Source organism: Streptomyces sp. NPDC048389 (assembly GCF_040706335.1).
In the GTDB taxonomy this organism is placed as follows: domain Bacteria; phylum Actinomycetota; class Actinomycetes; order Streptomycetales; family Streptomycetaceae; genus Streptomyces.
The window spans coordinates 56,172-113,842 of the sequence record NZ_JBEZKP010000017.1 but is presented as its reverse complement, the minus strand read 5'-3'; the positions used below and the strand labels follow the sequence as shown (position 1 = coordinate 113,842).

Annotated in this window: 47 protein-coding genes and 1 pseudogene (2 of these 48 cut by a window edge); 20 read left to right on the top strand and 28 right to left on the bottom strand. The window is 71.8% G+C overall.

Features of this window, described 5'->3' with window-relative positions:
• Positions 1-157: the 3' end of a peptide deformylase gene (gene def / locus AB0903_RS15280; protein ID WP_366702835.1), read on the top strand. Its footprint begins 407 nt before the window's first position; only the last 157 of its 564 coding nucleotides appear in the window; its start codon lies off the left edge, out of view; its stop codon occupies positions 155-157.
• A gap of 101 nt (positions 158-258) precedes the next feature.
• Here def and AB0903_RS15275 read toward each other — a convergent pair whose 3' ends face one another.
• Positions 259-894 (bottom strand): TetR family transcriptional regulator, encoded by a 636-nt coding sequence (locus tag AB0903_RS15275; protein ID WP_366702834.1) that lies wholly within the window; start codon positions 892-894, stop codon positions 259-261.
• Positions 895-1,059: 165 nt separating this feature from the next.
• On the opposite strand from AB0903_RS15275, the gene AB0903_RS15270 reads away from it, so the two are divergent.
• Positions 1,060-2,289 carry an acyl-CoA dehydrogenase family protein gene (locus AB0903_RS15270; protein WP_366702832.1) on the top strand — a complete coding sequence of 410 codons (1,230 nt, stop codon included), beginning with the start codon at positions 1,060-1,062 and terminating at the stop codon, positions 2,287-2,289.
• A gap of 66 nt (positions 2,290-2,355) precedes the next feature.
• Here the strand turns inward: AB0903_RS15270 and AB0903_RS15265 are convergent, their stop codons facing one another.
• The 4 genes from AB0903_RS15265 to AB0903_RS15250 form a co-directional block, all read right to left on the bottom strand.
• Positions 2,356-2,592, bottom strand: coding sequence for a hypothetical protein (locus AB0903_RS15265; RefSeq protein ID WP_366702830.1), 237 nt, complete (start codon positions 2,590-2,592; stop codon positions 2,356-2,358).
• Between the two features lie 75 nt (positions 2,593-2,667).
• Entirely contained in the window at positions 2,668-3,153 is a 486-nt protein-coding gene (locus tag AB0903_RS15260; protein ID WP_366702828.1) for a glutathione peroxidase, read from the bottom strand.
• Between the two features lie 89 nt (positions 3,154-3,242).
• Complete coding sequence (locus tag AB0903_RS15255; RefSeq protein ID WP_366702826.1) at positions 3,243-4,109, bottom strand: acyl-CoA thioesterase II; 867 nt, start codon at positions 4,107-4,109, stop codon at positions 3,243-3,245.
• 18 nt (positions 4,110-4,127) lie between these two features.
• Positions 4,128-6,701, bottom strand: coding sequence for a DUF3516 domain-containing protein (locus AB0903_RS15250; protein WP_366702824.1), 2,574 nt, complete (start codon positions 6,699-6,701; stop codon positions 4,128-4,130).
• A 59-nt stretch (positions 6,702-6,760) separates the two neighbouring features.
• Between AB0903_RS15250 and AB0903_RS15245 the strand changes: the two genes are divergently transcribed.
• Positions 6,761-7,552, top strand: a complete 792-nt coding sequence (locus tag AB0903_RS15245) for a metal-dependent hydrolase (RefSeq protein WP_366702822.1) — start codon at positions 6,761-6,763, stop codon at positions 7,550-7,552.
• A 176-nt stretch (positions 7,553-7,728) separates the two neighbouring features.
• On the opposite strand, the gene AB0903_RS15240 is transcribed toward AB0903_RS15245, so the two are convergent.
• The 3 genes from AB0903_RS15240 to AB0903_RS15230 form a co-directional block, all read right to left on the bottom strand.
• Positions 7,729-9,510, bottom strand: coding sequence for an ABC transporter ATP-binding protein (locus AB0903_RS15240; protein WP_366702820.1), 1,782 nt, complete (start codon positions 9,508-9,510; stop codon positions 7,729-7,731).
• Positions 9,507-11,366, bottom strand: a complete 1,860-nt coding sequence (locus tag AB0903_RS15235) for an ABC transporter ATP-binding protein (protein ID WP_366702818.1) — start codon at positions 11,364-11,366, stop codon at positions 9,507-9,509. The genes AB0903_RS15240 and AB0903_RS15235 overlap by 4 nt, the downstream gene beginning before the upstream one ends.
• Positions 11,367-11,470: 104 nt before the next feature.
• Positions 11,471-11,917 carry a MarR family transcriptional regulator gene (locus tag AB0903_RS15230; protein ID WP_366702816.1) on the bottom strand — a complete coding sequence of 149 codons (447 nt, stop codon included), beginning with the start codon at positions 11,915-11,917 and terminating at the stop codon, positions 11,471-11,473.
• 91 nt (positions 11,918-12,008) lie between these two features.
• Here AB0903_RS15230 and AB0903_RS15225 point away from each other — a divergent pair, with 91 nt between their 5' ends.
• A complete protein-coding gene (locus tag AB0903_RS15225) occupies positions 12,009-13,817 on the top strand; it encodes an ABC transporter ATP-binding protein (RefSeq protein ID WP_366702814.1) in 1,809 nt (602 codons plus the stop codon).
• Here the strand turns inward: AB0903_RS15225 and AB0903_RS15220 are convergent.
• A complete protein-coding gene (locus AB0903_RS15220; RefSeq protein WP_366702812.1) occupies positions 13,766-14,845 on the bottom strand; it encodes an NAD(P)-binding domain-containing protein in 1,080 nt (359 codons plus the stop codon). The genes AB0903_RS15225 and AB0903_RS15220 overlap by 52 nt on opposite strands.
• Before the next feature lie 84 nt (positions 14,846-14,929).
• On the opposite strand from AB0903_RS15220, the gene AB0903_RS15215 reads away from it, so the two are divergent.
• The gene (locus AB0903_RS15215) at positions 14,930-15,352 is read left to right on the top strand and encodes a YjbQ family protein (protein WP_366702810.1); all 423 of its coding nucleotides are present in this window, start codon (positions 14,930-14,932) and stop codon (positions 15,350-15,352) included.
• Positions 15,353-15,466: 114 nt separating this feature from the next.
• On the opposite strand, the gene AB0903_RS15210 is transcribed toward AB0903_RS15215, so the two are convergent.
• On the bottom strand, positions 15,467-16,654 hold the full coding sequence (locus AB0903_RS15210) for a helix-turn-helix domain-containing protein (RefSeq protein WP_366702808.1): 1,188 nt from the start codon (positions 16,652-16,654) through the stop codon (positions 15,467-15,469).
• An 88-nt stretch (positions 16,655-16,742) separates the two neighbouring features.
• Complete coding sequence (locus tag AB0903_RS15205; RefSeq protein WP_366702806.1) at positions 16,743-16,925, bottom strand: hypothetical protein; 183 nt, start codon at positions 16,923-16,925, stop codon at positions 16,743-16,745.
• Positions 16,926-17,165: 240 nt separating this feature from the next.
• Between AB0903_RS15205 and AB0903_RS15200 the strand changes: the two genes are divergently transcribed.
• The 8 genes from AB0903_RS15200 to AB0903_RS15165 all read left to right on the top strand — a co-directional run bounded on the left by AB0903_RS15200 (position 17,166) and on the right by AB0903_RS15165 (position 30,794).
• On the top strand, positions 17,166-18,122 hold the full coding sequence (locus AB0903_RS15200; RefSeq protein WP_366702804.1) for a DUF3068 domain-containing protein: 957 nt from the start codon (positions 17,166-17,168) through the stop codon (positions 18,120-18,122).
• A 282-nt stretch (positions 18,123-18,404) separates the two neighbouring features.
• Complete coding sequence (locus AB0903_RS15195; RefSeq protein WP_366702802.1) at positions 18,405-19,619, top strand: glycosyltransferase family 4 protein; 1,215 nt, start codon at positions 18,405-18,407, stop codon at positions 19,617-19,619.
• Positions 19,620-19,625: 6 nt separating this feature from the next.
• Complete coding sequence (locus AB0903_RS15190; RefSeq protein WP_366702800.1) at positions 19,626-20,375, top strand: class I SAM-dependent methyltransferase; 750 nt, start codon at positions 19,626-19,628, stop codon at positions 20,373-20,375.
• A gap of 22 nt (positions 20,376-20,397) precedes the next feature.
• Positions 20,398-24,666: an alpha-(1->3)-arabinofuranosyltransferase family protein gene (locus tag AB0903_RS15185; protein WP_366702798.1), complete on the top strand. Its 4,269-nt coding sequence runs from the start codon at positions 20,398-20,400 to the stop codon at positions 24,664-24,666.
• A gap of 1,655 nt (positions 24,667-26,321) precedes the next feature.
• Positions 26,322-27,083, top strand: coding sequence for a class I SAM-dependent methyltransferase (locus tag AB0903_RS15180; protein ID WP_366702849.1), 762 nt, complete (start codon positions 26,322-26,324; stop codon positions 27,081-27,083).
• 3 nt (positions 27,084-27,086) lie between these two features.
• On the top strand, positions 27,087-27,992 hold the full coding sequence (locus tag AB0903_RS15175) for a DMT family transporter (RefSeq protein WP_366702796.1): 906 nt from the start codon (positions 27,087-27,089) through the stop codon (positions 27,990-27,992).
• The gene (locus tag AB0903_RS15170) at positions 27,989-28,210 is read left to right on the top strand and encodes a Trm112 family protein (protein WP_366702794.1); all 222 of its coding nucleotides are present in this window, start codon (positions 27,989-27,991) and stop codon (positions 28,208-28,210) included. Before AB0903_RS15175 ends, AB0903_RS15170 begins: the two co-directional genes overlap by 4 nt.
• A 421-nt stretch (positions 28,211-28,631) precedes the next feature.
• Positions 28,632-30,794 (top strand): SpoIIE family protein phosphatase, encoded by a 2,163-nt coding sequence (locus AB0903_RS15165; protein WP_366702792.1) that lies wholly within the window; start codon positions 28,632-28,634, stop codon positions 30,792-30,794.
• Between the two features lie 275 nt (positions 30,795-31,069).
• Here the strand turns inward: AB0903_RS15165 and AB0903_RS15160 are convergent, their stop codons facing one another.
• Positions 31,070-32,254, bottom strand: a complete 1,185-nt coding sequence (locus AB0903_RS15160; RefSeq protein WP_366702790.1) for a type III polyketide synthase — start codon at positions 32,252-32,254, stop codon at positions 31,070-31,072.
• Between the two features lie 927 nt (positions 32,255-33,181).
• Between AB0903_RS15160 and AB0903_RS15155 the strand changes: the two genes are divergently transcribed.
• From AB0903_RS15155 to ugpC, 4 genes are all read left to right on the top strand, one after another.
• Positions 33,182-34,510 carry an ABC transporter substrate-binding protein gene (locus AB0903_RS15155; protein WP_366702789.1) on the top strand — a complete coding sequence of 443 codons (1,329 nt, stop codon included), beginning with the start codon at positions 33,182-33,184 and terminating at the stop codon, positions 34,508-34,510.
• Between the two features lie 104 nt (positions 34,511-34,614).
• Positions 34,615-35,457, top strand: coding sequence for a sugar ABC transporter permease (locus tag AB0903_RS15150; RefSeq protein ID WP_366702847.1), 843 nt, complete (start codon positions 34,615-34,617; stop codon positions 35,455-35,457).
• The gene (locus AB0903_RS15145) at positions 35,457-36,290 is read left to right on the top strand and encodes a carbohydrate ABC transporter permease (protein ID WP_366702787.1); all 834 of its coding nucleotides are present in this window, start codon (positions 35,457-35,459) and stop codon (positions 36,288-36,290) included. The genes AB0903_RS15150 and AB0903_RS15145 overlap by 1 nt, the downstream gene beginning before the upstream one ends.
• 39 nt (positions 36,291-36,329) lie before the next feature.
• On the top strand, positions 36,330-37,523 hold the full coding sequence (ugpC, locus tag AB0903_RS15140; RefSeq protein ID WP_366702785.1) for a sn-glycerol-3-phosphate ABC transporter ATP-binding protein UgpC: 1,194 nt from the start codon (positions 36,330-36,332) through the stop codon (positions 37,521-37,523).
• A gap of 213 nt (positions 37,524-37,736) precedes the next feature.
• Here the strand turns inward: ugpC and AB0903_RS15135 are convergent, their stop codons facing one another.
• The 7 genes from AB0903_RS15135 to AB0903_RS15105 form a co-directional block, all read right to left on the bottom strand.
• Entirely contained in the window at positions 37,737-39,386 is a 1,650-nt protein-coding gene (locus AB0903_RS15135; protein WP_366702783.1) for an FAD-dependent oxidoreductase, read from the bottom strand.
• Positions 39,387-39,532: 146 nt separating this feature from the next.
• Positions 39,533-40,447 (bottom strand): diiron oxygenase, encoded by a 915-nt coding sequence (locus tag AB0903_RS15130; protein ID WP_366702781.1) that lies wholly within the window; start codon positions 40,445-40,447, stop codon positions 39,533-39,535.
• Positions 40,448-40,830: 383 nt separating this feature from the next.
• On the bottom strand, positions 40,831-42,432 hold the full coding sequence (locus tag AB0903_RS15125; RefSeq protein ID WP_366702779.1) for a polyamine aminopropyltransferase: 1,602 nt from the start codon (positions 42,430-42,432) through the stop codon (positions 40,831-40,833).
• A 7-nt stretch (positions 42,433-42,439) separates the two neighbouring features.
• The gene (locus tag AB0903_RS15120; RefSeq protein WP_366702777.1) at positions 42,440-42,877 is read right to left on the bottom strand and encodes a DUF350 domain-containing protein; all 438 of its coding nucleotides are present in this window, start codon (positions 42,875-42,877) and stop codon (positions 42,440-42,442) included.
• A gap of 57 nt (positions 42,878-42,934) precedes the next feature.
• Positions 42,935-43,336 carry a DUF4247 domain-containing protein gene (locus AB0903_RS15115; protein ID WP_366702775.1) on the bottom strand — a complete coding sequence of 134 codons (402 nt, stop codon included), beginning with the start codon at positions 43,334-43,336 and terminating at the stop codon, positions 42,935-42,937.
• Positions 43,333-43,830, bottom strand: a complete 498-nt coding sequence (locus AB0903_RS15110; protein ID WP_366702773.1) for a DUF2617 family protein — start codon at positions 43,828-43,830, stop codon at positions 43,333-43,335. The genes AB0903_RS15115 and AB0903_RS15110 overlap by 4 nt, the downstream gene beginning before the upstream one ends.
• Entirely contained in the window at positions 43,827-43,955 is a 129-nt protein-coding gene (locus tag AB0903_RS15105; RefSeq protein ID WP_366702771.1) for a hypothetical protein, read from the bottom strand. The genes AB0903_RS15110 and AB0903_RS15105 overlap by 4 nt, the downstream gene beginning before the upstream one ends.
• Positions 43,956-44,118: 163 nt before the next feature.
• On the opposite strand from AB0903_RS15105, the pseudogene AB0903_RS15100 reads away from it, so the two are divergent.
• Positions 44,119-44,375 (top strand): annotated as a pseudogene (locus AB0903_RS15100) (NAD-dependent epimerase/dehydratase family protein); the annotation flags it as partial.
• Between the two features lie 153 nt (positions 44,376-44,528).
• On the opposite strand, the gene AB0903_RS15095 reads toward AB0903_RS15100, so the two are convergent.
• The 4 genes from AB0903_RS15095 to AB0903_RS15080 all read right to left on the bottom strand — a co-directional run bounded on the left by AB0903_RS15095 (position 44,529) and on the right by AB0903_RS15080 (position 49,502).
• A complete protein-coding gene (locus AB0903_RS15095) occupies positions 44,529-45,212 on the bottom strand; it encodes an HAD family phosphatase (protein ID WP_366702769.1) in 684 nt (227 codons plus the stop codon).
• 25 nt (positions 45,213-45,237) lie between these two features.
• Complete coding sequence (locus tag AB0903_RS15090) at positions 45,238-45,720, bottom strand: Lrp/AsnC family transcriptional regulator (RefSeq protein ID WP_366702767.1); 483 nt, start codon at positions 45,718-45,720, stop codon at positions 45,238-45,240.
• A gap of 95 nt (positions 45,721-45,815) precedes the next feature.
• Positions 45,816-48,536: a SpoIIE family protein phosphatase gene (locus AB0903_RS15085; protein WP_366702765.1), complete on the bottom strand. Its 2,721-nt coding sequence runs from the start codon at positions 48,534-48,536 to the stop codon at positions 45,816-45,818.
• Between the two features lie 303 nt (positions 48,537-48,839).
• On the bottom strand, positions 48,840-49,502 hold the full coding sequence (locus AB0903_RS15080) for a dienelactone hydrolase family protein (RefSeq protein WP_366702763.1): 663 nt from the start codon (positions 49,500-49,502) through the stop codon (positions 48,840-48,842).
• A gap of 353 nt (positions 49,503-49,855) precedes the next feature.
• Between AB0903_RS15080 and AB0903_RS15075 the strand changes: the two genes are divergently transcribed.
• Both AB0903_RS15075 and AB0903_RS15070 read left to right on the top strand, forming a co-directional pair.
• Positions 49,856-51,367 carry an FUSC family protein gene (locus tag AB0903_RS15075; protein ID WP_366702761.1) on the top strand — a complete coding sequence of 504 codons (1,512 nt, stop codon included), beginning with the start codon at positions 49,856-49,858 and terminating at the stop codon, positions 51,365-51,367.
• Positions 51,368-51,464: 97 nt separating this feature from the next.
• Positions 51,465-52,532 (top strand): lactonase family protein, encoded by a 1,068-nt coding sequence (locus tag AB0903_RS15070; RefSeq protein WP_366702759.1) that lies wholly within the window; start codon positions 51,465-51,467, stop codon positions 52,530-52,532.
• 219 nt (positions 52,533-52,751) lie between these two features.
• On the opposite strand, the gene AB0903_RS15065 is transcribed toward AB0903_RS15070, so the two are convergent.
• From AB0903_RS15065 to AB0903_RS15045, 5 genes are all read right to left on the bottom strand, one after another.
• Complete coding sequence (locus AB0903_RS15065) at positions 52,752-53,672, bottom strand: hypothetical protein (RefSeq protein ID WP_366702757.1); 921 nt, start codon at positions 53,670-53,672, stop codon at positions 52,752-52,754.
• An 87-nt stretch (positions 53,673-53,759) separates the two neighbouring features.
• Positions 53,760-54,824, bottom strand: coding sequence for a BadF/BadG/BcrA/BcrD ATPase family protein (locus AB0903_RS15060; protein WP_366702755.1), 1,065 nt, complete (start codon positions 54,822-54,824; stop codon positions 53,760-53,762).
• Positions 54,821-55,498 (bottom strand): uracil-DNA glycosylase, encoded by a 678-nt coding sequence (locus AB0903_RS15055; RefSeq protein ID WP_366702753.1) that lies wholly within the window; start codon positions 55,496-55,498, stop codon positions 54,821-54,823. Before AB0903_RS15055 ends, AB0903_RS15060 begins: the two co-directional genes overlap by 4 nt.
• Positions 55,499-55,682: 184 nt before the next feature.
• Positions 55,683-56,768 (bottom strand): exo-alpha-sialidase, encoded by a 1,086-nt coding sequence (locus tag AB0903_RS15050; protein WP_366702751.1) that lies wholly within the window; start codon positions 56,766-56,768, stop codon positions 55,683-55,685.
• Between the two features lie 421 nt (positions 56,769-57,189).
• Positions 57,190-57,671, bottom strand: partial view of an FAD-dependent oxidoreductase gene (locus AB0903_RS15045; RefSeq protein ID WP_366702749.1) — the end only. The gene runs 895 nt beyond the window's last position; 482 of the gene's 1,377 nt are visible here — the last part of the coding sequence; its start codon lies beyond the right edge, outside the window; the stop codon is at positions 57,190-57,192.

Here is a 57,671-nt window from a genome sequence, read left to right as displayed (position 1 = left end):
TGCGGGCTTCTTCGCGCGGTGCCTGCAGCACGAGTGCGACCACTTGGAGGGGCTGGTCTACGCGGACCGGCTTCCCCGGTGGCGCCGGGCCCGGCTCGGCCGTGCGGTCCGGAAGGCGCCGTGGGGTACGGCGGAGCGGGTGGCGCGGCTGCTGTGAGACGGGCGGGCCCCGGCCCCGCCGGCATAGGAGGCGAGGGGTTCCGGTGGAGCCCCCGGGCCACCGGGCTGGGTGAGGGGCTGCGGGTAAGGGGGCGGGGGTCAGAAGCCCGGGCCGCCCACGCGGTCGTTGACCGCGAACAGCCGGCCGCACAGCAGATCCGTCAGCGTCTCCACCAGCTCAGCTCGCGAGCACGGGCGTTCGCCCAGCCACCAGTCGCCCGCCGCGTGCATCATGCCGACGATGCCGTGGCCCCACACCCGGGCCACGAGTTCGCCCGAGGGGCCCAGGTCGACGCGTTCGGCGATCACGTCGCCGAGTTCCTCGCCGAGGCGGCGCAGCAGCGGCGCCGAGTGGCGGCCCACGTCGAAGCCCGCCTCCGAGGAGTGGCCGTCCTCCGCCGGGTGCATCAGGAAGCGGTACACCTGCGGGCGCGCCTCGATCGCGGCGAGATAGGTGTCGAGTGTGCCGGCGACCCGCTCGCGGCGGTCCACGTCCGCGTCGACGGCTACCTGAAGGGCCCTCAGCAGCGCGTCGGTGTGACGTTTGGCCAGCGCCCGGTAGAGCCCGCTCTTGTCGCCGAAGTGCCGGTAGAGGATGGGCTTGGTGATGCCGGCCTCGGCGGCAATGGCGTTCATGGAGGCGTGGGGGCCGTCCCGGAGCACTACCCGGTCGGCGGCTTCGAGGAGTTCCCGACGCCGCTGGTCCGCCGACCGCTGCTGTTGTGTGGTCTCCATGTGCTTCTCCCCGCCCGGACGATTGCGTGACGCCTGCGCAACGTAACACCCTGCCGGTGCGCACACGTGATCGGGCCATGGCTGGTTGACAGGGGCTACCAGTCGGTAACACACTCTTGTTACCGCAGGTAACATGCACGTCATCGCCGTACCACTGGAGGGGACATGACCGAGTTCACGCTCGATCTGAACGACGACCAGAAGCAGGTCCGTGACTGGTTGAACGGATTCGCCAGGGACGTCATGCGCCCCGCCGCCGCCGAGTGGGACGAGCGTGAGGAGACCCCGTGGCCGGTCATCCAGGAAGCGGCCAAGATCGGAATCTACTCCCTCGACTTCTATGCCCAGCAGTTCTTCGACCCCACCGGCCTCGGCATCCCCATGGCGATGGAGGAGCTGTTCTGGGGTGACGCCGGCATCGCGCTGTCGATCGTCGGGACCGGCCTCGCCGCCGTCGGCGTCCTCGCCAACGGCACCGAGGAGCAGATCGGCACCTGGATCCCGCAGATGTACGGCGATGCCGACGATGTCAAGGTTGCCGCCTTCTGCTCCTCGGAGCCGGACGCCGGCTCCGACGTCGCTTCCATGCGCACCCGCGCCGTCTACGACGAGGCCAAGGACGAATGGGTCCTGAACGGCACCAAGACCTGGGCCACCAACGGCGGCATCGCCAATGTCCATGTCGTCGTCGCGGTCGTCGACCCGGAGCTGGGTTCCAAGGGCCATGCCTCGTTCATCGTCCCCCCGAACACCCCGGGCCTGTCCCAGGGGCAGAAGTTCAAGAAGCACGGCATCCGCGCCTCCCACACCGCGGAGGTCGTCCTCGAGGACGCCCGCGTCCCCGGCAGCTGCCTGCTCGGCGGAAAGGAGAAGCTGGACGAGCGCCTCGCCAGGGCCCGCGAGAAGGCCAGGGCGGGCGGCGGCGAGAGGGTGAAGAACGCCGCGATGGCCACGTTCGAGGCATCCCGCCCGGCCGTCGGCGCCATGGCCGTCGGCACCGCCCGCGCCGCGTACGAGGTCGCGCTCGACTACGCGAAGACCCGCGAGCAGTTCGGCCGCCCGATCATCGACAACCAGGGCATCGCCTTCCAGCTCGCCGACATGCGGACGCAGATCGACGCCGCACGGCTCCTGGTGTGGCGGGCCTCCTGGATGGCGACCACCGGCAAGCAGTTCACCTCCGCCGAGGGTTCCATGTCCAAGCTGTTCGCCAGCGAGACCGCCAAGAAGGTCACCGCCCAGGCCATCCAGATCCTCGGTGGCAACGGCTACACCCGCGAGTACCCGGTGGAGCGCATGCACCGCGACGCCGCCATCTACACGATCTTCGAGGGCACCAGCGAGATCCAGCGCCTGGTCATCGCCCGCACCCTGGCGGGCATGCCCATCCGCTGACCCCACCGGACCACGGCGAAGGCTCCGACCCGTCCCCGAAGCCCGGAGCCTTCGCCGTCGTCCGTCTCAGCGGCGGATCAGTTTGTCGATCAGCAAGGCCGGGAGCAGCAGGACGACGAACCCGAGCTTGAACAGCACGGGAGCCACCACCAGTCCCAGCACGATGCCGAGGACGAGGGACTCGTACGGCATCTCGTAGCCGATCAGCGGCAGCGTGCCGCCGGTGAACGCCTCGTAGGCCGACCACGCCCCGAGCAGCAGCCCGAGCAGCCCGCCTACGAGCCCCGCACCGACAGGCCACATGGCCTCGCTTCCGCGAAACCCTGTCACAACGCCCCCTCCGGAAAATGCCGTGCCGGCCATCACTCCCTGCGATGCCTAGGCAGACAGCAGCGCCTCGATCGCCGCCAGGAGCTGCGGGGACTCGGGCTCCGTGCCGGGACGGAAACGGGTCACCTCGCCCCGCGGGGAGACCAGGAACTTCTCGAAGTTCCACTGGACGTCGCCCGCTTCGCCCTCCGCGTCCGCGACCTTCGTGAGCTCCGCGTACAACGGGTGACGGGCCTCGCCGTTCACGTCGGTCTTCTCCAGCAGTGGGAAGGACACGCCGTACGTCGCCGAACAGAAGGTGGCGATCTCCTCCGCGCTGCCCGGCTCCTGCCCCCCGAACTGGTTGCAGGGCACGCCCAGCACCGTGAAGCCCCGGTCGCCGAACTCCTTCTGCAGCCGCTCCAGGCCCGCGTACTGCGGCGTCAGCCCGCACTTGGAGGCCACATTGACCACCAGGACCGTACGGTCCCGGAACTCGGCCAGCGACGTCGGATCGCCGGACAGGGTGCGCAGCGGGATGTCGTACAGGGTCATCGAAACTCCTCAGAAGGGACACGGGTCTTGTCGCGACAACAGCGCCGGGCACGGTGTCCTTCCCGTGCGGCGGACACGTCGCCGGCGCTCTACACCGGCCGGAACAGCCCTTCCTGCACCACGGACACCAGCAGCCGGCCCTCACGGTCGTAGATCCGGCCCCGGGCGAGGCCGCGGCCGCCGGTCGAGACGGGCGACTCCTGATCGTAGAGGAACCACTCGTCGGCGCGGAACGGGCGGTGGAACCACATCGCGTGGTCCAGCGACGCCATGTCGAAGCCCCGGCGGCCCCAGAGCGGCTCGACCGGGATGCGCACCGCGTCCAGCAGGGTCATGTCGCTGGCGTAGGTCAGCGCGCAGGTGTGCACCAGCGGGTCGTCGCCCAGCGGGCCCACCGCGCGCATCCACACCGCGCTGCGCGGGTCCGCGTCCTTGATCTCCTCAGCCGTCCAGCGCAGCCGGTCGACGTAACGGATGTCGAACGGCTGTCGCCGGGCCATCCGCTCCAGTGCCTCCGGCAGCGCGCCGAGGTGCTCCCGGATCTCCGCCGCCACGGTGGGCAGCGACTCGGGCGCGGGGAAGTCGAGCCGCGGCGGCAACTGGTGCTCGATGCTGCCCGGCTCCGGACGGTGGAAGGACGCCGTCAGATTGAAGATGGTGCGCCCCTCCTGCACGGCGGTGACCCGGCGGGTCGTGAACGAGCGGCCGTCCCGCACCCGCTCGACCTGATACACGATCGGCACCCCGGGGCGCCCGGGCCGCAGGAAGTACGCGTGCAGCGAATGCACCGGACGCTCGCCGTCGGTGGTCCGCCCCGCGGCGACCAGCGCCTGACCGGCCACCTGGCCGCCGAAGACGCGCTGAAGCGACTCGTTCGGGCTGAGCCCCCGGAAGATGTTGACCTCGATCTGCTCCAGGTCGAGCAGATCGACCAGACGCTCCGCCGGATTCGTCATTCTCGGGTCCTCTCGATGTCAGAGCTGGCCGACGGACGTGACCCGCACGACCGCCCGGCCCTCCTCGTCGGAGGCTGCCAGATCGACCTCCGCGCCGATACCCCAGTCATGGTCGCCGTTCGGGTCGGCAAAGGTCTGGCGAACACGCCACAGGCCGTGCGCCGGGTCCTCCTCGATGGACAGGAGCTTCGGGCCGCGGGCGTCGGGGCCGGTGCCCAGGTCGTCGTACTCGTCCCAGTACGCGTCCATCGCCTCGCCCCAGGCATCCTCGTCCCAGCCCGACTCGGCGTCCATCGCGCCCAGTTCGCCGACCTGGTCGAGAGCGGCCAGCTCCACCCGGCGGAACATCGCGTTGCGGACCAGCACCCGGAACGCGCGCGCGTTCGCCGTGACCGGCTTGACCTGGTCGGCCTTCTCCTGCGCCTCCTCCGCGGTCTCCACCTCGGGATTGGCCAGCTGCTCCCACTCGTCCAGGAGACTGGAGTCGACCTGGCGCACCATCTCGCCCAGCCAGGCGATCAGGTCCTCCAGGTCCTCCGTCTTGAGGTCGTCCGGGATGGTGTGGTCGAGCGCCTTGTACGCGCTCGCCAGATAGCGCAGCACGATCCCCTCGGTGCGGGCCAGCTCGTACCACGAGGTGAACTCCGTGAACGTCAGCGCCCGTTCGTACATGTCGCGGATCACGGACTTCGGCGAGACCGGGTGGTCACCGACCCACGGATGCGACTTCTTGTAGACGTTGTACGCGTGCCACAGCAGCTCCTCCAGCGGCTTCGGGTACGAGACGTCCTGGAGGCGCTCCATGCGCTCCTCGTACTCGACGCCGTCCGCCTTCATCCTGCCGACCTCCTCGCCGCGCGCCTTGTTCTGCATGGCGGCGAGGATCTGGCGCGGATCGTCCAGCGTCGACTCGACGACCGAGACCATGTCCAGCGCGTACGACGGGGACTCGGGGTCCAGCAGGTCGAAGGCGGCGAGGGCGAACGTCGACAGCGGCTGGTTCAGCGCGAAGTCCTGCTGGAGGTCGACCGTCAGCCGGACCGTACGGCCCTCCGCGTCGGGCTCGTCCAACTGCTCCACCACTCCGCCGCCGAGCAGCGAACGGTAGATCGCGATCGCCCGGCGGATGTGACGCAGCTGCGCCTTGCGGGGCTCGTGGTTGTCCTCGAGGAGGTGGCGCATGGCCTCGAAGGCGTTCCCCGGCCGGGCGATCACCGACAGCAGCATGATGTTCGTGACCCGGAAGCGGGAGGTCAGCGGCTCCGGCTCGGAGGCGATCAGCTTCTCGAACGTGGTGTCCGACCAGCCGACGAAGCCCTCCGGGGCCTTCTTCCTGACCACCTTGCGGCGCTTCTTCGGGTCGTCACCGGCCTTGGCGAGCGCCTTCTCGTTCTCGATGACGTGCTCGGGCGCCTGCGCGACGACCAGGCCCGCGGTGTCGAAGCCCGCGCGGCCGGCGCGGCCGGCGATCTGGTGAAACTCGCGCGCCCGCAGGGTCCGCACCCGGCTGCCGTCGTACTTGGTGAGGGCCGTGAACAACACCGTACGGATGGGGACGTTGACACCGACGCCGAGGGTGTCCGTGCCGCAGATGACCTTCAGCAGGCCCGCCTGCGCGAGCTTCTCCACCAGCCGGCGGTACTTGGGCAGCATGCCCGCGTGGTGTACGCCGATGCCGTGCCGTACGTACCGGGACAGGTTCTGGCCGAACTTGGTGGTGAAGCGGAAGCTGCCGATCAGCTCGGCGATCCTGTCCTTCTCCTCCCGCGAGCACATGTTGATGCTCATCAGCGACTGCGCCCGCTCCACCGCCTGCGCCTGCGTGAAGTGCACGATGTACACCGGAGCCTGCTTGGTCTCGAGCAGCTCGGTGAGCGTTTCGGTGATCGGCGTCAGACGGTACTCGTACGACAGGGGCACCGGACGGGTCGCCGAGCGGACCACGGAGGTGGGACGGCCGGTGCGGCGCGTCAGGTCCTTCTCGAACATCGACACGTCACCGAGCGTCGCCGACATGAGGACGAACTGCGCCTGCGGCAGTTCGAGGATCGGGATCTGCCACGCCCAGCCCCGGTCCGGCTCCGCGTAGAAGTGGAACTCGTCCATCACGACCTGGCCGACGTCGGCGTGCTTGCCGTCCCGCAGGGCGATCGAGGCCAGCACCTCGGCGGTGCAGCAGATGACGGGGGCGTCCGCGTTCACGGACGCGTCGCCCGTCAGCATGCCCACGTTCTCCGTGCCGAACAGCTTGCACAGGTCGAAGAACTTCTCGGAGACCAGCGCCTTGATCGGCGCGGTGTAGAAGGTGACCTGGTCGTTCGCGAGCGCCGCGAAGTGCGCGGCGGCCGCGACCAGGCTCTTTCCCGAGCCGGTCGGGGTGGAGAGGATCACGTTCGCCCCCGAGACCACCTCGATCAGCGCCTCCTCCTGAGCCGGATAGAGCGTGATGCCCTGGCCCTGCGCCCATGAGGAGAAGGCGTCGAAGAGAGCATCGGGGTCGGCGGTCGGCGGCAGCTGATCGATAAGGGTCACACCCCCATCTTGCCTGTCCCTGCCCCGTATCCGGGAACCGGGCGAGAAGCGCAAGATCACGACCGATACGCTGCCCTGTCAATTGGGGTTCGGTACAAGAGCAATGGGGCGGAACGCACATGATGGGACCGGCGCACTCGCTGTCCGGGGCGGCAGCCTGGCTGGGGGTGGGCGCGGCGACGGCCGCCGCCGGTCACCCGATGCCGTGGCCCGTCCTCGTCGTCGGAGCACTGATCTGCGCGGGCGCGGCACTGGCGCCCGACCTCGACCACAAGGCGGCGACGATCTCCCGGGCCTTCGGGCCCGTGTCGCGCGGGCTGTGCGAGATCGTGGACAAGTTGTCCTACGCGGTCTACAAAGCGACGAGGAAACAGGGCGACCCGCGCCGAACCGGCGGCCACCGCACGCTGACGCACACCTGGCTCTGGGCCGTCCTCATCGGGGCGGGCGCCTCCGCACTGGCGATCCTCGGCGGACGGTGGGCGGTCCTCGCGATCCTCTTCGTCCACATGGTGCTCGCCGTCGAGGGCCTGCTGTGGCGGGCCGCGCGGGTCTCCAGCGACATCCTGGTCTGGCTGCTCGGCGCCACCAGCGCGTGGATCCTGGCGGGCGTCCTGGACAAGCCGGGCAACGGCGCGGACTGGCTCTTCACCGCGCCCGGCCAGGAGTACCTGTGGCTGGGCCTGCCGATCGTCCTCGGCGCCCTCGTCCATGACATCGGCGACGCCCTCACCGTCTCGGGCTGCCCCGTCCTGTGGCCGATCCCGGTCGGCAGGAAGCGCTGGTACCCGATCGGCCCGCCGAAGCCGATGCGCTTCCGGGCCGGCAGCTGGGTCGAGCTGAAGGTCCTGATGCCGGCGTTCATGCTCCTGGGCGGCGTGGGCGGGGCGGCGGCGCTGAACTTCATCTGACGGGCGTGGTCGGTTCCGGGCGTGGCGCCCCGCCGGGGACGCAACCGGGACCGTGCCGTCCCCGCCGGACCGGGCCGTCCCCGTCGGGACCGGGCCCCGCCCGGGACCGTGTCACGCGCACCACACCGGGCCGCGCCCGAGAAGCGTGGCCCGGTGGCCGCCCGCCCGAGGGCACGTCAGCCGTGCCAGGAGTGCCACAGCGCCGCGTACGCCCCCTGCGCCGCCACCAGCTCCTCATGGCTGCCGAGCTCGCTGATCCGGCCGTTCTCCACCACCGCGATCACGTCCGCGTCGTGCGCCGTGTGCAGCCGGTGGGCGATCGCCACGACCGTACGGCCGTCCAGCACCCGAGACAGCGAGCGTTCCAGGTGGCGGGCCGCCCGCGGGTCCAGGAGCGAGGTCGCCTCGTCGAGGACGAGCGTGTGCGGGTCCGCGAGGACCAGGCGGGCCAGCGCGATCTGCTGGGCCTGGGCCGGGGAGAGGGCGGTGCCGCCCGAACCGACCTCGGTGTCCAGGCCGTCGTCCAGCGCCCGCGCCCACCCGTCCGCGTCGACCGCCCCGAGCGCCGCCCACAGCTCCGCGTCCTCGGCAAAGGCGCGCGCCAGCAGCAGATTGTCGCGGAGGGAGCCGACGAACACATGGTGCTCCTGGTTGACGAGCGCCACATGCTCCCGCACCCGTTCCGCCGGCATCCGGGACAGCTCCGCCGCGCCGAGCGTGACTCGGCCCGCGCGTGGGGCGTAGATCCCCGCGAGCAGCCTGCCGAGGGTGGACTTGCCGGCACCGGACGGGCCGACCAGGGCCAGCCGGGTGCCGGGCGGCACGTCCATCGACACGCGGTGGAGCACGTCGACGCCCTCCCGGTACCCGAAACGCACCTCGTCGGCGCGGACGTCGCGCCCGTCGGGCCGTACCCGCTCGTCGCCGGCCTCCGGTTCGATCTCCCGCACGCCCACCAGCCGCGCCAGGGACACCTGAGCCACCTGCAGCTCGTCGTACCAGCGCAGGATCAGGTTCACCGGATCGACCATCATCTGGGAGATGAGCGCGCCCGTGGTCAGCTGCCCGATGCCGATCCAGCCCTGGAGCACGAACACGCCACCGATCATCAGCACGGACGCCAGCACCGTCGCGTGGGTGAGGTTGATGACCGGGAAGAGGACCGAGCGCAGAGAGAGCGTGTACCGCTCCCATGCCGTCCACTCCTTGATCCGCCGGTCGGAGAGCGCCACCCTGCGTGCCCCGAGCCGGTGGGACTCGACGGTGCGCCCCGCGTCGACGGTCTCCGCGAGCACCGCCGCCACGGCCGCGTACCCGGCGGCCTCCGAGCGGTAGGCCGAAGGCGCCCGCTTGAAGTACCAGCGGCATCCGACGACCAGCAGCGGCACCGCGACCAGCACGGCGGGCGCGAGCGGCGGCGCGGTGACGGTGAGCCCGCCGAGGAGCAGCACGACCCAGAAGACGCCGATCGTCAGCTGGGGTACGGCTTCGCGCATCGCGTTGGCGAGGCGGTCGACGTCGGTGGTGATACGGGAGAGCAGATCGCCCGTACCGGCCCGCTCCAGCACGCCCGGAGGCAGCCCGACGGAGCGGACCAGGAAGTCCTCGCGCAGATCCGCGAGCATCCGCTCGCCCAGCATCGCCCCGCGCAGCCGAACCTGCCGGACGAACAGGGCCTGGACGACGAGGGCTCCCGCGAACAGCGCGACGGTGCGCTCCAGATGGAGATCGCGGGCGCCGCCCGCCGCCTTCTCCACGAGGGAGCCGAGCAGCCACGGCCCGGCCATCGAGGCGACGACGGCGGCCGTGTTCACCGCGACCAGGATCACGAAGGCCCTGCGGTGCCGGCGCAGCAGCTCGCTCACATACGCCCGGACGGTCGCCGGCGTGCCCACGGGCAGGGTCGCCGCCGTGCGCAGGGCTGCCGGATCGTACGACGGTGGCGCCAGGCCGATCATGCTGTCTCCTCGATGTCCTCGGTGTCGGCCTTGAGCAGACGGACGTCCGGGGACCCGCGGTGGGCCCCGACGAGGTGTTGCTCCGCTTCGGTCTCGCGGGTCACGACCGCGCGGTACCGGAGGTCCGTGCGCAGCAGTTCACGGTGCGTACCGACGGCCGTGACCTTGCCCTCGCGGACCAGGACGACCCGTTCGGCGAGATCGAGCAGCAGCGGCGACGACGTGAACACGACCGTCGTCCGGCCGGCGCGCAGCTTCCGTACGCCGTCGGCGATCTTCGCCTCGGTGTGCGAGTCGACGGCGGAGGTCGGCTCGTCGAGGACCAGCACCTCCGGATCGGTGACCAGTGAGCGCACGAGCGCGAGCCGCTGGCGCTGACCGCCGGAGAGCGAGCGGCCGCGCTCGGTGATCGGCGCTCCCATGGGGTCGTTGTCGAGAGACGCCTGCGCCAGGGCGTCGAGCACGTCACCGCACTCCGCCGCTGCCAGTGCCCGGTCCGCCGCCACCTGGCCGGACGCCGGTACGTCGAGCAGCTCCGCCAGGGTGCCCGAGAGCAGCACCGGTTCCTTGTCCTGGACCAGCACCGCCGCGCGGGCCTGTCCGAGCGGCAGGCCGTCCAGCGCGACGCCGCCGAGGAGCACGGACGGCAGGCCGCCCGGGTCCGTCGGATGGCCGCCGAGCCGCTCCGCGAGGTGCCCCGCCGCGTCGGGGTCGCCGCAGACGACGGCGGTGAACGATCCGGCAGGGGCGAGCAGGCCGGTGGCCGGGTCGTAGAGGTCACCGGTGAGCGCCGTGCCGGTCTTCGTCTGCGCCGCGCCGGCCTTCGTCGCGTCGGTCTTCGTCTGCGCCGGGCCGACCGTGCTTCGTTCGAGCGAGAGCACCCGGGCCGCCCGCCGGGCCGACGGACGGGAGAAGGAGTACGCCATCGCGATCTCCTCGAAGTGCCGCAGCGGATAACTCAGCAGCATCACCGCGCTGTAGACGGTGACCAGTTCGCCGACCGCGATCCGGCCGTCCCCGACGAGCCCGAGGCCGTACCAGACGACCGCGATCAGCAGCAGGCCCGGCAGCAGCACCTGCACGGCCGAGATGACCGACCACATACGGGCGCTGCGGACGGCGGCCTTGCGCACCTCCTGCGAGGCGCGGCGGTAGCGCTGAAGGAAGAGTTCCTCGCCGCCGATGCCGCGCAGGACCCGCAGGCCGGCGACGGTGTCGGAAGCCAGTTCGGTGGCGCGGCCCGCCTTCTCCCGCTGGATGTCGGCGAGTTCGGTCGCCCGCGGGAGCAGCGGCAGCACACCCAGCGCCAGCACCGGCACGCCGAAGGCGACGATGACTCCGAGGGCGGGTTGGTAGATCACGAGACCGACGCAGACGACCACGACGGTGAGGGCGGCGGCGAAGAAGCGGGAGACCGCCTCCACGAACCAGCCGATCTTCTCCACGTCGCCCGTGGACACCGCCACCACTTCACCGGCGGCGACCCGCCGGGTGAGCGCGGAGCCCAGCTCCGAGGTCTTGCGGATGAGCAGCTGCTGCACCCGCGCGGCGGCGGTGATCCAGTTGGTGACGGCCGTGCGGTGCAGCATGGTGTCGCCGAGCGCGATGCACACGGCGGCGGCGGCGAGCAAGCCGCCCGCCACGGCGAGCGAGCCGCCGGACCCGTCCACTACGGCCTGGACCGCCAGACCGACCCCGTAGGGCAGGGTCATGACGGAGACGAAGTGGAGCATGCCCCAGGACAGCGAGCGGAGTTGGCCGTTCAACTGGCGGCGTCCGAGCCACAGAAGGAACTTCGGTCCGGACCGGACGTCCGGCAGACCGGGATCGACATACGGAAGGTCGCGAATCTGCATGATGTCCCAGATCGTCGGAGAGTGACACAGACCCGCAAGCCTCCCGCTCCGGCACCGGTGGCAGCAAACGATTTACGGCCCGGCCCGGCCGGTTCGCGGCCCCCTCAGCAGCGCGGCCCCGGGTTGTCGACCAGCGTGGAGAGCAGTCCCGCGAACACCTCGCGCTGCTCGGGAGTGAGCGGGGCCAGTACGTCCTCCGCCGCCGCCCGGCGGGCGTCCCGCAGGGTGCGCAGGGTGGCGCGGCCGGTGTCGGTCAGCTCGATGCGGGTCACCCTGCGGTTGGCCGGATCCGCCACGCGGCGGACCCGCCCTCCCGCTTCCAGCCCGTCGACCAGGCTCGTCACGGCCCGGGGGACCACCTCGAGACGCTTCGCCAGATCCGCCATACGGGGCGGTGCCTCGTAGTGCGCGACGGTGCGCAGCAGCCGTGACTGGGCGGGGGTGATCGCTATGTCGGCCGATTCGAGCTGGCGCTTCTGGCTGCGGTGGAGCCGGCGGGTCAGTCTCAGCAACTGCTCGGCCAGCAGGCCGTCGGCGTCGGGAGTGCTCATGCGGGAACAATATCAGGACCTTGTTCATTGTGAACACAGGTAACAATGAGCTAGGATCCCGATGCTCGTACCGCCCTGCCCGAGGAGACCGTTGCGGACCGAAGACACCACCTGGACACCACCGCCCAAGGACCCGGACCAGCCGCCCGCCGAGGTGCGGCGGATCCTGCGGCTCTTCCGACCCTACCGGGGTCGGCTCGCCGTCGTGGGCCTCCTCGTCGGCGCCTCGTCGCTGGTCTCCGTCGCCTCGCCGTTCCTGCTGCGCGAGATCCTGGACACCGCGATCCCGCAGGGGCGGACCGGGCTGCTCAGCCTGCTCGCCCTCGGGATGATCGCCACGGCAGTGACGACCAGCGTCTTCGGTGTGCTCCAGACACTCATCTCCACCACCGTGGGCCAGCGCGTCATGCACGATCTGCGCACCGGGGTCTACGCGCAGCTGCAGCGTATGCCGCTCGCCTTCTTCACCAGGACGCGCACAGGCGAGGTCCAGTCCCGCATCGCCAGCGACATCGGAGGCATGCAGGCGACCGTGACCTCCACGGCCACCTCACTCGTCTCCAACCTCACGGCGGTCGTCGCCACCGTCGTTGCGATGCTCGCGCTGGACTGGCGGCTCACCGTGGTCTCGCTGGTCCTGCTGCCGCTGTTCGTCTGGATCAGCCGCCGGGTCGGGCGGGAGCGGAAGAAGATCGCCACACGGCGGCAGAAGCAGATGGCCGCCATGGCGGCCACCGTCACCGAGTCCCTGTCCGTCAGCGGCATCCTCCTCGGCCGCACGATGGGCCGGGCCGACTCCCTCACCAAGTCCTTCGCGGAGGAGTCGGAGCGCCTCGTCGACCTCGAGGTGCGCTCCAGCATGGCCGGCCGCTGGCGGATGTCGACGATCGGGATCGTCATGGCCGCGATGCCCGCCCTGATCTACTGGGCCGCCGGCTTCGCGCTCAAGTCCGGCGGGCCCGCGATCTCCATCGGCACACTCGTCGCCTTCGTCTCGCTTCAGCAGGGGCTGTTCAGGCCCGCGGTGAGCCTGCTCTCCACCGGGGTGCAGATGCAGACCTCACTCGCCCTCTTCCAGCGGATCTTCGAGTACCTGGATCTTCCGGTCGAGATCACCGAGCCCGCGCAGCCCGTGTCGCTCGACGGGATCCGGGGCGAAATCCGCTTCGAGAAGGTCGAATTCGCCTACGACCCGGCGCAGGAGCGGCCGACCCTCGACGGTATCGACCTCACCGTCCCGGCCGGCGGCTCGCTCGCGGTCGTCGGCCCGACCGGCTCCGGCAAGTCCACGCTCAGCTATCTCGTTCCCCGGCTGTACGACGTCACCGGCGGCCGTGTCACCATCGACGGTGTCGACGTGCGGGACCTGGACTTCGAGACACTCGCGCGAGCCGTCGGCGTCGTCTCCCAGGAGACGTACCTCTTTCACGCCTCCGTCGCCGACAATCTGCGCTTCGCCAAGCCGGACGCCACGACCGAGGAGATCGAGACCGCCGCCCGTGCCGCGCAGATCCACGACCACATCGCCTCTCTGCCGGACGGCTACGACACCCTCGTGGGCGAGCGCGGCTATCGCTTCTCCGGCGGAGAGAAGCAGCGGCTCGCCCTCGCCCGTACCATCCTGCGCGACCCGCCGGTCCTCATCCTCGACGAGGCGACCAGCGCCCTCGACACCCGTACCGAACACGCGGTGCAGCAGGCCATCGAGTCCCTGTCCCGCGGCCGGACCACCATCACCATCGCCCACCGGCTCTCCACGGTCAGGAACGCGGACCAGATCGTCGTGCTCGACGCCGGCCGCGCGGCCGAGTGCGGAACCCACCAGCAGCTCCTGGAACAGGGCGGCCGCTATGCCGCCCTGGTGCACCGCGACGCCCAACTCGTCCCTGCCGCTCCCTGAGCGGGCAGGCGCGGGTCGGCGGGCGGCATACGACGGCGCCGCCGCTCCCGTGGGGACACCCGGGTATCCCGTACGGCCCCGGTGCCGTCCACCCGGATGCCGCCGCCCGGCTCACGCAGGCGCAGGGGCGCGAGATGGCCGATCACCGGCCGGAATCCGGTCGCCCAGAGGATCACATCGGCCTCCACGGTGCGCCCGTCGTCCCAGGCGACCCCCGTCGGTGTGATCCGGTCGAACATCGGCAGCCGGTCCAGGACCCCGGACTCCCGGGCCCGTCGGACCGCGTCGGTCAGCGGCAGCCCCGTCACGGAGACGACACTCCGCGGCGGCAGCCCGCGGCGTACGCGCTCCTCCACCAGCGCGACTGCCGTGCGGCCCGCGTCCTCGTCGAACGGCCCTTCGCGGAACACCGGCGGTCGCCGTGTCACCCAGGTCGTCGCGGCCTCGACCCCGGCGATCTCCATCAGATGCTGTGTCCCGGACGCCCCGCCGCCGACGACGACCACACGCCGGCCCGCGAAGGCGGCCGGACCCGGGTAGTCCGCGGTGTGCAGCTGAAGTCCGCGGAAGGACTCCTGCCCGGGGTGACGCGGCCAGAACGGGCGGTCCCATGTTCCTGTCGCGTTGATCAGGGCGCGGGCCGACCGGACCCCCTCCGAGGTCTCGACCGCCAGCCGCCCGCCGTCCCCCTCACGGACCGCGGCGACCCGGACCGGCCGGTGGACCCGCAGACCGAAGCGCTCCTCGTAGGCGGCGAAGTAGGCGCCGATCACCTCCGAGGAGGGCCGCGCGTCGTCGGCACCGGTCAGTTCCATGCCCGGCAGCGCGTGCATGGCGTGCACCTTGCCGTACGTCAGCGAGGGCCAGCGGAACTGCCAGGCGCCGCCGGGCCCGGGGGAGTGGTCCAGCACCACGAAGTCCCACTCCGGCACCAGGCCGGCACGCCGCAGGTGGTACGCGGCGGACAACCCGGCCTGACCCGCGCCGACGACCACCACGTCCACTTCCCGAGTCACGAATTCGTTCACGTTTCTACCAACAGGGGAGGTGGCGCGGGTCCTCCCGCGGCGCCGCAGCTGCCGGCATCCGTGTGAGGACGAGAGGATGGGGCCATGCCCGGAACCTTCACCACCACGACCCTGACCATCGGCACCGGCTCGGACGAGACGGTGACCGACCTGACCGGTCACTGCCAACGGTTCCTCAGGGAGCACGCACACGGCGCCGACGGGCTCCTCAACCTCTTCGTCCCGCACGCGACGGCCGGCATCGCCGTCCTCGAGACCGGCGCCGGCAGCGACGACGACCTGCTCGCCGCGCTGCACACCCTCCTGCCCGCCGACGACCGCTGGCAGCACCGCCACGGCAGCCCCGGCCACGGCCGTGACCACGTCCTCCCGGCCCTCGTCCCACCGCACGCGACGCTCCCGGTGTTCGGCGGCAGGCTGGAACTCGGCACCTGGCAGTCGGTGTGCCTGGTCGACACGAACAAGGACAATCCGGAGCGTCAGGTCCGGCTGAGCTTCCTGGGCTGACCAAGATCACCCCGGGGGTGTCCGTCCTTTCGCCTCATGCCGCGGCGCCCTGGCCGCGGCACGCCGACGCTGCCAGGGGTGAGGGTCGGGCAGCGTCGGCGTCAGCACAGGGGGTCAGTCAGGCGGTGGGGCGAGATCCCCGCGGAGCCGCCAGGTGCGAAGGACCAGCTCCAGTTCGAAGCGGCGGTGCGGGTCGTCCAGGTCCTCCCCCCACAGCCCACGGAGCTGTTTCAGCCGGTAGCGCACGGTCTGCGGATGGACTCCGAGCCGGGCGGCCACCTCCGGGGCGCCACCCCGCGTTTCCAGCCAGGCCAGCAGGGTCTCTGCGAGACGGTGGGAGTGCGCCAGGCCGACGGACCGGTCCAGCTGCGCCAGCCGACGCCGGGCCAGATCGTCGATCAACTCCCCCGCAGGCAGCAGTACCAGGGCTTCGACGTGCTCGCCGCAGTGCAGCAGCCGCCCTCGCGGCAGCAGGTCCTGCTCGATCATCCCGACGGCGGCCTCCGCCCAGCGCAGCGACGTGACGGCCTCCGCCAGGGGGACCGACGGGCCGATCGCGCCCGACCAGCCGGCCACCGCCCGGTGCAGCAACTCCGCGCGTCCGGGGGAGTCCGGGTCCGGTACGACCAGGCGCGGCCGCTCGGCTTCCATGTCGAGCAGCACCTCGTCGCCCACGGCAGGGGCGACGGCCTCCAGGGCAGGGCGAAGCAGCACGGCCACCGCCACCTTCTCGGGCAGTTGCCAGCCCGCGTCGGCTGCGCGGTCGGCGAGGAAGGCGGACGGATCCGTGCGGTGCTCGGTGAGCAGTAGATCGATGAGAAGCCGTTGCAGGCGCAGCCGCTCCCCGGCGTGGCGGGCGACGGCCTCGGCGTAGCCGCGTACCGACTGGGCCACCATGACGTCGAGATACTCGAAGGCGGACTCGGCGAGTTCGTACATGGCCGCGGGCGGGATGTCGACCTGCTGGCCGATCTCCGCCATGCGCCGCCAGGAAAGGCGCACGCCCAGCCGGTAGATCCCCTGCAAGGAGTCCAGGCTGCGCCCGTGCGTGACCTCGCCGCGCCCGAAGTCCTGGAACATCTCGGGAAGGGCGCGCGGCCGGTCCGACCCCGTGGTCATCTGCTCCACGAAGAGCTCGAGCGCGTGCCGGATCGCCACCAGGGCCTTCGGTTCTCCGGACTCGTCGGGGATGAACGCCAGACCCGGGTACTCCCGTCGGATCGCGGCAAGGATGTCCTGTGCCAGCTCGGGGACCTGCTCCAGGGCGCGGTCGGCGAACCTCTGCTTCCGCTCTCGTGGCACGTCGTGCCACGCTGAGGACGCTCCCACAGCCCGCTCCTCGATGGCCGGTCCACATGCCGCTCGGTCAGCCGGCCTGCTTCTTTCCAACTTAGCCCGCACCGGGACCCGGCGTGCTGGACGTCCCCTCGGCGGGTGGGTCGGGGAACGTGACGAGCGGCACGTTCTGCTGCTCGGGTGTGGCGTCGAGAGCGGCGGCGATTCCGAATGCGGTGCCTGTGGCCAGAACGGCGGAGGCGGCGCAGGTCAGGAAGGCGGCGAGCAGTCTGGGCATGAGGATGATCGGCCTCTCAGTCGATGAGGTCTGTCACCCAGCGCGCCGGCCCGGTCCGGCGCGGTCAGTATGCGAGGCGCATTGACAGGTGGTCAAGCTCCGCCTAATTTCGCCGTTCACAGGCACTGTTACTCCCGGGTAAGCCACTCCTCGCCCCGGACGCCGAATCCGTGCGTGCGAACCCATCCCGCACAGCCCAGGAACCACCCCCGCATACCGCGCCCGTATCGGAGTATCCGCATGCGCCGTTCCACATCACTTTTGTCCCTGATTCTGCTGGGCGTCGGAGTTTTTCTGCTGGTGCTCACCCAACTGCTCGTCTGGTACGTGGAGCCGCGTGCCAAGCGCACACCGACCGATGTGAACTCCACGACGGTCTTCACCGGGCAGGGCAGCTACTTCGACACCGAGTCCGTCGCCACGGTGGGCGACCAGACGATAACGATCACCCGCCGGGTGCTGGGGGACGTGGCCGCCGGCGAGCGCAGCGGAAACGCGATCTGGGACGTGTCGACACAGATCGACACGCCGAAGACGCTGCCGCTGGCCGACCCGCGAAAATCCCTCCAGTGGACCACCGAACGCTGGGTGACCGACCGCCGGACGAACCTGCCGGTGCGCTGCTGCGAGGAGAAGCCCGAGTTCGAGGGCGAGGCATACCTGAAATTCCCGTTCGACGTCGAGAAGCGCACCTACACCTGGTGGGACAGCACCCTGGGCGCCACCGTGCCGCTGAAGTTCGGAGGGAAAATCAAGATCGACGGGCATGAGGGCTACCGCTTCGTCGGCACCGTCGAGGCCACCGAGATCGGCACCCGTCAGGTGCCCGGCGCACTGGTCGGCAGTTCGGAGCCGGGCCAGGTGCTGGCCGAGGAGTGGTACTCCAACGCGGGGATCGAGTTGACCGTGGACCGGCGCACGGGCCGGATCATGAATGCGTCGATCGCGCCGACGAAGACGCTGCGGGCCCCGGGCTCGCAGAAGGACTCGGTCACCCTGCTGTCCAGCAAGCGGCTGGAGTTCACCGAGGCGACCCGGCGCGAGCAGGTGAAGCTCGCCTCCGAGGACGGCGGCCGGCTGAAGCTGCTCGGCGAGACCGTGCCGCTCGGGGGCGGGATCGCGGGCGGTCTGCTCGCCGCCGTCGGCGCGGTGCTGGTGATCCGCGGCCGTCGACAGCCGGAACACTCAGCAGAGTGATGAAAACGGGTTGCCGAATGTCCGGAACTTGTCACCGGCGAGCGTAGCCGGAACGAGTCGCTGAACGAACACTGACGTTACCCCTGAGTAGGCCAAGTGTTTCCGATTCGAGTCGGCTCCCAACCCCAAGAGCCCGCAGCCGGCCCGGCGCCGACAAACCGACCGCCCATCCAGGTCCGCTACCGCAGTACCCGCACAACCAGCCAGCCCAGCGCTTCACCCCGGAAGCCCGGCAATCCCTCATCCGCCTGCCCCCCGCAGCCGCCGAGTTGGAGCACCTCTATGCCCCAGCGCGCCTCCGCTCTGACCTCCGGTCAGAAGGACTCCGTCCCCGTCCCCGCTCAAGCCCGCACCGGCAGCCGAGTCACCGACTCGCTCGCCGCCGACCCGTACGTCGCATCCACCCTGGCACCTCTGCCGCGCCGGATCACCTTCCTCGCCCGCCGTGACCTGGGCAACCAGGCCGCCGGCGGCTCGGAACTGCTCATCGACCGGATAGCCGACGGTCTGACCGCCGGCGGCCACGAGGTCACGCTCGTATGCGGCGGCCCGGCCGCCGAGCGCCACTACCGGGTGGTCTCCGCAGGAAGTGACGCGAGTCACTTCCTGCGCGCCAGGACGACCTTCGCCCGCGAGGTGGGCGACTGCGACCTCCTGGTCGAAGTGTGCAACGGCATGCCGTACCTGGCGCCGTTGTGGCACCGCGGACCAACGTTGTGCCTGGTCAACCACGTGCACACTGATCTCTGGCAGATGCGTTACCCGGGCCCGGCGGCCCGGCTCGGCCGCAGGCTGGAGCACTGGGCGCTGTCCGGCACCCACCGCGACAACCTGATGGTGGCCGTCTCCGAGTCGACCGCCTCCGAGCTGCGCGGCATCGGCGTGGCCGCGGACCGCATCCGGATCGTCAACAACGGCGTCGAGGACCCCGGCCCGCTGCTGCCCGAGGCGAAGGAACCGCTGTTCCTGGCCGTCGGCCGGCTGGTGGAGTACAAGCGCATCGACCTGCTCCTACGGCTGTGGGAGCGGGTCCGCCCCGTCACCGGCGGCCGGCTCGTCATCGTGGGCGACGGCCCCGAACGGGAGCGGCTGGAAGCCATGGCCGGCCCCGGCGTGACGTTCGCCGGCCGGGTGCCGGAGGCCGAGAAGCACCGGCTGATGTGCGAGGCGTGGCTGCTGCTGCACCCCTCCCTCGTCGAGGGCTGGGGGCTGGTGGTGACCGAGGCAGCCGCGCGGGCCACCCCCGCGATCGGTTTCGACATACCCGGCCTGTGCGACTCCATCGAGGACGGAGAGACCGGCGTGCTGGCCCGTGGCGAGAGTTCGTTCGCCGCCGCGTGGTGCGCCCTGTCCCTCAGTTCCGACCGGCGCGCAGCCATGGGACGTGCCGCAGCGCATCGCGCCGAGCGCTTCCGCTGGAGCGCTACGGTCCGTCAGTTCCAGGCGGTCGCCGCCGAGGCCGCGGCGCTCGCCACCGCCGCGAGACGCGGCAGATGAGCGGCCATGCCTGAGATCACCGAACGCGCCTTCAAGGATCCGTCGCTGAAGCGATCGGCCGCCCTCTTCCGGGCGTTCATGCGCGAGCAGAGCGATCCCGAGCGGTGTTACACCCTGCTGGCCCGTGACTCGGTCGCGCAAGTGGCACGCCACATCGACCTGTCCGGCAAGATCGTCGTCGACATCGGCGGCGGCAGCGGCTACTTCACGGAGGAGTTTCGCCGCCGTGGCGCGCAGAGCTACCTCTTCGAGCCCGACCTGCGGGAGTTGAGCGCCCGTGGCCCGGTCACCGAGGACGCGGTGCTCGCCGACGGCTATCTGCTGCCGCTCGCCGACGGTGCGGCCGACGTGTGCTTCTCGTCCAACGTGCTGGAGCACGTGGCGGACCCGCAGACGTTCATCAGCGAGATGGCGCGGGTCACCCGTCCCGGCGGACTGATCTACCTGTCGTTCACCAACTGGCTCTCCCCCTGGGGAGGTCACGAGAGCGCGCCGTGGCACTACCTCGGGGCCGACCGGGCCCGCGCGCGCTACGAACGGCGCACCGGCCGCGAGGCCAAGCACACCGTCGGCGAGAACCTCTTTCCCGTCCACATAGGTCCCACCCTGCGGCATGTCCGCGGCCGCGACGACGTGCAGGTCGTCACGGCGCGGTCCCGTTACTGGCCGTTCCTCGCGAGCATGATCACCCGGGTGCCGGGCCTCCGCGAGATCGCCACCTGGAATCTGCTGCTGATTCTCAGGCGAAGCCCATGAGCAAGCGAAGCGAGGAACGGTCATGACCACTACGGTCCAGGCGCCCACCCGGGTGCCGCAGCCCGGCCCGACGCCGTCCGGGGCGTCCGGGGAACCGCGCGGACGACGCCTGCTGTTCGGCTTCTGGGCCGTCGTGCTGGTGTGCTTCCTCGCGGTGTCCCCGGGGAAGATGACGTTCGAGACCAAACTCGGCGTCGCCCTCGATCCCCAGCGCTTCCTCGGCGACCTCGGTTCGCTGTGGAACGGCAACGTGGGCCTCGGCGGTATAGCCAACCAGTACATCGGCTACGCCTTCCCGGCGCTGCCCTACTACGCGTTCATGGACTTCCTGCAGGTGCCGGTATGGCTGGCCGAGCGGCTCTGGCTGTCGGTCATCGTGACCGTCGCCTTCTGGGGCGCACTCAGGCTCGCCGAACGGCTGCGCGTGGGTACACCCGCGACCCGGCTGCTCGGGGCTGTTGTGTACGCGCTGTGGCCCACCTTCACGATCGTCATCGGATCGACCTCCGCCGCCGCGCTGCCCGGTGCCCTGCTGCCCTGGGTGCTGCTGCCGTTGACCTCCGCGGCACTGAGCCCCCGGACGGCTGCGGCACGTTCGGCCCTGCTGATCCCCTTCATGGGCGGGGTGAACGCCGCCTCGACGCTGGCCGCGCTGCTGCCCGTGGGTCTGTACCTCCTCAGCCGCCCGCCCGGCCGGCGCCGGCGCGCGCTGCTCGGCTGGTGGATACCGGGCGTCGTGCTGGCCACCGTGTGGTGGGTGGTGCCGTTGCTCCTGCTCGGCGTCTACGGCGAGAACTTCATGCCGTACGTCGAGCAGGCCGACACCACCACCGCCACCATGTCCGCGACCGAGCTGCTGCGCGGAGCCGGTAACTGGGTGGCCTACCTGAACTTCGGTGAGGCATGGCTGCCGGCCGGCTGGACCGTCGCGACCTCCGTCGTCACCATCCTCGGTTCGGCGTTCGCCGCGGCGCTGGGGCTGGCCGGCCTTGCCCGCCGGGACCTGCCGGAGCGCCGCTGGCTGCTGCTGACCGTCCTGGCCGTCGCCCTGATCACGCTCGCCGGGTACGGCGGCGCGTTCGGCGGTCCGTTCCACGGTGTCGTCCAGGACTGGTTGGACGGACCGCTGAGGCCGTTCCGCAACATCTACAAGTTCCAGCCGGGGCTGGCCCTCGCGCTCGCCCTCGGCCTGGCCCACCTGACGGCCGCGCTGTCCGTGAGCAGAAGTTCTCGCACACTTCCCGGTCGCCGCTGGGCGCCTGCGGCCGTGGCGGTGCTGGTACTGCCGGGTCTGGCATGGCCGTACGTCAACGGCTCGATCCTGCAGCCCGGGGCGTTCACCAAATTGCCCACCCACTGGGAGAAGGCCGCCGACTGGCTGGGGGACAACGCCCCGGAGAGCCGGGCACTGGTCGTACCGGCGACGGCGCACGGCATCTACACCTGGGGTTCCCCCATCGACCAGCCGTTCGACGTGCTGGCCGAAACCCCCTGGGCACAGCGCGACTTCGTCCCCTTCGGTACACCCGGCTCACGCCGTGTGACGGACGCCGTCGAGCAGGCGCTGCTGTCCGGTACCGAGGTTCCGGGACTGCAGGCGTACCTGGCACGGGCCGGCATGCACGAGGTGGTCGTCCGCAACGACCTCGACCCCGACCAGATCGGATACGTCCCGCCGCAGACGGTCAAGCGGACCCTGGAGTCGTCCGGCTACCGCAAGGTCGCCGCGTTCGGCCCGCTGGTGACCGCCGGGCGCATCGGCCCGGACACCCCGCTACAGGTGCAGGGGCTCTATCCGCGGCTCCAGGCCGTGGAGATCTATCAGCCGCAGGACCGCGACACGCGGCCCGGCAGGGTCGGTGTGTCGGCCGTGGCCGACACGGCCGTGGTCAGTGGCGGACCAGAGGCGCTGCTCCAGCTGTCCGCCGATCCCTCGATGACCGACCGGCCGGCCGTACTGGCCGGGGACAGACTTCCCCAGGGCGTCATCCCGCCGGTGAAGGCAGTCGCGGACGGGCTGCGGCGAGCCGACACCCGGTTCGGCCTGGTCAACAACAACACCTCGTACACGTACACCGCCAAGGAGCGCAACCACTCCGGCAGCCTGCAGAACCCGGGCGAGGAGCCCAAGCAGATCCTGCCGTCGAAGGGCACCGACCATCAGACGACGGCGGTGCTGCGCGGCGCCGAGTCCGTGACGGCTTCCAGCAGCGGCAACTGGCTGTTCCACCTGCCGCAGTACGACCCGGCGAACGCGTTCGACGGGAACCCGGACACCGCGTGGGCCGAGGGCAGTCCGGGCAAGCCGGTCGGACAGTGGCTGAAAGTGGACTTCTCCCGGCCGACCGACATCCCCGCCTCCCTCCAGCTGACGCCCCTGCCGGGCGACGGCATGCGCGCGGCGCCCACGCGGGTGCGGATCGAGACCGACCGGGGTTCGGCCGAAAGCCCGCTGCAGACGAACGGTCTGCCGCAGACCGTCAAGGCGCCGTCCGGCGAGGCATCCTGGATGAAGATCAGCATCGTTGCCGCGCAACAGGCGCGGCCGGGCCTGTCCGGGGCCGGCTTCTCCGAGGTGTCGATCCCGGACGTGCAGGTGACGCGCTTGCTGGCGCTGCCTGCCGACGCGGAGCGCACCGACGCGGCGGCGAGCGTGTACTCCCTGCACCGCGGCACCGACGCGGGCGGCTTGTCGCCGGCATCGGCCGAGGTGGGACTGCACCGGCGATTCAGCACCCAGGAAACGGGCGAGTACAAGGTGTCGGCGCGAGCCGTCGCCGTTCCCGGCGGCCCGTTGGACGAGCTGCTCGACCGTTCGGCTCCCGGATCGAAGAACCGGGTGACGGCCTCCGTGGACTCCACCAGCCGCAACGGCATGTCACTCAGTGCCCGCAACCTGGTCGACGGCGATCTGACGACCGCCTGGATCGCGGGCGACCGGCCGGTCGTCCACCTGAGCTGGCCCAAGAAGGAGAAGATCGACGAGATCATCCTCGCGTCGGCGGGTGGGGTGTCCACCCGGCCGGAGCAGGTGATGATCAGCTCCCCACACGGCGCCGCGATGGCTGACGTGGACGAGAACGGGCGGGTCCGCTTCCCGGAGATCGAGACGAACCGGCTCGACATCGTCATCAGCAGGGTCGCCCCGCTCACCGTCCACAATCCGGTGGCGGACGCGCAGTTGCAGCTGCCGGTCGGGCTGAGTGAGGTGCATGTTCCCGCACTGGCCGATCTGCGGGTGCCACGTCCGAAGCCGTCCGCACGCTTCTCGCTGCCGTGCGGTGAGGGACCGGACCTTGCTGTCGGCGGTGTCCTGCACAAGACGGAAGCCTCCGGATTCGTCCGGGACCTCACCGAGCGGCGTCCCGTCACCGTCGCACTCTGCGCAGGGGAGGAGAAGGACGGCACCCTGGAACTTCCGCCCGGCGACCACGCGGTGGAGGCGGGTGACGCGGGCCCGCTGGCGATCACCGACGTCACGCTGACCCGGGGCACTCCGCAGGAGATGGCGGGAGCGGCCGGTCGCGAGGCAACCGTCACCAGGTGGACCGACGACAGCCGGACCGTCTCGGTGTCGGCCGGCTCCGGCGAGGCCACGTACCTGCAGACCTACGAGAACGCCAACGACGGCTGGAAGGCCACCCTGGACGGCACGGAACTGGAACCGGTGCGTCTCGACGGCTGGCAGCAGGCATGGCTGATCCCGGCGGGGGCGTCCGGCACGGTGCACCTGGAGTTCGAGCCCTCCGGGCCGTACCGGGCAGCCTTGATCGGCGGCGCGATCGCGCTCGTCGCGCTCGCCGCCCTCGCCTTCGTGGGCCGCAGGCGCAACGCCGGCGGAACCGACGAGCAGCCGCCCGAGCCGGCGGCACCGGGGATGGTGCTCGGGACGCTGGCGCTGACCGCGGTCGTCGCGGTGGCGGCGGGCCCGCTGGCCCTGGTGGTGCCCGTACTCGCCGTGGCGGCGCGGTTCCGGCCGGCCGTTCTGGTGCCGACCGCGGCGGCTGCGATGGCCGGAGCCGGCATCGTCGCGGCCGTCGGCGCCGGGGAGCCGGCCGCCGTCGGGCAAGGCGCGTTCAGCGGCTTCGCGCAGGCACTGGCACTGGTGGCCCTGTCTGCCGCCCTGGTGACGGCGGCAAGCCCGGCGCCCGCGACCGTCGGGCGTGAAGACGACGACGGTCCCGACGCGCCGGAAGCCGGACCGGTGGTCACGGCCCGGCAGGCAAGCACCGACGAAGGGGACCGGCCCGAGCCGCCCCGCCGGCAGCCGGGAGGCGGTGAACCCGCGTGATCTCGCTCTGGACCACCGCCGGGCGGGGGACCGCAACCCCTCCCGGCGGGGCCCGGATTCCCTTTCCGACCACCGATGAGGTCTCGCGGCACTGCCTCAGTGACGACGAACCGGAGACCGTGCACGTCGAGGTCCACCTCCCCGGACGGCTGGACCCGGCCCGGCTGCGGTCCGCGTTCCGGCGGGCACTGCTGACCCATCCGAGGGTGTTGATGCGGGAAGTGCCCGGCCGCGGACACCGGCAGTTCTTCGCGTGGGAGCTGACCGGCGAACCGGACGGCGACCCGGTGAGCTTCGCGGGACGGGGGCCCGGTGCGTTGGCACAGGCCCGGGCCCGGGCCCTGACGCAATGCCCGTCGCTCACCCTGTCGCCGCCGATGCGCCTGGAAGTCGTCGAGGTCCACGGGGAAACGGCCGCCGGTGAGCCGTCGGTGGGCGGTGGGCCTTCGCACAACGGGACCGTGCTGCTGCTGACGATGCATCACACGGCGCTCGACGCCCCCTCGGGGCTGAGGGTGCTCGCCACGACGGCTGAACAGTACGCCGGCGTGGCCGCCCTCCCGGCCCCCGGGCCGGTTCGGCCGGGCCGCTCGGGTCGGGCCCCGAGCGCGACCGGCGGCACCGGCGGTGCGGTGTGGGCGCGGCCCGTACGGATCGCGCCGGACTCCCGCCCCGCGCCGGTGCGCGCCGGTGCCGTGGGCAACGGCATGCTGCAAGCGGAACTACCTGTTCCGGGGTGTGCGCCACAGACCGGGGGCTCCTCTCCCTGGACCGTCAACGACCAACTGCTGGTCGCCGCGTCACTGATGGTGGGCCGCTGGAACGTCTCGCAGGGGCGGCCGGCCGGTCCGGTGCGGATCACCATGCCCGTCGACGACCGCCCGCGCGGCAGGGAGATGCCGATGGGGAACGGAACGCGGCTCGTCGAAGTGGACATGACCTCCGAGGACCCGCGTGACACGGACCTGCTGCTCGGTGAGCGGCCGGACCGGGCAGCCGTGGGCCGGTTGCTGCGCACCACCGCTGGGCGGACCCGCGAGCTCAAGTCCTCCCACGGTGCGCCACTGGGGACCGGCGCGAGCCTGTTGACCGCCCGGCCGCTGCCGGTCGGGGTCCGGGGCGCGCTCACCCGTGGCGCGCGGCGGGCCGCGGCGCCCTGGACGTCGACGACGCTGGTCACCAACATCGGACGCGTGCCGTACGCCCTCGACTTCGGCGACGCCGGCCGGGCGACGGCCGTGTGGTTCTCCGCACCGGCGCGGATGCCGCGCGGGCTGAGTGTTGCGGCGGCTTCCACCGGCGGGCGGCTGCATGTGACGCTGCGCTGGTCGCGGGCGCTGCTCGGTGACGCGGCGGGCGCGCACCTGGCCGACTTGTTCCACCAGTCTCTTTCAGCGACGTCAGAGGTCACCCTGTCCCGGGCGGACGCTGAGGAGTCTGCGCCGGAAGCCGATGCTCCAAAAGCCGACGCTCCCGAAGGAGACGCCACCGCTGCGGACGCCGGGCGCGCCCGGCACCCGCAGGCAGCCGCGCCGCCCCGGCGGGCTGTACGGCCGCGACGCACCGCATCCGGAACCGTCATCGGGTGGAGCACGCTCCGCCTGCAAGAACCGCAAGAGGCCATCATGACCCCCTCACCCACCGGCTCCGCCGCCATGACATGGCCCGAGGCGCCGGTCTCTTCGCCGACGAAGCCCGTCCCCGGGCTGCGCGGCTTCTACGAGAACCCCACCGTTCCCGTCGCCTCCGGGGAAGCCCGGACACTGCGCCAGGCCCGGATGCTGGTCGATGCGCTCGGGCCCGTGGGGCCCGGCCGCCCGGCCGCGACCGTGCTCGACGTGGGCTGCGGGGACGGCTCGGCGGGCGCAATCGCCGCCCGCGCACTGGCCGGGCACCGCATCGTGGGGATCGACTGGTCGCAGGACGCACTGCGCCGGGCTGCACCGCGCCTGAGCCAGGTCGTCCGCGGCGAGCTGACCGGCAGTGGGCTTCCCTTCGCCTCCGGCAGTGCGGACGCCGTGCTGTTCAGCGAGGTCATCGAGCACCTCGTCGACCCCGACAGCGCCCTTGACGAACTCCACCGGGTGCTGCGCCCCGGAGGGCATCTGATGCTCTCCACACCGAACCTCGCCGCCTGGTACAACCGAGGGTTGCTGCTCGCCGGAGTCCAGCCGGTGTTCTCAGAGGTGAGCCTGCGTCGCATCCACGGCAGGCCGGGCCGCGAAGTGGCGGGCCATCTGCGGCTGTACACGATGCGCGCGCTGCGTGAGTTCGTGGCGGCGTCAGGGTTCGAGGTGGTGAGGGTCGCCGGTGCGCCGTTCCACGGAGTGCCGCGCCCGCTCCGCCCGCTGGACCGCCTGGCCTGCGGGCTGCCGTCCCTCGCCTCCATCCTCCTCGTCCATGCGAGAAAGGTGTAGCCCGTGGTGTGGGGTGTGGCCGCCGCGCTGGTGGCGAATGTCCTGTACAGCACCGGCTTCGTCCTGGAGAAGCGGGCGCTGGCCGGCATGCCGCCGCTGAGCGCCGCCCAGCCGGGCCGGGTCCTGCTCCTGCTGGCCGCCAGGCCCTTGTGGATCTGCGGGGCCCTGGCGCTGGCCCTGGGATTCGCCGCCCAGCTGGCCGTCTACCGCACACTGCCGATCGCCGCTGCCCAGGGTTTGTTCCTGTCCGGGCTGGTCCTCCTGCTGGTGCTCTCGTCGGTCGTGCTCGGTGAGCGCCCCTCCGGGCGTGAGCGGCGTGCCGTGGCTGTCATCGGCCTGGCGCTGGTGATGGTCGTGGCCTCGCTGTACGAGACCAGCGAGGAGATCAGCCGCAGCGCTCCCGCGGGCATCCTGCTGGGACTGTGCGTGCCGACACTCGCTGCGGGGCTGCTGCTGTACGTGGCCGCGGAACGGCGCGCCCGCCGGCGCCACCGGCAGCCGACCACCGGAGTGGCCTACGCGGTGGCGGTCGGTCTGCTCTACGGGGTCAGCTCGCTCGCCATCAAGGGCATCTCCGGGAAACTGGACACCTCCGACCTCCTGGGGTCCGCTCCCGCCCTGCTCGCCTCCCCCTATCCGTACCTTCTGCTGTTCACAGGGGTCAGCGGACTGGTGCTGTCGCAGACCGCCCTGCAGCGCTGCCGGGCGTCGCTGATCGTCCCGGTGTGCTCGACGGTGACCTGCGTGTTCACCATCGTGAGCGGCACGATCGCGTTCGACGAGCCGCTGCCCGACGACCCGTTGCGGCTGTTACTGCGTCTCGGCGGCACCGTGCTGGCCCTGACGGTCCTGCTCACCCTGCCGCGACACGACGCGGACACCCACACCTCCGAAGGATCGCGCACATGAAGCCTGACAACCCGCTGCTGAAGATTCTCGCCTGCCCGCTCGACAAGGGTCCGCTGATCCTCGACGAGACCAGGGGCGCTCTCTACAACCCGCGCCTGCGCCGCCGCTATCCGATCATCGACGGCATTCCGCAACTGCTCCCCTCCTCCGGCGAGCCCGCCGTCGAGCAGGAACACGACGCGCTTCTCGCCGCACTGCCCGAATCCGGCGGTTCGTGACCTCTGCCGCGCCTTGAGCTGCGTCTGTGCGCAGATCCCGGCATGTTCATGCCTTTCCGACGACGAACCATGCGGGGTGCCCGGTTCGGGGTTGTGCGGCGTTGCCCTGACGGAGGCCGGCGGGCACCGACCGGGACAACCCGGCCGGCAGGGCGGTTGAGCTTCCTGGCAGCTGCCTACGGCACGTAATATCGGCGGTCGGTCGACCGGTCGGACGGCCCGGTCCGTGCGACGGCGTGGAAGCCGCCCCCGCCGGTCGCGGCACTGCATCGCTGTCTGCGTTCGCCGCACGATTCGCCGGTGTGGGCGAAGCGCCCCCCGATGTTATTCAATGAGGTGTGTGGCCGGGGATCTCGTGACCTCCGTCGCACGGACCCGGGTACGGCCCCGGCGATACGCCGGGGATTGCTGAGAGAGCCGCATGGATTCCACATCCTCTCCCTCGTCCTCTTCGCCGTTCGACATGGTCAGCAGCGCCCTGGGGCGCTACATCCCACGCGGCGGACCGGTAGCGGCTGCCGGTCCTGCCGAAGCCCGGGGCGACCGCACCGCCGACCGACGCCCAGCCGGCGGTCCGGCAGACGGCCGCCAGGACCAGATTCTCGGCGCGGTCAACCTGAACAGGGATCTGAGAGTCACCCGCTGCAATCTCGATGCCCCCGTATTCGCGGGTCTGGACGCTGTGGCCGGGAGTGCCTTCGTCGATCTCCTGCCTCCCGGGGACGTACCGACGGTCACACGGCGGCTGCGGCAGGTCCTGGAGACGGGCGAGGCGCACGTCGCCCGGATCCAGCGCCTGCGGCGCGGCGACGGGTCGGAGCTGGTGGCTTCACTGAGCATCCTGCCCGCCGCGGTGCCTCAGGAGGGCCTGACCGTCTCCGTGATCGCCATGGCCACGAGGCTGCACCTGTACGCCGCCGAGACCGCGATCGGCACCTCCCTGGACATCGGCGACACCGCGCAGTCGCTGGCGCAGTCCCTGCTGGCTTGGGGAGACGTGGCCGCCGTCGACCTCGACTTCGCCGTGTGGACGGGAGAGGGAGTCACCGGCCAGGGGCAGGGGCGCATCCGGCTACGGCGGGCGGCCCTCGTGCCGGACCGGGCGTGGCCCGAGGGCTACGTGACTCCGGGCGACGATCTTCCCAGCGACGCGAGTCGCCTGCTTGCGCAGGCGGTACGGCGGGACGACGCCCCGCAGGCCATCGTCATACCCGACAGGGAGGCGGTCGAGCGGGTCCTCGGCAGTCCACGAGTGATCCGCGCCCTGGTGCCGGGCGACCGGTCGGCGGGTGTGGCATGCATACCTCTGGTCCTGGACGGCGCACCGCCCGTCGTGCTGGGCGTGGCGGAGGTCTGGCGCCGGGCGGACCGTCCCTTCCACGACAGCGAGCTGCTCGACCTGCAGGAACTGGTGGCCAAGACCGCCCATCACGTCGACCTGGCCCGCCAGCACCAGCGCGAGCACACGCAGGTGCTCGCGTTGCAGCGCCGGCTGCTGCCCCGTACCGGCGGCGACACCGTCGAGATCGCCAGTGTCTACCAGCCCGCCACGCCCGACAGCGCGGGCGTCGGCGGCGACTGGGTGAACAGCTTTCCGCTGCCGGACGGCCGTACCGCCCTGGTGGTGGGTGACGTCGTCGGGCACGGCCTGGGAGCCGCGGCAACCATGGGCCAGCTGAGCATGGAGGCCCGCGCGCTGCTGTCCGCCGGGCTCGGGCCCGACGAGGTGCTGGAGCACCTGGACGAAACCGTGACGCTCCTGGACGACACGGAGTCCGGGCTGACGGCCGGCTACAGCGCCCTCGGGTCGACCTGCTGCATAGCCCTCTACGACCCGGTCAGCCACCGTGTGACGCTGTCCAGCGCCGGCCACCTGCCTCCGGTCCTGGTCTCCCCGGACGGGCGGGCGGGCCCGCTCGAGGTCCGCCCGCACCCCGGCCTGGGCGCCGAGTTCGCGCTGCGGGAGCCGTTCGACGTGCACACGTTCGTCGCACCCCCGGGCTCCCTGCTCGCCCTGTACACGGACGGTCTGGTGGAGGATCCGGCCGTGTCCATCGACGAGGGCATCGGCAGGCTGGCGGACGTCGTGTCCGGGGTGCACCCCTGGGACGCCCTGCAGCACGCCGCGCGGCACGTCGTCTCCGCGCTGGCACCCGGTCGCCAGCGCGACGATGTGACCCTGCTGCTCGCGCGGATGATCGGCTACCGCGAGGGGGACACCGCGACCTGGCGGCTGCCCGCCCGCTACGACGCCCCCGCCCGCGCCCGCGCGCAGGTCTCCACGCTGCTGCGGCAATGGCGCACCAAGGAAAGCACCCGGGACAACGCGCTGGTGCTGGTCAGCGAGCTGGTCACGAACGCGGTGCGCTTTGCCACCGGCCCCATCACGGTACGGCTGATCAGGACCGGTCACGGCCTGTTGTGCGAGGTGGGGGACACCGGCAACGGCAGGCCACGTCTGGGCCGGGGCGGCCTCTTCGACGACGGCGGTCGTGGCCTGCACATCGTGCACAGGCTCACCACCCGGTGGGGGGTGCGGTGGACGGACACCGGCAAGGTGGTCTGGGCAGAAGTCGCGAGGTGATGCGGATGCGGCTGCCGGGCGGGGGCGCCGACGGCCATGGGGAGCGCGGCGAGGGCTGTGGACGGCGTACCCGGCGCCCCGGCACCGTCGCCGGGTACACCGCACCGGCGCCCGGCACGCGGCACCGCCACCGTCACCCGGCGCCACCCGCGGTTCGGACGGTGCCCCGCCACCGGCACCGGTGGCGTGACCGGCACCGGTGGCGTGACCGGCACCGGTGGCGGGGCCGGTGATGCCGACGGTCCGTTTGCTGTGGCGGGTGGCGCCGCCTCGTACTACAGCCACTCTCCTGCCAGAGCGGTGGCGGTGAGGCCCGGTGCCGCCGCGTACAGGACGGCGCGATCGCCCGGCTTCTGACCGGCGTCGTGCGCCCGCCGCACAATGTCGAACACGGCGGCGCCTCCACGGTTGCCGCTGGTGTAGCTGTCGCGGCTGTAGTCCAGCAGCCCCGAGGGCCACGCCTCGGGCATCGTCTGCTCCATGTACTCCAGCACCCGGGTCCCGCCGGGGTGCGCCAGCAGCACATCGGGGTGCCAGGATCCGGGGTCGTCCTGGTAGCGGACGCGCAGCCACTCCCACATCGCGGTGACCGTCTCCTGCACGGCGCGCGGCCCCCGACGGTCCATCACGAAGTGCGTGCCGTCCGCCCGCGTATCCAGGCGGTGCAGGTCTTGGGTACCCGGCAGGGTGTGGTGCCAGGCGGCGTCCAGCCGCAGCACCGACTCGCGCCGCGGGCGGCCCGTGACCACCGCGGCGACCGCGGTGTCCGCGAAGAGCAACCGGACGATCAGGGACTCGAGAGTGTCGTCCGCGGGCTGGTAGGTCGTGCTCAGCGCCTCCGCGATCACGACCAGGACGACCCGGTCGGGGTCCGCCGCCACGAGATCCGCCGCGAGCGCCAGGGAGCGGGTTCCCGCGACACAGGCCCACTGCGTGGCCGGCAGCAGCATCACGTCGTTCCGGAGTGAAAGCTTGTTGGCTAGGGCGACGTCGAGGCCCGGCAGTGCCGGGGTCGTGGAGTGACTGGTGATCAGGCAGTCGATGTCCGTGGCGTCCAGCCCGGCGATTTGCAGGGCTCCGCGTGCCGCACGCTCCCCGTAGGACCGCACCGCCTCCCATGCGGGCGCGGTGCGCTCCTGAACGGTCTGCGGCCCGGGTATCTCCTCGAGTGCGGCGATCACGCGGTCCACGTCCTGCTGGGTGAACCCGTCGCCCGCCAGGGCTTCCTGGGCCGGCCCGAGGTCGACAGCCCGCAGGCCGCCGCCGTTGCCGGGCGCGACCGCGGCCTCCAGCGGCAGCATCCACCCGCGGGTCTCGATGCCCGTGCCGGCCGCGATGCCGTCGATCCGCGGCGCCCACGCCGCGTGCGGGTGCCGGTCCCGCACCTCCGCCACGATCTGGCTGGTCTCCACGGCGTGTTCGCCGTGTATCACGGCAGGAGGACAGAGGTATGCGGCCATAGCGGGGCACCTTTCAGGGGAACAAGCAGGAATGTCACGAGTGCTGTGTCACGGGTCACTTCGGGCTGCGCGCCCAAAAGGTTTCCGATGGCCCCACTTTGGGGGCCGATGTCCGTTTCAAGCATGGACATATACGGATATTTCCGCTGTGACGTAGGCAACTTGAGGGGGCTTTGGTGTCTGTGACACGCCACACACCGCTGAAGCGTGGCCTCTCGGAACAGCTCCCCACATCACACCTGACTCACCGTCAGTCACAGCGGTGTCCGGTCGGTGCCGCCGGAGACCGGGTGACACCGCCGGCGGCACGGGTCACTCGGCCGCAGAGACTCCCGCGACCGGGAAGAGGCGTGCTCCGATCGGCACACCGTCCGACGGCGGAGGGCGTCCCGCCGAGTGACGTGTTCACCGGTCGAGCTGACCGGGTTTCGGCTGTGGGGTGGGCGCAACCGCCGGTGGCGAGTCCGTCGCGTACGCCGATGAGGGCGGTCAGCAAGTCGTAGGCGCCCTCGACCCGGCCGCCGCCCTCCTCCCCGGTCGCCTCCGGGTGTCGGCGCACGAGCAGCGGGGAGGTCTTCGGACTCGCGGGCGCATCCCGCCGTACGAGACACCTACCGGCCGTCGCTTCCCAGGCCCGGCCGGGGCCCGTTGCGCAGGACGGTGGTCGTTCCCCTTACCGCCGCGGGGCGCCGAATCCGGCGACGGCCACCCGGACCTCCGTTCCGCAGAAGCCGTCGATCGCGCCGCCGCCGCGGATGTCCGGCGCCGGAGCAGGCGCAGCCGCAACGAAGGGCCCGAACGGGTGGCGCCCCTCCACGACACGTGACAGGTGGCCCGTGCCGGTGCGTCGTGCGCCTACGGTCGGTGGAAGGGGAGCCCTGCGGGCCATGTCTGCCGGGACGCACCGATGCGAGGAGCGTGGATCGCGTGAGGCGAGCGGTGGCGGCACACGACCTCCTCTGCGCACGCGGCGTTCGCCGGACGGGCCGCCCCGGGCGCCGCCCCTCCCGCACCCTGAGGGCGCTCGCCGCCCTGCCCCTGATCGCGGTGCTGCTCGGCGGCTGCGACTCCGGGACATCCGGCACGGTCACCCTGAACTGGTACAACTTCCCCGACGACTCCGGTGCCCTGGCGAGCGCGGCGTCCTCCTGCAGCAGCGCCTCCGAGGGGCGGTACCGCATCTCGTACCACAAGCTGCCGCGCACCGCCGACGGGCAGCGTCAGCAACTGGTCCGCCGGCTCGCCGCGGAGGACGACACCGTCGACATCATGGGGCTCGACGTGACCTGGCCCGCCGAGTTCGCAGAGGCCGAGTGGATTCTGCCGTGGACCGGCGAGAACCGCCGACGTGCCACCGAGGGCACCCTCGAGGTGCCACTGCAGACCGCCACCTGGAAGGGCAGGCTGTACGCCGTCCCGTACAACACCAACACCCAACTGCTCTGGTACCGCACCGATCTCGTGCCGAGGCCGCCCGAAACCTGGGACGAGATGCTCACCATGGCCCGGGACCTGGCCCGGCAGGGCAAACCCCACTACGTGGAGGTCCAGGGAGCTCAGTACGAGGGGCTGACGGTCTGGTTCAACACCCTGGTGGAGAGCGCGGGTGGTTCCATCCTCAACGCTGCCGCCACCGAGCCCTCGCTCGGCCCCCCGGCCGTCCGGGCGGCGACCATCATGCGCGACCTGGCCCGGTCGCCGGCGGCCGACCCGTCACTCCCGAACCAGATGGAGGACCAGAACCGGCTGGCCATGGAGTCCGGGACCGCCGCCTTCGAACTCAACTACCCGTTCGTGTATCCGTCGATGAAGGCGAACAAGCCGGACCTGTTCAAGAACTTCCGCTGGGCGCCCTACCCCGGTGTGGATCCGGGACGGCCGGCGAAGCCCACCGTCGGCGGCATCGATCTGGCGGTGGGAGCGTACTCCCGCCACCCCGACCTCGCCTTCGAGGCCGCCCTGTGTCTGCGCAACCGGCAGAACCAGATCACCGCGGCGCTCAAGGGAGGACTGCCTCCCACGCTGCGCTCGTTGTACACGGACCCGGCACTCGTCGAGGACTACCCGTTCGCCGCCGAGGTGCTGGACGCCCTCGAGAACGCCAGCATCCGGCCCAAGACCCCGGCCTACCAGAACGTCTCCATCACCGTCTCGCACACGCTCTCGCCCCCCTCGGCGATCTCGCCGCGCAGTGACGTCGAGCGCATCGCGTCCCAGATCGGCGACGCTCTCGAATCGAAGGGGGTGATTCCGTGAACCGACCGGCCCCCGCGGCCTCCGGCACAACAGAGTCCGCCGCGCCGCCGGACACGGCGAAGGCCCTGTCCGCGGGCGCACGGCAGGAGAGGCGCCTGGGCTGGATGCTGTGCGCACCCGCCGTCGTCGTCATGCTCGCGGTCACGGCGTACCCGATCGGCTACGCCGTCTACCTCTCGCTGCAGCGCTACGACCTCCGCTTCCCGGGCCGCGCGGAATTCGTCGGTCTGAGCAACTACGGTGCCGTACTGTCCTCAGAATTCTGGTGGGAGGCGTTCTGGGTCACCCTCGTCATCACCGCGGTCTCCGTGGCCGTGGAGCTGGTACTCGGCTTCGCACTGGCGCTGGTCATGCACCGCACACTGTTCGGCCGCGGGGCGGTGCGGACGGCGATCCTCGTGCCTTACGGGATCGTGACGGTGGTCGCCGCGTACTCATGGCAGTACGCGTGGACACCGGGCACCGGATATCTTGCGGCGCTCCTTCCGACGGGCGACGCGCCCCTGACGGAACAATGGTCGGCGATCGGTCTGATCATCCTGGCCGAGGTATGGAAGACCACACCGTTCATGGCGCTGCTGCTCCTTGCCGGCCTGGCCCTGGTGCCGGAGGAAACGCTGCGCGCCGCACAGGTGGACGGGGCTGGCTCCTGGCAGCGGTTCGCACTGGTGACGGTGCCGCTGATGAAGCCGGCGATCCTGGTGGCACTGCTCTTCCGGACACTGGACGCATTCAGGATCTTCGACAACATCTACATCCTGACAGGAGGTGCCCACGGCACGGGTTCGGTGTCGATCCTCGGCTACGACAACCTGTTCACCGCGCTCAACCTCGGCATCGGGTCGGCGATCTCCGTGCTCATCTTCCTGTGCGTGGCGGTGATCGCCTTCGTGTTCGTCAAACTCTTCGGGGCCGCGGCCCCCGGCTCGCGGGAAGGGGCACGCTGATGGCCGGTGCGGGCAAGCGGCACACGACCGGATGGGCGGTCGCCAACATCGTCGTCATCGCCTACGCCCTGTTCCCGGTGTGGTGGATCGTTGCCCTTTCCTTCAAGGACCCGTCCACCATCACGGACGGCAACTTCTTCCCGACGAAGTGGACGTGGGAGAACTACCGCGGAATCTTCGACACCTCGGAGTTCACCAGAGCGCTCGTCAACTCGATCGGCATCGCGCTGATCGCGACGGTCATCGCCGTCGTGCTGGGCACGATGGCCGCGTACGCGGTCGCGCGGCTGCGGTTCCCCGGCAAGCGCCTGCTGATCGGGATGTCGCTCCTGATCGCGATGTTCCCACCGATCTCGCTCGTCTCGCCGCTGTTCAACATCGAACGGTTCCTGGGCATCTTCGACACCTGGCCGGGGCTGATCATCCCGTACATGACGTTCTCGCTCCCGCTCGCGATCTATACGCTCTCGGCCTTCTTCCGCGAGATCCCGTGGGACCTCGAGAAGGCGGCGAAGGTCGACGGCGCCACGCCCGCGCAGGCGTTCCGGCTGGTGATCGCCCCACTGGCGGCGCCCGGTGTGTTCACGACCGCGATCCTCGTCTTCATCTTCTGCTGGAACGACTTCCTGTTCGCGATCTCGCTGACGTCGACGACGGCAGCGCGGACCGTGCCGGCGGCGATCGCGTTCTTCACCGGGAGCAGCCAGTTCGCCCAGCCCACCGGCTCGATCGCCGCGGCGGCCGTGGTGATCACCATTCCGATCATCGTGTTCGTGCTGCTGTTCCAGCGGCGCATCGTCGCCGGTCTCACGTCCGGCGCCGTGAAGGGCTGACCGGCAGCAGCCGGCCGTCAGGACAAGGGAGTAGCGACCGTGGCCGAGATCGTTCTCGAGGGCATCACCAAGAAGTACCCGGATGGCGCCGTGGCCGTGCGGGACGTCAATCTCGAGGTCGGTGACGGGGAGTTCGTGATCCTGGTCGGTCCGTCGGGCTGCGGGAAGTCGACGACGCTCAACATGATCGCCGGTCTCGAGGACATCACCGAGGGGACGCTGCGGATCGGCGGTCAGGTCGTCAACGACAAGGCGCCCAAGGACCGCGACATCGCCATGGTGTTCCAGTCGTACGCGTTGTACCCGCACATGAGCGTTCGCGACAACATGGGGTTCGCGCTGCGCCTCGCGAAGACGGACAAGGCCGTCATCCGCACCAAGGTGGAGGAGGCCGCGCGGATCCTCGATCTGTCGGAGCATCTGGACCGCAAACCGGCCAACCTGTCGGGCGGCCAGCGTCAGCGGGTCGCGATGGGCCGCGCGATCGTCCGTGACCCCAAGGTGTTCCTGATGGACGAGCCGCTGTCCAATCTGGACGCCAAACTCCGGGTGCAGATGCGGACCCAGATCTCCCGTCTGCAGCAGCGCCTCGGCACCACCACCGTCTACGTCACCCACGACCAGACGGAGGCGATGACGCTGGGGGATCGCGTCGTCGTGATGCGCGGCGGGGTGGTGCAACAGGTCGGCACACCGCAGCACCTGTACGACGAGCCGCGGAATCTGTTCGTGGCCGGGTTCATCGGTTCGCCCGCGATGAACTTCCTGCACGCCACGCTCGAGGAGAACTCTCTGCACACGAGTGTCGGAGAAGTGTCCTTGGAGCCGGGCCTGCTGCGGGAGCTGGAGCGGCGGAACGCCTCCCGTGACCTCATCGTGGGCCTGCGCCCGGAGGCATTCGAGGACGCGAGCCTGGTGGAGCCCGGCCGCTCCGGCATGACCTTCACCGCGACGGTGGGTGTGGTCGAGTCCCTGGGGTCGGACGTGTACGCCTACTTCGCGGAGGACGAGTGGCAGCCCGCTCAGACGTCGGAACTCGCGGAGCTCGCCGCGGATTCGGGGGTCAGCGAGACGGGGGGCGGCGGTCACCAGATCGTCACCCGGCTGAGCAGCGGGACCCGGGTACGGGAGGGGAGGGAGGCGGAGCTGTGGGTGGACACGTCCAGGATGCATGTCTTCGACCCAGTCAGCGGAGTGAACCTCACCCATGCGCACCACACCGGGAACCGGTGATCCCGGCGCGTGCCGTCCGCTCCCTCCCGCCGAACGGTCGCGGGCCCGTAACGCCGACCGGAAGTCACCCGGGGCCCTCGGACACCGGCCCGCTTCCCCTCGTCGCCTCGGAAGGGTTCGTCGCATCCACCGGCGGGTCTCTCGGACGCGGGCGACGGCGGCCGGCATGATCGGTCCGCGGCCTCCGCGGCCGTCCTCCGTGCACCCGCTGCCTCAGCGCGGCAGCCGTCGGCGGGCGCCCTTGGCCGCGCCCACGAGTTCGCGGACCGTGGCCAGTTTGACCCGCGGTCTGTCGTCGTCCCGGCCGCGGGCCGTCTCGACCCGCTCGATGGCCGCGAGGCCGCGTGCGTCGACGACGTGACGGTTGCGGCTGCGTACGAGGCGTCGGAACGCCTTCGGCGGTTGCGTCGGCGCCGGCAGCGCACCGGCGACGGCGTCGTCGAGGAGCGTGCCGACCGTCTCCGCGGCGCAGGTGCGGTTGGCGCCGATGCCGCCCGACGGGCCGCGCTTGATCCAGCCCACGACGTACGTCCCCGGCCGGCCCGTCACGCGGCCCCTTTCGTGCGGGACCGTGCCGGTGGCCTCGTCGAAGGGCAGACCGGTGATCGGCGTCCCCCGGTAGCCGATGGCCCGCAGCAGCAGACCCGCCGTGATCTCCTGCTCGCCCGAGGCGCCCGTGGCGCGCACCGCGCGCACCGGGCCGTCGCCGAGCGCCGCCACGGGCGCGGAGTGGAAGCGGAACACGATCCGCCGGCCCGGTGCGGGCGGCTGCGACCAGTCGACCGGGCGGCGGGTGACTCCCCGCAGATCACCTGCCCTGTCCTTCGGCCCGGCGGCGTCGATGCTCGCGCCGATCCGCGGATCGTGGTCGTCGACGACGAGTTCGACCCCGGGCAGGTGCTTGAGTGCGAGCAGTTCGGACCGGGTGCAGGCCGCGTCCTCGGGGCCGCGGCGCCCGAGCAGCACCACCTCGCGCACGGTCCCGGCGCGCAGCGCGGCGAGTGCGTGGTCGGCGATGTCGGTGCTGGCCAGCGACTGCGGGTCACTGACCAGGATCCGGGCGACATCGAGTGCCACGTTGCCGTTGCCGACGACGACCACCCGCTCCGCGGACAGACCGACCGCGTCGGGCGCCACCTCCGGGTGGGCGTTGTACCAGGCGACGAACGTGGTGGCGGAGACGCTGCCGGGCAGGTCCTCGCCCGGTATCCCGAGGCGGCGGTCGGTGGAGGCTCCGACGGCGTAGATCACCGCGTCGTGGTGCGCGGCGAGCTCCTCCGCGGTGATGTCCCTGCCCACCTCGACGCCCAGGTGCATCCGCACCCGCGGGTGCGTGTGGAACCGTGCGAAGGTGCCGCCGACCTTCTTGGTGCCGGGGTGGTCCGGTGCCACCCCGTACCGTACGAGACCGCCGGCGACCGGCAGCCGGTCGACGAGCGTCACCTCGGCGTTGGTGTGCAGCAGCAGGTCCTCGGCGGCGTACATGCCCGCGGGGCCGGTGCCGACCACCGCGACCCGGATCGGCGCGAAGTCGGAGGGCAGGGAGCGGTCGAAGGACGGCTCGCCCCAGGCGTGGAAGTTCGGGCTGTCACCGGCCGGGCGGGGCGCCTCGTCCTCGAAGTACGCGGCGTTGATGGCGGCGTACTCCTGCTGTGCGCCGGAGAGAGTGTCCACGGGGTGGATCGCGTCGACCGGGCAGGCGTCCGCGCAGGCTCCGCAGTCGATACAGGACCGGGGGTCGATGTACAGCATCTCCGTGCTGCCGAAGGCCCGTTCCTCCGGGGTGGGGTGGATGCAGTTGACCGGGCACACGGCGACGCAGGTGGCGTCGTTGCAGCAGGTCTGGGTGATGGCGTAGGTCATGTCGTCAGCTCGGCTCGGTTCGGCTCGGCGGTTCGGGTCGGCTCGGTTCGCGGTTCGGGAGTTCGGCTCCGGGGTTCGGCTCGGCCAGCGTCGCGGGTCGGGCCACGGATCAGGTCGGGCCGGGCCGGAGGCGGCTCGAGGCCGGGTCAGATGAGGTTCGCGCGCTTGTAGAAGAACAGCGCGGGCCTGGTGAGCAGGCCGGCAGAGGCCAGGAACTCCATGAGGCCGGAACAACTCGACCGCATCATCGACTTGTGGTGCTCGTTCGCCCTGGCCTCGCCGAGGGCGCGCCGCTCGTCGAGACCGGCGTTCACGTAGACCTTCGGGTTCACCATGCTGGTGACGATGACGTAGGACGCGATCGCGACGACGAAGGCGTTGAGCTGCCGGCGTACGCGTCCGGCGCCCGCGAGGTGCCTGCGCGTCTCGTCGCGCGCGAACTTCATGTGCCGGGACTCCTCGACGACATGGATGTTGTTGATGGTGCGGACGAAGGGCACCACCCGCTCGTCACGCATCCAGTCGCGCTGCATGACGTCCAGCACCTCCTCGGCGACGAGGATCGCGGCATACGCCGCCTCGCCGAACGCCAGCGTCTTGAACGCGCGGCCGAGTTCGACGGCTACGCGGTGCGGCCGGTAGGCGGGTGCTCCGAGCTTCCGGGCGCCGCGGGCGAACATGATCGAGTGCCGGCACTCCTCGGCGATCTCGGTGAGAGCCCACTGGACCCGGTCGTCGGTGGGGTCCTTGGCGTAGATGTCGCGCAGGACCATCTGCTGCAGGATCATCTCGAACCAGATGCCGGTGCTGGCCACCGACGCCGCCTCCTGGCGCGTCAGCTCCTTGCGCTGCGCGTCGGTCAGCTCCTGCCAGTACGCGGTGCCGTAGAGGCTGCTCCACTCCGGGCTGGCGCCGTGGAAGTCCCTGTCCAGGGGCGTCTCCCAGTCCACTTCGATGGCGGGGTCGTACGCCAGCTTCGCGGCCGAGTCGAGCAACCGCCGGGATACGTCGTACTGCGGGGTCCGGTCCTGCGTCTTCGGTCGAACGGTGCTGCTGGCCATGGAGCGGCTCCTCGGGACGCTGTAGGGCAGGTGCTGCCGCACCTTGTTAGACGAACTGTCTAGCAAGCTGTTGGACGGACCGTATAGCAAGGGGCCGGGGTCGGCCTACCCCCCGGTAGGAAATCCGTGCGCGATGTCCGGGCGGCGCGGAGCGACCGGTCCCGCGCACGGGTGCCCGGCGCGTCGGTTCAGGCGGCTAGGGGGTTGGCTGGAGCAAAGGTTGGTGCCGCGAGGCCGGTTCCGGGTTCCGTATCCAACGGCGCATCATCGGAACTGCACAGCCGCTGATCGTCGTGCGGAGAGGCGGTTGGCGGTGCGCACTCGCGCTCTCGGTGCCATCGGAAGCTTCGCGATCGCAAGGACCCGGAGTGTCGGCGCTCCGCTCAGTAGTTCTGCCACTCGTTGCGCGTGTATTCCAGCACCACGGGATCCATCAGCGTGCTGGCTGCGACTTCCTGCGGACGGCGGTCCAGCGGGAAGACGGTGGCGGCATCGAGGACGGCGCCGTCCAGGAACCGCAGCGGCGGCGCGTCGCCGGGCAGGCGCAGGTCCGGCGCCCCGCCCGTGCTGCCGGGCACGGCCAGGACGAAGCCCCAATTGCCGAAACTGGGCACGTCGACCTGGTACTCGGTGGTGCGGTAGCCGGCCTCGCTGATCGTCGTCGCGATGGACCAGTACGACTTAGGGGCGAAGAAGGGCGAGCCGGCCTGCACCACGACCTGGCTGTCCGGGTTCAGCACATGGCTCAGCAGATGGTAGAACTCGACGGAATAGAGCTTCGCCAGCGCCGCGCTGTCCGGGTCGGGAAAGTCGATGACGACCGCGTCGAAGCGCTGCCCGGCGTCCCGGAGCCAGTTGAAGGCGTCGGCGTTGACGGCGGTGACCCGAGGGTCGGCGAGGGCGTCACGGTTCAGTTCTCGCAGCGGTTCGAAGTCGCGGGCCAGCTTCGTCATCGCCGGATCGAGGTCGACGAGTGTCACCTCTTCGACGTCGTCGTAGCGCAGCACTTCCCGCAGGGCCAGCGCGTCGCCACCGCCCATGATCAGTACCGAGGAACGTTTCCCCGACATCGCGGGGTGGACCAGCGCCTCGTGGTAGCGGTACTCGTCGACGGAGGAGAACTGCAGGTCGCCGTTGAGGAACAGCCGTATGTCGGGCTCACCGGTGAAGGCTGTGGAGCGGGTGACGACGATGTCCTGGTACGGCGTGGTCTCCGCGTGGACGATCGGGTCGCGGTACAGCTGCTGACGTGCCGTCACCTCGATGTCGTCCGCCAGCGCGTACACGGTGGCGAGCACGGCCAGGACCCCGGCCATGCCGGCCAGCAGCGACAGCCGTACGACGCGGCGGGTCTGCCTGCGGAAGATCCACAGCACGACGACGACGCCGGCGACCGCGTTGACGGCCCCCACCACCAGCGTGCCCTTGAGCTGCCCGAAGGTGGGAAGCAGCAGCAGCGGGAAGCACAGCCCGCCGACCAGTGCTCCGATGTAGTCGACGGCGAACATGTCGGCGACGGCGCTGCCGGCCTCCTGCCGTCGGATCCGCTGCAGCAGCGTCATCAGCAGCGGGATCTCGGCCCCGATGAGCAGACCGACGACGAACGTGACCACCACCATCGACGGCATGTAGATCCGCAGCCACGCGAAGGACACGTACAGCACCAGCACCGACAGGCCGCCGACGAGCGCGAGCACCCCCTCCACCAGGGCGAAGGCGCCGACCGCGCGCCGCTGCAGCGGCTTGGCCGCGAGCGAGCCGATCCCCATGGCGAAGACCATCACGGAGATGACCACCGAAGTCTGCATCACCGAGTTGCCGATGAGATAGCTGCCCAGCGCCGTCAGCGCCAGCTCGTACACCAGACCGCAGGCCGCGCAGAGGAACACCGAGAACAGCAGCAGGAACCGCGCCCCCCGCGAATGGACGGCGGACGCGGGTTCGGTGGTGGGGGTCGCGGTGCGGTCCGCGGTGGTGGTGCTCATCGGAGGGTCAGGAGACCGCGGCGCCGACCATGAAGGCCGTTCCGATGTACATGGCGGCCTGGACCCAGGCGGCGGGGTGCGGGCGGTCGCCGTTGTCGTCGAGCACGGCCTGGCCGAGGCGGCCGGGCGTCAGCAGACCGACGACGCAGGCGATGAGCGTCATCACGACGACGCCGGCCAGGCCGTACAGGAGCGTGCTGAACAGTCCGAGGCCGAGCCCCTGTTCCGATTCGCTGGCCCGGATCGACTGGTCGATGACGAGGCCGATGGCGATCGTCTGGCCGGCGAGGAGGACGGCGGCGCCGCGGTTGCGCTCCGTCCACACCACATGGACGAGCTTGCCGGGTGTCACCAGGTCCAGCGCGATGAAGCCGACCGCCATCACGAAGAAACCGACCAGACCGTACAGCAGGGCGATACCTGCCGACTCGAAGATCTCTGCCACGGGGTGCCTTTCGGGGACGTCGTCGAGGGGTTCGGACGGAGGGGGGACCGGAGTCGGTCACTTGCCGGAGCCGGGGCCGCCGCCGCGGAACGAGTTGCCGTCCGGGTCCGGCCAGACCGACCGGATGTGGGACTGCCAGCGGTAGTAGCCGCTGCGGTAGTCGTCGATCTCGATCCGGCTGCCGCTCCTGAGCGGGGTGATCGCCACGATGTCGTCCCGGTAGCGGAGGAAGACCTTGCCGTCGTCGTCGATCCGGTCGCGTGCCGCGGTGTGGCCGTCGATCTCCTTGGCCACCGCCGACGTGGCGTCGCTGCTGTCGACATAGCCCACACCACTGCCGGTGTACTGCTGGCGGATCCAGCCGGACGGCACGATGTTGGCGTCCTTTGGGTCGTCGCCGCACGCGGTGAGCGCGACGAGGGCGAACAGCGTCACGCAGATGATTCGGGCGGTCTTCATCGTGCCTCCAGCCGGGTGTGCGTCGCCACGATCTGGCGGCTCTGCGGGTAGGTGTGCCAAGTGCGCCAGCCCAGTCCGTCGCCGTGGCGCTCGACGGTCAGCGCGGTGACGGCCTCCGCGGAACCCGGGAAGGCCCCGTACAGCCCTGTCTCGGGGGACGCGTCGGACCGGCTGCGGATCAGGGCCACCTGTTCGCTGAACCGTGCCGCGGTGAAGTGCTCGACGCGGGCGCTGAAGTGGTAGGACCAGTCGCCGAACTCCTGCTGCGCCGAGTCCGGCAGCCCTCCCTCGACGCCGGGCAGGCAGGCCACGGTCTCCCGTACCGGCCCGGCGAAGACCTGGTGGGAGGCGCCCAGGAGCCGGAGCTGGACGTCCAGCCCGCCGACGGTCAGATCACGTACGGCGAGTGCCTCGCGGGCGGGCCGTCCCAGGGTGAAGGACAGCTGGTCCGCGTCCGTGTCCAGATAGGGAGCGGTCAGCCGTATACCGCTCACGTGCCGATTCCCGCGCGGATGCCGGGCGTCGCCCGGGTGGGGGTCTCCACCGGCGCGGCGGCCCGGGTGACGGCGGCGGCTCCGGTGACGGGCCGGGCGCCGGGGACGGCGAACTCGGGCTTCAAGGGATCCCCACGACTTCAGAACTGGCAGCGAGCGGGCTGAGTATGGCACAGGGCCCGAGGCGCCCCGGTACGGAGAGTCCGGCTCCGCGGTGGTCCGGCGCAGTCGGTCTGCCGTCAGCTGATTCGGCCGCGTGTTTCCCACCGTCGGTGGTTGGCCGGCGACATGGAGATCCTGATTCTGGGTGGAACGGCTTGGGTGGGCCGGGAGTTGTCGCGGCAGGCCGTGGAGCGCGGCCATCGCGAGACGTGCCTCGCCCGCGGCGAGAGCGGCGAAGCCGCGGACGGAGCGACGCTGGTGGCCGCCGACCGGCGCGATCCCGAGGCGTACGGGCCGTTGCTCGGCCGCGACTGGGACGCGTGGTCGAGGTGTCGTGGCAGCCGGGCCTCGTCCGTGGGGCACTGGAGGCGCTGGGCGGCCGGGAGCCGTCGCGCGGGCCGCGTCCCCGGCCGGGTCCCCCTGGCCTGCCGCAGACGGCCCCCGGCCGGGCCCCCTCGCCTGCCGCAAGCGGCCAGGCCGGGCTCCCTTGCGGGGGGCCGCCGTCTCGTCTCCGAGGGCCGCTTCCGGGACCGGTGTCACGCCGTGCCCATGATCCATTCGTACGCGGCCTTCGCCGTGAACTCGCGCTGCCCGCCGGCGAACAGCAGGTCCGCAGCCAGGAACGCGGCATCGCCGGCCGTGCCCTCGACGTACGGCACGGCGATGCACCGCATGCCCGCCGCCCGGGCGGCCGCGGCCCCCGGCGGCGCATCCTCCAGGACCACGCAGTCGTGGGGCGCGGCGTCCAAGCGGCGGGCCGCCTCCAGGAAGACGTCCGGCTCCGGCTTGCCGCGGCCGACCTCCTCCGCGGAGACGGTCACGGCGATGTGGGCGGCCAGGCCGGTACCGGCGAGCACTGCCTCGATGGCCGCCCGCGACGAGCCGGAGGCCACCGCCATGGGAACACCCGCCGCCGACAGGCGCTCCACGAACTCGCGCATCTCGGGGAACACTTGGGTCGAGGACGCCAGCTCCAGGTAGGCGCGGTTCTTGGCGGCCAGCAGCTCGTCGAGCGGAGCGTCGATGGCGTACCGGGCGCGCAGGATCTCCAGCGTCTCGCGGGTGCCGATGCCGATGAAGCCTGTGTGCTCGTCCCAGTCGAAGCCGAACACCCCGTGTGCGGCCAGGACGCGGCGGCCCGCTTCGAAGTAGTTCGGCTCGCTGTCCACGAGTGTGCCGTCGAGATCGAAGACGACCGAAGGGGTGTGCGCGGTGCTCATGTCGTCCAGCATGCCAAGTGGCCGTTCAACGCTGGGCGCCGGCCGACCGGCCCACCGACTCGACCAGGGGCAGCAGCCGGTAGGGGACCCGTTCGCGCAGGGCCATCTCGGTGCGGGTGCGCACCACGCCGGGCAGGTTGATCAGCCGCTGGATCACGTCCTCGAGGTGCCCGTTGTCCCGCGCCGCGACCCGGGTCAGCAGGTCTCCGCCGCCCGTGATCGAGAACGCCTCGATGATCTCCGGTACGGCCGCGAGCGCGTCTCCCACCTCGTCCAGATGCCCCTGCGTCACCTCGATGTGCACGAAGGCCAGCACAGGGTGCCCCAGGGCGGCGGGGGAGAGGAAGGGCCCGGTGGCCGTGATCACGCCGTCGCGTTCGAGCCGGTCGATCCTGGCCTGCAGAGTGCCGCGTGCGATGCCCAGGATGCGCGCGTACTCACGCACGCTGGTGCGCGGCTGCTCGATCAGCAGACGCAGGATGCGGGTGTCGAGTTCGTCCACCGCCATGGTCCATCGGGCCCTTTCGCGGCGCGTTGCATGGACTTCCACCGTACCAATGGCCCATGCCCGCGGGGCGGGGGCGGGCCACTGACCCATTCGCTCTACCAGTCGGCGTCGGCCGGCAGCAGCAGCTCCGCCGGCGGCTGCCCGTCGGTCAGGGACTGCTCGGTCCAGATCACCTTGCCGGTCGCCGTGTACCGCGTACCCCACCGCGCCGCGAGCTGGGCGACGAGGAACAGGCCGCGCCCGCCCTCGTCGGTGGTGGCGGCCCGCCGCAGATGCGGTGAGGTGCTGCTGCCGTCGGACACTTCGCAGATCAGGGTGCGCTCGTAGAGCAGCCGTACCCGGATCGGCTCGCTGCCGTAGCGGATCGCGTTGGTGATCAGTTCGCTCAGCACCAGCTCGGTGGTGAAGCCCGCCTCCTCCAGTCCCCAGGCGTCCAGTTGACGGCTGCACGCGCTGCGCACCGGTGCGACGGCGGCCGGATCTCGCGGAACGTCCCAGGAGGCGATCCGGTCCTCTTCGAGCAACCGGGTACGCGCCACCAGCAGCGCGATGTCGTCCCGGCGGGACTGAGGCAGCATGGCGTCGAAGACGGCCTCGCAGGTCTCCTCCGGCGTCCGGTCGGCGTGGCCGGCCAGGACCGCGCGCAGTTCGTCCAGACCGGCGTCGAGGTCGCGGTCGCGGTGCTCGACGAGACCGTCGGTGTACAGGACGAGGTTGCTGCCCTCCGGCAACCGCACCTCCGCCGACTCGAACGGGAAGCCGCCCAGGCCGAGCGGAGGCGAGACGGGCACCTGAAGGAACTCCACACTTCCGTCGGGACGTACCAGGGCCGGCGGCAGGTGGCCGGCCGTCGCGAAGGTGCACAGGCCGGAGACCGGATCGTAGATCGCGTACAGACAGGTGGCGCCGGTGATCCCCTCGCCCTCGCCGCCGGAGTCCTCCAGATCGATGCGGCCCACCAGCTCGTCGAGCCGGGTCAGGAGTTCGTCCGGCGGCAGGTCGAGGGTGGAGAAGTTGTGGACCGCGGTACGCAGCCGGCCCATCGTCGCGGCGGCGTGCAGCCCGTGGCCGACGACGTCCCCGACGACGAGGGCGACCCGCGCGCCGGGCAGCGGGATGACGTCGAACCAGTCGCCGCCCACCCGGGCCTGCGCGGGCAGATACCGGTAGGCGACGTCCAGAGCCCCCTGAACGGGCAGGACATGCGGCAGCAGACTGCGCTGGAGGGTCTCCGCCATGGTGTGCTCGCGGGTGAAACGGCGGGCGTTGTCGATCGCGACGGCGGCACGTGCCGCCAGCTCGTCCGCGAAGGACAGATCCTCCTCCGCGAAGCGTTCCTCCCGCTCCGAGCGCCAGTAGTTCACCATGCCCAGCACCACACCGCGGGCCTGCAGGGGAGCAGTGATCAGCGAGTGGACGCCATAGGTGAGGGCGCTGTCCGCTCCCTCGGGGTCCTGGGCCCGCCAGCTGTCGGCGACCGTCAGGTCGGCCTCGAGCACCGCGTGCCCGCCGGTCAGGGCCTCGGCCATGGGAGTGGCCGGAGCGAGGAACCGGATCACGTCGCCCACCGGCTGGAAGGGGTGGTCCGCGCTGATGCCGGTCAGCGCCGCACGGCGCATCTCCGTCGGCGCGCCGGTCGGTTCGTCACCGTGCAGCACCGGATTGAGCAGCTCCACCGTGACGAAGTCCGCGAACCGCGGGACCGCCACACTCGACAGCTCCTCCGCGGTCCGCACCACGTCCAGTGTCGTGCCGATCCGCGTCCCGGCGTCGTAAAGGATCTTCAGGCGTCGCCGGGCCTCCTCGGCGGTGCCTGACACGGCACGCAGCTCGGTGGTGTCCCGCAGCGTCGCCACGGTGCCGAAGTGGCCGCCGTACGGTGCCGTGGGCCGGGTGCTCACGGCGAGCAGCCGGTCACCGGCCAGGTGGACCTCGTCGGTCACGGAGTGCTCCGAGACGAGCAGCGCCGCGATGCCGGCGTCGAGCCCCAGGCCGGTGACGTGGCGCCCGTCCGCGTCCGGCGGCAGTTCGAGGAGGCGGCGGGCCTCGTCGTTGGCCAGCATCAGCCGCCCGTCACCGCCGACGATCAGCACCCCCTCGCGTACGGCGTGCAGCACCGCGTCGTGGTGCTCGTACATCCTCGTCATCTCGGTGGGGCCGATCCCGCGTGTCTGGCGGCGCAGCCTACGGCTCACCAGGGCGGCGTTGACGGTGGCCAGTGCGAGCGCCGCCGCGGCGGATGCCAGCAGCATCGGCAGCTGCCGGTCCACGGCGTCGCCGACGTTCTCGATCTCGACACCGGCCTGCACCAGGCCGATGACCGCACCGTCGGGGCCGGACACGGGCACGACCGCGCGGGCGGCGTCGTTGGGGGCCCCCTCGAAGATCTCGGTGAACGCCTCCCCGCGCGCGGCTCGCTCGACGCCGGTGCTCCGCTGCCCGATCAGGCGGGGGTCGCTGTCGGCGTACCGGGTCCCGTCCGGCGCCATCACGGTGAGGAAGTCGACTCCCGCCGCCCGCGAGGTCTCCTGCATGAGCGGCTGGAGCGCGGCCGTGGGATCGGGCGACCGGAGCGCGGCCGCGGTGCCGGGGGCACGGGCGAAGGCGGCGGCGGTCGCGAGCGACCTGTTCTGCGCGTCCTGCTCGCTGTCGTGCCGTGCCTGCAGTACGAGGAACACGACCGCGGCGGCGATCAGCAGGACGGCGACCGCGATCTGCAGCAGCAGCACCTGCCCGGCGACACTCCGCGCCCCCAGCAGTGACTCCCGCTTACCCCGCAGCGGGCGCCGCGACGGGTCGGGCCTGTGCCCGTTCATAGCGCTCCACTTCCCGGCTCTGGGCGCCGGCGCCCGGCGGGCGCGTCGGCGAGGGGTCGCATGCCGCACATCAGGGTCGGGTGACCGGCCCGTCATGTCTCTTTTCTAGCACTTGACGCCGTTTCCGGGTCGGTCGCGGAGGGCGTGCGGTGCGGTCCGTGAGGCCGGCGGAGGGCGTGCGGTGCGGTTCGTGGTGCCGGCGGAGGGCGTGGGGTGCGGTCCGTGGGGCCGACGGCGTGCGTGCGGTCCGATTCATGGTGCCGCGCGTGTGCGGTTCGGTCCCCGGGGAGGTGCCCGCCCGGTTCACCTTCCTCCGTCCGCGCTCATGCGGAGGAACCAGTCGCGTGCCGCGTCCGCCGCCGCTTCCAAGGTCCCCGGCTCCTCGAAGAGGTGAGTGGCCCCCGGTATCACGAGCACCTGGTGGTCGGCGGTCAGCTCCGCGGCCGCCTGCTCGTTCATCCCCAGCACCTGCCGGTCCTCGCCGCCGACGATCAGCAGGACCGGGGCGCGTACGGCGGAGAGCGCGCTGCCCGCCAGGTCCGGTCGGCCGCCCCTCGACACCACCGCGCGGACCCGGTCCGCCCTCTTCGCGGCGGCCACCAGCGCGGCGGCGGCGCCGGTGCTGGCGCCGAACAGCCCCAGGGGGAGGTGCGCGGTGTCCGCCCGCTCGCCGAGCCGGTCCGTCGCCGCCGTCACCCGCCGGCCGAGCAGCGGGATGTCGAAGCGCAGTTCGGCGGTGACCCGGTCCACGCGCTCCTCGTCCTCGCCGAGGAGGTCGATGAGCAGCGTGGCCAGCCCGGCGCGCTGCAGCACCTCGGCCACCTGCCGGTTGCGCGGGCTGTGCCGCGAACTCCCGCTGCCGTGGGCGAAGCACACGAGGCCGCGCGCGGCCTCGGGCAGCGCCAGGTCTCCTGCCAGGGGGACGCCGTCGGCGTCGATCGAGACCGTCTGTGTCGTCGTTGCCATGGGACCGCACCTCCCGTGCTCGGTCCGTTGGGCGACCCTCCGTGGGCCGCCGACCCTCCGCAAGGCGGCGGGTACCCCATGGGCGGCGGGCGCACCACCCGCGGGCCACACGGCCGGGGCATGGGTGCCGCCGGCGGTCGACGGTCGCGACGGGTGGGCCAATGGCCGACGGCCCGGCTCGCAGTACGACCGCGCGATGGGCCAATGGCCCTGTTGATCGCTCGCGAGTTGAGCCAACGGGTGAAAGGATGGTCTCATGGGGAGGTCGATGGCGCTGCGGGATTCCGCGGCGCCTTTTTCATGCCGGATTGCACGCCGAACTTCGGGCCGATAGGAAATGGGGGCCGCAAGCAGTGCTGAAGAGGATGTTCGTCGCCGCGGACCCGGGACGCCTGCGCCTGCGCAGCGCCGTCCGGGCCGTGCTCGGCATCGGTCTGGCGGTCGCCGTGTGCGCTCTCGCCGGCCTCGCCCTGCCCGCGGTCGTCACCGGCGGGCTCGCGGCGCTTCTCGCCCTCTTCACCGTCACGGACAGGACCGTCCGGGGCCAAGGGGTCACCACCGTCCTGCTGCCCGCCGTCGGCTTCCCGGTGCTGGCCCTCGCCGCAGGGCTGCACGACCATCCCGTGGTGCGCGACCTGGCGTTCCTCGCCGTCGCGGGCGCGGGAGTGTACGCCCGGCGATGGGGCCCGCGCGGGCACGCGCTCGGCACGTTCGGGTTCATGACCTTCTTCGTGGCGCAGTTCCTGCACACGGCCCCCCGGCAGCTGCCAGAGGTGTACGCCGCCGTGATCCTGGCCGTCCTCGCCTCTTCCGTGGTCCGGTTCGGCGTGTGGTGCTACGAGCGGCGGCTGCCGCCGGCGCCGGCCCCCGCGCTGCCGGGCGGCACGGGGCTGGACCGCGTCACCACGCGGCAGGCCGTCCAGGTCGTGGCCGCCGGAGCGTTCGCCCTCGTCATCGGCCAGATCCTCTCCGGTGAACGCTGGTACTGGGCCGTCGGCGCCGCCTGGTGGGTCTTCGTCAACACCGCCTCGCGCGGCGAGACCCTGGTCCGGGGCTTCCGCCGGGTCCTCGGCACGCTGATCGGTATCGGTGCCGGGGGGCTGGTCGCCGTCCCGCTGCACGGTGCGGTCGTGCCCACGGCGGCACTCGTCGCCGTGTGCGTCTTCGGCATCTTCTACACCGCCGCCGTCTCGTACAGCTGGATGATGTTCGCTGTGACGGTCCTCGTCAGCCTGCTGTACGGCCTGCTCGGCTTCCTGGAGCCGGCCCTGCTGGTGCTCCGGCTGGCGGAGACGGCCGTCGGCGCCCTGGGCGCGGCACTCGCCGTGCTGATCGTGCTGCCCGTCACCACGCATGCCACCACCCATGCCTGGATCGAGCAGGCCGTGCGCTGCGTGCACCGCTGCACCGCCGAGGCCGCCGCGCGTCTGGCCGGGTCGCAGTACGCCGACCCGACGCCGTACGTCACCGAGCTCGAGGGCCTCCTCGGCAGGGTCCGGCTGTCGCTCGGGCCGCTGATGCATCCGCTGTCGCCGCTGCGGGCGCGCAAGGCCCGAGCCCGCCACGTCGTCGCCCTCCTCGACGACTGCGCGCGTGAGGTCCGGGGCCTCGCCGCCGTCGCGGCGGACCCCCTCGCCTCCCACGACGTGCGCCTCGCGGCGGCCTGCGGACGGGTGGAGGCGGCGGTCCACGCCTTGGTGGCGCCGCCGTCGGCGCCGGTCGCCGTGCGAGTCGTCCCGGTGCCCCAGCCCCACGACCCGGGTGCCGAGGCCGCCCTCCGGCATCTGCACGACCTGGAGCGGGCGCTCGCGGAGCTGGCGACTCCCGTGCGTACGCCCCCTCGTGCCCCCCTTGTGCCGGCCTGATCCCAGGATGGTCTGAACCAACTGCTAGCGTCTCGCCCGCGGGCGTGATCGCGATCCCGGAGGGACGCTCCGGAGATCCGGCGAGGGGACGGGCACAGTGGCGGTCGGGGCGGTCTGGGCGGACAGGAGTGCGGGGCGGGCCTTCGTCGGTTCGTTCACGTCGGCCGGCGGGCGGGGGATCGTGGCCGCGGTCGTCGACCCGGACACCGGAGCCCTGACCGAAACAGGTGTGAGCGACGCCGTCACCGACCCGTCCTACCTGGCCGCCGTGACGACCGGCGCCGGGACCGTCGTCCACGCCGTCTCGGAGACGGCGGACGGCGCGGTGGCGGCCTTCGACGCCACCGGCGCCGCACCGCGCCCCATCGGCCGGCGCGTGCCGGTGGGCGGCGGACACCCCACCCACCTCGCGGTCTCGCAGGGCCACCTGCTGACCGCCAACTACGGCTCCGGCACCGTAAGCGTCCTGCCCGTCGGCACCGACGGCACGCCCGGTCCGCTCTCGGCCGTCATACGGCACGAGGGCGCGGGTCCCGTCCTCGAACGGCAGGGCGGGCCGCATGTCCACCAAGTGCTGCCGGACCCGACCGGCCGATGGATCCTGAGCGTCGACCTCGGCACCGATTCGGTGCGGATCTGGGCGCTCGACACCGCGGCGGGCACGCTGGTTCCGCACCGCGAGACGGCTCTGCGCCCCGGCACGGGGCCGCGCCACCTGGCCTTCCACCCGGACGGGCGACACGTGTACGTCCTGGCCGAGCTGGAGCCCGTCCTCATCGTGTGCCGGTGGGACGTGACGAGGGGCCTTCTCGAGCCGGTCCACGAGACCGCCGTGGTCCCGGACGGCACGGCCGGTCCGGCGTATCCGTCGGCACCGGTCGTCGCGCGCGACGGCCGTCATCTGTGGGCGGCGGTGCGCGGCCACGACGGCATCGCCGTGCTCTCGCTCGACCCGACGGGTGAGCGGGCGGCCCTTCTCACCACTGTCCCGTGCGGCGGACGCTGGCCACGGGACCTGGCCCTCGATCCGTCGGGACGCCGGCTGTACGCGGCGAACGAGCGCTCGGGCGACGTGACATGGTTCTCGATCGACGCCACCACCGGCATCCCGCACGCGGCCGGCATGCTCGCCGTCCCGGCGGCGTCCTGCGTGGTCTTCGCCTGAACGCGCTCCGCCGGGCAGCGGCACGGGCGCATGAGGGGGCGCGGGGCGGGTCGGAGACGGCCGCCGGTGCGCGGCGGCCGTCTCCGACGCCGCGCAGCGCCATCCTCCGCTCCGCGCCGCTGGGCGGGCTTGTACGAGAGGGGCCCGTGCCGGGCGGCTCACCCTTGCGTTCCGGCCCGGCACGGGCCCCTCTCGTACACGCTCCTCGCGTCGGCCGTGTCAGCGCTGCTCGGCTCCCTGCCCCTGCGGTGCGATGCCCAGCGTCGTCGTGTACTGCGACAGCACCAGCTTGCCTATCGCCGGGTACGCGCCGAGTGCCTCCGCGGCGGCGCAGCCGGCCTCCTTCGCGGCGGCGTCGAGCAGACCCTCGGGAAGCTCCGGTCCCACCAGGTACGGGGCGAGCGCCAGCTGCCCGGATCCGGAGCCCCGCAGCTGCTCGGCGATCGCCGCGACCGAGCCCTCCTCGTCGAGCGCGGCGGCCATCACCGGCACGGCCAGGCGCGCGGCGAGCAGCATGCCGGTGATGCCGGCCGCCTGCACGGCCTCCTGGCCGCCCACGGTGGCCAGGATGATGCCGTCGGCGGCCGTGGCCACGGTGAACAGCCGGGCCCGGTCGGCGCGTGCCAGCCCCGCTTCGGAGAGGCGGACGTGCACGGCTTCCGCGAGCAGCGGGTGCGGGCCGAGGACGTCGGTCAGCTCTGCGGCGGCGCGGCTGTCCATGACGGCCTGCCGGATGCGGCGCATCAGCGCGTTGTCGGGGCCGGCCAGCAGCGGTACCACGACCGCCGCGGGGCCCTCGGGCTCGGTCACCTCGCGGCCGGCGGCCCTGGCGATCTCGTACCGATCGGTCCGCCGGGCGGCGGTGCGCGCCAGCACGGTCTCCAGCGTGGGGTACTCCGCATCGTCACCGTCGAGGTAGCCGATGCCCACGTCGAGGCCGGGCAGCTCGGACCGGGCGATGCTTATGACCTCTTCGGCCAGGCTGCGCGTGGTGGGCGCGGGGGAGCCGGGCACGGCGAGAACGAGGGCGGGTGCGCCCTCGGGAGCCGCCACGGGCTCCGGACGGCGGTGTCGCCCGGACTGGCGGGGTCGCGGCATTCGTACAGGCAGGCCGGGTGCAGGCCCAGTGGAGGAGCTCATGGCGCCGCATGCTACTGGTTTTGACCGCGCGGCCGTTCGGGGAGGGGGCGGTGGAGTGCCGTCTGTCCCGTTTGTCCGGCTGGATCTTTATCGGTTTGGATCTTGACAGTCGCCGGGCCGTGTCCCGCCGGGCACGTGCAGCAGGGTCGGGTGGGCCGGCAGGCGTAGCTCACCGGCCGCCAGCTCGCCGGCGAGGCGCAGCGCACCGGAAAGCGGGTCGCCCGCGGAGGCGACCTGGCGGGCGTGGGGCAACTGCCCGGCCAGTTCCCTCCGCAGTGGTCCGAGGAGCGGCTCACCGAGTTTCAGCAGTCCACCGGTCAGGGCGACCTCGCAGCCGTCCGGCACTTCGTCCGGCGGCGGGCACACGGCCGCGGCCGCCTCCGCGATGTGACCCGCCGCCCGGGCGAGGATGGCGGCGGCCACCGGGTCGTCGCTCGCGCACCGCGCGACGTCAGGGGCGAAGGCGGCGAGCACCGCCGGACGGTCGGACCGGGGGTAGAGGAATCCCGGCAGCTTCGATGCCGGGCCGAACACCGACTCCATACGGTCCAGCAGTACGGCCGACCCCCCTCGTCGGCCGTCGTGTGCCCGCAGCCCGGCCTCGAGTCCCGCCCTCCCGATCCAGGCGCCGCTTCCGCAGTCGCCCAGCAGATGGCCCCACCCGTCAGCGCGGCGCCAGACGGTCAGATCGGTGCCCAGGGCGATCGTTCCGGTGCCGACGGCGACGACCGCGCCCGCGCGACTGCCCAGCGCACCGGCGTACGCCGTGACCGCGTCGGCGGCCAGGACCAGCCGCCGCACCCCGAGCGCGCTCTCCAGCGCGGCAGGCAGTTCGGCACGGAGCGGGCCGCCCAGCGTCGCCATCCCCGCCGCGCCGATCACCACGGCGGACAGCCGTCCCGCTCCGGCCCGTTCCAGCAGATCCCGGGCCATGGGCACCAATTGCTCCAGCAGATGCCCGGCGTCGATCCCCGCGCTGCCGGTGCGCACCGGCTCGCGGGAGGAGGCGGCCGCGGCGTACGGCAGCGCCACCGAGCCGTTGCGCGGCCCGCCCGTGCCGGCGCGCGCCCCGTGGCCTGTGAGGTCCCCGGCGTCTGCCAGTGCCGCCCGCAGGCCGGAGCCGCCCGAGTCGACGCCGAGGACCCAGCTCACGGCAGCCGCCAGTCGACGGGCTGCGCGCCCTGCTGGAGCAGCAGCTCGTTCACGCGGCTGAAGGGCCGAGAGCCGAAGAAGCCGCGGTCCGCGGACATCGGTGAGGGGTGCGACGACTCGATGGCGGGAATGTCGCCGAGTAGCGGACGCAGATTGCGTGCGTCACGCCCCCACAGGACGGACACCAGCGGCTTGCCACGCGCCGCGAGCGCCCGGATCGCCTGCTCGGTCACCTCTTCCCAGCCCTTGCCGCGGTGCGCACCGGGCTTGCGGGGCGCGGTGGTGAGTGCCCTGTTGAGCAGCAGCACACCCTGGCCGGTCCACGGGGTGAGGTCCCCGTTGGAGGGCCGGGGGTGGCCGAGGTCGGTGTGCATCTCGCGGAAGATGTTGTCCAGACTCGGAGGCCAGGGCTGCACCTCGGGCGCCACCGAGAAGCTGAGGCCGACGGCATGGCCGGGCGTCGGGTAGGGGTCCTGGCCCACGATCAGGACACGCACCTCGTCGAACGGCTGCTGGAAGGCGCGCAGCACGTGCCGCCCCGCGGGCAAGTAGGTGCGCCCGGCGGCGATCTCCGCGCGCAGGAAGTCGCCCATGGCGGCGATGCGTTCGGCCACGGGGGCGAGCGCGTCGGCCCACCCCGCCTCGACGATTTCCTTCAACGGTCGTGCAGTCACGGGCGGTTGTCTCCAGGAGCCGGTCGTCCAGCAGGTGCCGGCCCTTGCCGGTCACCTGTACAGCGGCAGCATCCTATGGGCCGGGTCCGTCACCGCGAACACGAGCCGGGACCGGGCGGCCCCGTGCGACGCCCGTACGGTTGCTCCGCCGGCCGTCGGTTCGCCGGCCGTCGGTCCTCGGATGTCACCTGAGGACGGCAGCCCGCACGCACAGCACGTCGGGCAGATGCGAGGCGAGCAACTCCCAGCTGTCCCCGTCGTCCGCGCTCGCGTACACCTCGCCGTTGCGGTTGCCGAAGTAGATGCCGGCCGGGTCCGCGTCGTCCGTGCACAGGGCGTCTCTGAGCACTGTGCCGAAGTGCTCGCCCTCGGGGAGCCCGGCGGACAGCTCCTGCCAGCTCTCGCCCGCGTCCTCGGTGCGGTACACCCGGCAGCGGCGTCCGGCGGGGACGCGGTCGGAGTCGGCGGTGATCGGGAAGACGTAGGCGGTGTTCGCACGGTGCGGATGGGCGGCCACGGCGAAGCCGAAGTCGGACGGCAGCCCGGTCCCGATGTCGGTCCACTCGGCCCCGGCGTCGTCGCTGCGGAACACGCCCCAGTGGTTCTGCAGATAAAGGCGGTCCGGATCGGCGGCGTCCTGCGCGATCTTGTGGACGCACTGGCCGAACTCCGGGTTCGGGTCGGGCAGAAAGACGGCGGACACTCCCTGGTTGGACGGTGCCCAGCTCGCGCCGCCGTCACGGGAGCGGAACACACCGGCGGTGGAGACGGCGACCGTCACGGACCGTGGGTCCCGGGGGTCGGTGACCACCGTGTGCACGGCCTCACCACCGCCGCCGGGCACCCACTGCGAGCGCGTCGGGTGCTCCCACAGCGGTCTGACCAGCTCGAAGCTCTCGCCGCCGTTCTCCGAGCGGAAGAGAGCCGCCGGTTCCGTGCCCGCGTACACGACGTCGGGCTCCGCCTCGGGGGCCGGGTGCAGCTGCCACACCCGCTCCAGGGACGCGCCCGTGTCCTTGGGGAACCTGACCGCCGGTTTCTCCGGCTCCACCCAGGTCCGTCCCAGGTCGTCGGAGTGGAACACGGACGGGCCCCAGTGAGCGCTGTCGCCGCCGACGAGCAGTCGTGGGACGGCGCGGCGCCGGTCGATGCCGATCGAGTAGACGGCCTGCGCGTTGAAGTGCGGGCCGGTGAACTCCCATGTGTCGCCGCTCCTGCGGCCGATGAAGAGGCCCTTGCGCGTGCCCACGGTGAGAAGAACATCGGTCATGTCCTGGTACCTCCCAGACGCCATTGTCCCGGTCGTGAGCCAGTCTGCACCTGGCCACTGACAGTGCCCGGCAGGACGCTCTGCGCGCGGTCGGCCCGCTGAATGAAGTGGAGACCTCCCGCCGGGCCGGAAGTCATCGGTGCCGTCGGCATACCGACGGCCGGCACCCGCGCCGGCCGGGACGTGCCCCCTGCGACGAGCGGCGGCGGCCGGCCGGGGGCTCCCTCGCGTTCAGCCCCGACAGGCCGACCGCCGGGACGCCGCCCTCCCTCGCGTTCAGCCTCGGCAGGCCGGCCGCTGCCGGGGCGCCGCCCTCGACGGTCCGCTGGGGCACGAGCACTCAGCGCCCCTCCCGGCAAGCGGTCGGCGCCTGGGGTGAGCGGTCGGTCCCCGGCGTACGGTCGGCGCCTGGAGTGAGCGGTCAGCCCCCGGCGAACGGTCGGCTCCGGCCCGGGTCCGCGCCGCCCGCCGCGCCCAGCAGCCCCGCCCAGTCCGGGATCTTCACACGCGACCGGCCCAGCGTGTGCCCCAGCGCCGACTCGGCCTCCTCGATGGCGAGCCAGCCCGGCCACCGCACCGGCCGGTGGCCCGCGGCGCGCAGTTCGGCCTCCGGGTCCGCGGCCACCTGCCGCCGTTCGAGCACGGCCGCGTCCGCCAGCAGCGAGTTCACCGTCTCCTTGGCGCACGGCCGGTTGGTGCCGATCACCCCGTTCGGGCCCCGCTTGATCCACCCGGCCACGTACTCACCGGGAGAGAAGGACCCCTCCCGCAGCACCCGGCCGGCGGTGTTCGGCACCACCCCGCGCTCGGTGTCGAAGGGCAGCCCCTCCATCGGTACGCCCCGGTAGCCCACCGCCCGCAGCACCAGCTGCGCCTCGATCTCCTCGTACGCACCGGTGCCGC

What these genes read in the sequence shown, in the direction of transcription:
- AB0903_RS15275 (WP_366702834.1), bottom strand. Translation starts at nt 894, where the DNA reads ATGGAGACCACACAACAGCAGCGGTCGGCGGACCAGCGGCGTCGGGAA.
- AB0903_RS15270 (WP_366702832.1), top strand. Translation starts at nt 1,060, where the DNA reads ATGACCGAGTTCACGCTCGATCTGAACGACGACCAGAAGCAGGTCCGT.
- AB0903_RS15265 (WP_366702830.1), bottom strand. Translation starts at nt 2,592, where the DNA reads ATGTGGCCTGTCGGTGCGGGGCTCGTAGGCGGGCTGCTCGGGCTGCTG.
- AB0903_RS15260 (WP_366702828.1), bottom strand. Translation starts at nt 3,153, where the DNA reads ATGACCCTGTACGACATCCCGCTGCGCACCCTGTCCGGCGATCCGACG.
- AB0903_RS15255 (WP_366702826.1), bottom strand. Translation starts at nt 4,109, where the DNA reads ATGACGAATCCGGCGGAGCGTCTGGTCGATCTGCTCGACCTGGAGCAG.
- AB0903_RS15245 (WP_366702822.1), top strand. Translation starts at nt 6,761, where the DNA reads ATGATGGGACCGGCGCACTCGCTGTCCGGGGCGGCAGCCTGGCTGGGG.
- AB0903_RS15240 (WP_366702820.1), bottom strand. Translation starts at nt 9,510, where the DNA reads ATGATCGGCCTGGCGCCACCGTCGTACGATCCGGCAGCCCTGCGCACG.
- AB0903_RS15235 (WP_366702818.1), bottom strand. Translation starts at nt 11,366, where the DNA reads ATGCAGATTCGCGACCTTCCGTATGTCGATCCCGGTCTGCCGGACGTC.
- AB0903_RS15230 (WP_366702816.1), bottom strand. Translation starts at nt 11,917, where the DNA reads ATGAGCACTCCCGACGCCGACGGCCTGCTGGCCGAGCAGTTGCTGAGA.
- AB0903_RS15215 (WP_366702810.1), top strand. Translation starts at nt 14,930, where the DNA reads ATGCCCGGAACCTTCACCACCACGACCCTGACCATCGGCACCGGCTCG.
- AB0903_RS15205 (WP_366702806.1), bottom strand. Translation starts at nt 16,925, where the DNA reads ATGCCCAGACTGCTCGCCGCCTTCCTGACCTGCGCCGCCTCCGCCGTT.
- AB0903_RS15200 (WP_366702804.1), top strand. Translation starts at nt 17,166, where the DNA reads ATGCGCCGTTCCACATCACTTTTGTCCCTGATTCTGCTGGGCGTCGGA.
- AB0903_RS15195 (WP_366702802.1), top strand. Translation starts at nt 18,405, where the DNA reads ATGCCCCAGCGCGCCTCCGCTCTGACCTCCGGTCAGAAGGACTCCGTC.
- AB0903_RS15190 (WP_366702800.1), top strand. Translation starts at nt 19,626, where the DNA reads ATGCCTGAGATCACCGAACGCGCCTTCAAGGATCCGTCGCTGAAGCGA.
- AB0903_RS15185 (WP_366702798.1), top strand. Translation starts at nt 20,398, where the DNA reads ATGACCACTACGGTCCAGGCGCCCACCCGGGTGCCGCAGCCCGGCCCG.
- AB0903_RS15180 (WP_366702849.1), top strand. Translation starts at nt 26,322, where the DNA reads ATGACATGGCCCGAGGCGCCGGTCTCTTCGCCGACGAAGCCCGTCCCC.
- AB0903_RS15170 (WP_366702794.1), top strand. Translation starts at nt 27,989, where the DNA reads ATGAAGCCTGACAACCCGCTGCTGAAGATTCTCGCCTGCCCGCTCGAC.
- AB0903_RS15165 (WP_366702792.1), top strand. Translation starts at nt 28,632, where the DNA reads ATGGATTCCACATCCTCTCCCTCGTCCTCTTCGCCGTTCGACATGGTC.
- AB0903_RS15160 (WP_366702790.1), bottom strand. Translation starts at nt 32,254, where the DNA reads ATGGCCGCATACCTCTGTCCTCCTGCCGTGATACACGGCGAACACGCC.
- AB0903_RS15150 (WP_366702847.1), top strand. Translation starts at nt 34,615, where the DNA reads ATGCTGTGCGCACCCGCCGTCGTCGTCATGCTCGCGGTCACGGCGTAC.
- AB0903_RS15145 (WP_366702787.1), top strand. Translation starts at nt 35,457, where the DNA reads ATGGCCGGTGCGGGCAAGCGGCACACGACCGGATGGGCGGTCGCCAAC.
- AB0903_RS15135 (WP_366702783.1), bottom strand. Translation starts at nt 39,386, where the DNA reads ATGACCTACGCCATCACCCAGACCTGCTGCAACGACGCCACCTGCGTC.
- AB0903_RS15130 (WP_366702781.1), bottom strand. Translation starts at nt 40,447, where the DNA reads ATGGCCAGCAGCACCGTTCGACCGAAGACGCAGGACCGGACCCCGCAG.
- AB0903_RS15125 (WP_366702779.1), bottom strand. Translation starts at nt 42,432, where the DNA reads ATGAGCACCACCACCGCGGACCGCACCGCGACCCCCACCACCGAACCC.
- AB0903_RS15115 (WP_366702775.1), bottom strand. Translation starts at nt 43,336, where the DNA reads ATGAAGACCGCCCGAATCATCTGCGTGACGCTGTTCGCCCTCGTCGCG.
- AB0903_RS15095 (WP_366702769.1), bottom strand. Translation starts at nt 45,212, where the DNA reads ATGAGCACCGCGCACACCCCTTCGGTCGTCTTCGATCTCGACGGCACA.
- AB0903_RS15090 (WP_366702767.1), bottom strand. Translation starts at nt 45,720, where the DNA reads ATGGCGGTGGACGAACTCGACACCCGCATCCTGCGTCTGCTGATCGAG.
- AB0903_RS15085 (WP_366702765.1), bottom strand. Translation starts at nt 48,536, where the DNA reads ATGAACGGGCACAGGCCCGACCCGTCGCGGCGCCCGCTGCGGGGTAAG.
- AB0903_RS15080 (WP_366702763.1), bottom strand. Translation starts at nt 49,502, where the DNA reads ATGGCAACGACGACACAGACGGTCTCGATCGACGCCGACGGCGTCCCC.
- AB0903_RS15065 (WP_366702757.1), bottom strand. Translation starts at nt 53,672, where the DNA reads ATGAGCTCCTCCACTGGGCCTGCACCCGGCCTGCCTGTACGAATGCCG.
- AB0903_RS15050 (WP_366702751.1), bottom strand. Translation starts at nt 56,768, where the DNA reads ATGACCGATGTTCTTCTCACCGTGGGCACGCGCAAGGGCCTCTTCATC.